The organism is Deinococcus maricopensis DSM 21211 (assembly GCF_000186385.1).
In the GTDB taxonomy this organism is placed as follows: domain Bacteria; phylum Deinococcota; class Deinococci; order Deinococcales; family Deinococcaceae; genus Deinococcus_B; species Deinococcus_B maricopensis.
On record NC_014958.1, the window covers coordinates 1,394,410 to 1,448,821 of the forward strand.

The 54,412-nt window shown below is 71.2% G+C and carries 56 protein-coding genes, 1 tRNA gene and 1 pseudogene (2 of these 58 running past the window's edge); 34 read left to right on the forward strand and 24 right to left on the reverse strand.

Annotation, left to right across the window (positions count from 1 at the left end):
- Nucleotides 1-541, reverse strand: the beginning of a protein-coding gene (locus tag DEIMA_RS06515) for a CCA tRNA nucleotidyltransferase (protein ID WP_013556437.1). 884 nt of this gene lie to the left of the window's left edge; 541 of the gene's 1,425 nt are visible here — the first part of the coding sequence; the start codon lies at nucleotides 539-541; its stop codon lies beyond the left edge, outside the window.
- Between the two features lie 36 nt (nucleotides 542-577).
- Nucleotides 578-1,867, reverse strand: a complete 1,290-nt coding sequence (locus DEIMA_RS06520; protein ID WP_013556438.1) for a S1C family serine protease — start codon at nucleotides 1,865-1,867, stop codon at nucleotides 578-580.
- 128 nt (nucleotides 1,868-1,995) lie between these two features.
- Here DEIMA_RS06520 and DEIMA_RS06525 point away from each other — a divergent pair, with 128 nt between their 5' ends.
- Nucleotides 1,996-3,057, forward strand: a complete 1,062-nt coding sequence (locus DEIMA_RS06525) for a butyrate kinase (RefSeq protein ID WP_013556439.1) — start codon at nucleotides 1,996-1,998, stop codon at nucleotides 3,055-3,057.
- 49 nt (nucleotides 3,058-3,106) lie between these two features.
- On the opposite strand, the gene DEIMA_RS06530 is transcribed toward DEIMA_RS06525, so the two are convergent.
- A complete protein-coding gene (locus DEIMA_RS06530) occupies nucleotides 3,107-3,829 on the reverse strand; it encodes an aminotransferase class IV (protein ID WP_013556440.1) in 723 nt (240 codons plus the stop codon).
- The gene (locus tag DEIMA_RS06535; RefSeq protein WP_013556441.1) at nucleotides 3,826-5,697 is read right to left on the reverse strand and encodes an aminodeoxychorismate components I/II; all 1,872 of its coding nucleotides are present in this window, start codon (nucleotides 5,695-5,697) and stop codon (nucleotides 3,826-3,828) included. Before DEIMA_RS06535 ends, DEIMA_RS06530 begins: the two co-directional genes overlap by 4 nt.
- Nucleotides 5,698-5,755: 58 nt before the next feature.
- On the opposite strand from DEIMA_RS06535, the gene DEIMA_RS06540 reads away from it, so the two are divergent.
- From DEIMA_RS06540 to DEIMA_RS06575, 8 genes are all read left to right on the forward strand, one after another.
- Nucleotides 5,756-6,442, forward strand: a complete 687-nt coding sequence (locus DEIMA_RS06540) for a response regulator (protein WP_013556442.1) — start codon at nucleotides 5,756-5,758, stop codon at nucleotides 6,440-6,442.
- A 66-nt stretch (nucleotides 6,443-6,508) separates the two neighbouring features.
- Nucleotides 6,509-7,147, forward strand: a complete 639-nt coding sequence (locus DEIMA_RS06545) for an HAD family hydrolase (RefSeq protein ID WP_013556443.1) — start codon at nucleotides 6,509-6,511, stop codon at nucleotides 7,145-7,147.
- Between the two features lie 55 nt (nucleotides 7,148-7,202).
- Nucleotides 7,203-7,589 (forward strand): DUF3208 domain-containing protein, encoded by a 387-nt coding sequence (locus DEIMA_RS06550; RefSeq protein WP_013556444.1) that lies wholly within the window; start codon nucleotides 7,203-7,205, stop codon nucleotides 7,587-7,589.
- 111 nt (nucleotides 7,590-7,700) lie between these two features.
- Nucleotides 7,701-7,919: a hypothetical protein gene (locus tag DEIMA_RS06555; RefSeq protein ID WP_043816522.1), complete on the forward strand. Its 219-nt coding sequence runs from the start codon at nucleotides 7,701-7,703 to the stop codon at nucleotides 7,917-7,919.
- A complete protein-coding gene (locus DEIMA_RS06560; protein WP_013556446.1) occupies nucleotides 7,916-8,509 on the forward strand; it encodes a DJ-1/PfpI family protein in 594 nt (197 codons plus the stop codon). The genes DEIMA_RS06555 and DEIMA_RS06560 overlap by 4 nt, the downstream gene beginning before the upstream one ends.
- Complete coding sequence (locus tag DEIMA_RS06565) at nucleotides 8,506-8,730, forward strand: hypothetical protein (protein ID WP_013556447.1); 225 nt, start codon at nucleotides 8,506-8,508, stop codon at nucleotides 8,728-8,730. The genes DEIMA_RS06560 and DEIMA_RS06565 overlap by 4 nt, the downstream gene beginning before the upstream one ends.
- A gap of 56 nt (nucleotides 8,731-8,786) precedes the next feature.
- Entirely contained in the window at nucleotides 8,787-9,182 is a 396-nt protein-coding gene (locus DEIMA_RS06570) for a MerR family transcriptional regulator (RefSeq protein ID WP_013556448.1), read from the forward strand.
- A gap of 64 nt (nucleotides 9,183-9,246) precedes the next feature.
- On the forward strand, nucleotides 9,247-10,008 hold the full coding sequence (locus DEIMA_RS06575) for an MBL fold metallo-hydrolase (protein WP_013556449.1): 762 nt from the start codon (nucleotides 9,247-9,249) through the stop codon (nucleotides 10,006-10,008).
- Here the strand turns inward: DEIMA_RS06575 and holA are convergent.
- Nucleotides 9,998-10,900: a DNA polymerase III subunit delta gene (gene holA / locus DEIMA_RS06580; protein WP_013556450.1), complete on the reverse strand. Its 903-nt coding sequence runs from the start codon at nucleotides 10,898-10,900 to the stop codon at nucleotides 9,998-10,000. The genes DEIMA_RS06575 and holA overlap by 11 nt on opposite strands.
- A gap of 62 nt (nucleotides 10,901-10,962) precedes the next feature.
- A complete protein-coding gene (locus DEIMA_RS06585; RefSeq protein ID WP_043816524.1) occupies nucleotides 10,963-11,733 on the reverse strand; it encodes a serine/threonine-protein kinase in 771 nt (256 codons plus the stop codon).
- Between the two features lie 118 nt (nucleotides 11,734-11,851).
- On the opposite strand from DEIMA_RS06585, the gene hemB reads away from it, so the two are divergent.
- Together hemB and DEIMA_RS06595 are read left to right on the forward strand one after the other, a co-directional pair.
- Nucleotides 11,852-12,841, forward strand: coding sequence for a porphobilinogen synthase (gene hemB / locus DEIMA_RS06590; RefSeq protein ID WP_013556452.1), 990 nt, complete (start codon nucleotides 11,852-11,854; stop codon nucleotides 12,839-12,841).
- Between the two features lie 67 nt (nucleotides 12,842-12,908).
- A complete protein-coding gene (locus tag DEIMA_RS06595; protein ID WP_013556453.1) occupies nucleotides 12,909-13,385 on the forward strand; it encodes a hypothetical protein in 477 nt (158 codons plus the stop codon).
- Between the two features lie 58 nt (nucleotides 13,386-13,443).
- Here the strand turns inward: DEIMA_RS06595 and DEIMA_RS06600 are convergent, their stop codons facing one another.
- The 5 genes from DEIMA_RS06600 to sdhC all read right to left on the reverse strand — a co-directional run bounded on the left by DEIMA_RS06600 (nucleotide 13,444) and on the right by sdhC (nucleotide 18,210).
- Nucleotides 13,444-14,796, reverse strand: a complete 1,353-nt coding sequence (locus tag DEIMA_RS06600) for a cytochrome P450 (RefSeq protein ID WP_013556454.1) — start codon at nucleotides 14,794-14,796, stop codon at nucleotides 13,444-13,446.
- Between the two features lie 94 nt (nucleotides 14,797-14,890).
- A complete protein-coding gene (locus DEIMA_RS06605) occupies nucleotides 14,891-15,598 on the reverse strand; it encodes a succinate dehydrogenase iron-sulfur subunit (protein WP_013556455.1) in 708 nt (235 codons plus the stop codon).
- 99 nt (nucleotides 15,599-15,697) lie between these two features.
- Nucleotides 15,698-17,437, reverse strand: a complete 1,740-nt coding sequence (gene sdhA, locus DEIMA_RS06610) for a succinate dehydrogenase flavoprotein subunit (RefSeq protein WP_013556456.1) — start codon at nucleotides 17,435-17,437, stop codon at nucleotides 15,698-15,700.
- Between the two features lie 9 nt (nucleotides 17,438-17,446).
- Complete coding sequence (locus tag DEIMA_RS06615; RefSeq protein ID WP_013556457.1) at nucleotides 17,447-17,830, reverse strand: succinate dehydrogenase hydrophobic membrane anchor subunit; 384 nt, start codon at nucleotides 17,828-17,830, stop codon at nucleotides 17,447-17,449.
- Nucleotides 17,830-18,210: a succinate dehydrogenase, cytochrome b556 subunit gene (gene sdhC / locus DEIMA_RS06620; RefSeq protein ID WP_076736853.1), complete on the reverse strand. Its 381-nt coding sequence runs from the start codon at nucleotides 18,208-18,210 to the stop codon at nucleotides 17,830-17,832. Before sdhC ends, DEIMA_RS06615 begins: the two co-directional genes overlap by 1 nt.
- A 286-nt stretch (nucleotides 18,211-18,496) precedes the next feature.
- Between sdhC and speD the strand changes: the two genes are divergently transcribed.
- Nucleotides 18,497-18,928: an S-adenosylmethionine decarboxylase gene (gene speD, locus DEIMA_RS06625; RefSeq protein WP_013556459.1), complete on the forward strand. Its 432-nt coding sequence runs from the start codon at nucleotides 18,497-18,499 to the stop codon at nucleotides 18,926-18,928.
- Nucleotides 18,929-18,999: 71 nt separating this feature from the next.
- Here the strand turns inward: speD and DEIMA_RS06630 are convergent, their stop codons facing one another.
- Nucleotides 19,000-20,991 carry a protein kinase domain-containing protein gene (locus tag DEIMA_RS06630; RefSeq protein WP_013556460.1) on the reverse strand — a complete coding sequence of 664 codons (1,992 nt, stop codon included), beginning with the start codon at nucleotides 20,989-20,991 and terminating at the stop codon, nucleotides 19,000-19,002.
- Between the two features lie 161 nt (nucleotides 20,992-21,152).
- On the opposite strand from DEIMA_RS06630, the gene DEIMA_RS06635 reads away from it, so the two are divergent.
- Nucleotides 21,153-22,877, forward strand: coding sequence for a hypothetical protein (locus DEIMA_RS06635; RefSeq protein ID WP_043816525.1), 1,725 nt, complete (start codon nucleotides 21,153-21,155; stop codon nucleotides 22,875-22,877).
- A gap of 100 nt (nucleotides 22,878-22,977) precedes the next feature.
- On the forward strand, nucleotides 22,978-23,247 hold the full coding sequence (locus DEIMA_RS06640; protein WP_013556462.1) for a hypothetical protein: 270 nt from the start codon (nucleotides 22,978-22,980) through the stop codon (nucleotides 23,245-23,247).
- A 54-nt stretch (nucleotides 23,248-23,301) separates the two neighbouring features.
- Here the strand turns inward: DEIMA_RS06640 and DEIMA_RS06645 are convergent, their stop codons facing one another.
- The gene (locus tag DEIMA_RS06645; RefSeq protein WP_013556463.1) at nucleotides 23,302-24,804 is read right to left on the reverse strand and encodes a YifB family Mg chelatase-like AAA ATPase; all 1,503 of its coding nucleotides are present in this window, start codon (nucleotides 24,802-24,804) and stop codon (nucleotides 23,302-23,304) included.
- A gap of 213 nt (nucleotides 24,805-25,017) precedes the next feature.
- Between DEIMA_RS06645 and DEIMA_RS06650 the strand changes: the two genes are divergently transcribed.
- Nucleotides 25,018-25,545, forward strand: a complete 528-nt coding sequence (locus tag DEIMA_RS06650) for an ankyrin repeat domain-containing protein (protein ID WP_013556464.1) — start codon at nucleotides 25,018-25,020, stop codon at nucleotides 25,543-25,545.
- Between the two features lie 50 nt (nucleotides 25,546-25,595).
- Here the strand turns inward: DEIMA_RS06650 and DEIMA_RS06655 are convergent, their stop codons facing one another.
- The 4 genes from DEIMA_RS06655 to DEIMA_RS06670 form a co-directional block, all read right to left on the reverse strand.
- Entirely contained in the window at nucleotides 25,596-26,207 is a 612-nt protein-coding gene (locus tag DEIMA_RS06655; RefSeq protein WP_013556465.1) for a DedA family protein, read from the reverse strand.
- Between the two features lie 36 nt (nucleotides 26,208-26,243).
- Complete coding sequence (locus DEIMA_RS06660) at nucleotides 26,244-26,510, reverse strand: Sec-independent protein translocase subunit TatA/TatB (protein ID WP_013556466.1); 267 nt, start codon at nucleotides 26,508-26,510, stop codon at nucleotides 26,244-26,246.
- Nucleotides 26,511-26,638: 128 nt separating this feature from the next.
- On the reverse strand, nucleotides 26,639-28,579 hold the full coding sequence (locus DEIMA_RS06665) for a serine/threonine-protein kinase (RefSeq protein WP_013556467.1): 1,941 nt from the start codon (nucleotides 28,577-28,579) through the stop codon (nucleotides 26,639-26,641).
- Between the two features lie 138 nt (nucleotides 28,580-28,717).
- Complete coding sequence (locus DEIMA_RS06670; protein ID WP_013556468.1) at nucleotides 28,718-28,939, reverse strand: hypothetical protein; 222 nt, start codon at nucleotides 28,937-28,939, stop codon at nucleotides 28,718-28,720.
- Nucleotides 28,940-29,128: 189 nt separating this feature from the next.
- Between DEIMA_RS06670 and murA the strand changes: the two genes are divergently transcribed.
- The gene (gene murA, locus DEIMA_RS06675) at nucleotides 29,129-30,415 is read left to right on the forward strand and encodes a UDP-N-acetylglucosamine 1-carboxyvinyltransferase (protein WP_013556469.1); all 1,287 of its coding nucleotides are present in this window, start codon (nucleotides 29,129-29,131) and stop codon (nucleotides 30,413-30,415) included.
- A gap of 103 nt (nucleotides 30,416-30,518) precedes the next feature.
- Entirely contained in the window at nucleotides 30,519-31,037 is a 519-nt protein-coding gene (locus DEIMA_RS06680; protein ID WP_013556470.1) for a DUF4388 domain-containing protein, read from the forward strand.
- 66 nt (nucleotides 31,038-31,103) lie between these two features.
- On the opposite strand, the gene DEIMA_RS06685 is transcribed toward DEIMA_RS06680, so the two are convergent.
- Entirely contained in the window at nucleotides 31,104-33,002 is a 1,899-nt protein-coding gene (locus tag DEIMA_RS06685; RefSeq protein WP_245528354.1) for a peptidylprolyl isomerase, read from the reverse strand.
- A gap of 40 nt (nucleotides 33,003-33,042) precedes the next feature.
- On the opposite strand from DEIMA_RS06685, the gene DEIMA_RS06690 reads away from it, so the two are divergent.
- The 3 genes and pseudogenes from DEIMA_RS06690 to DEIMA_RS18635 all read left to right on the forward strand — a co-directional run.
- Nucleotides 33,043-33,119: transfer RNA gene (locus tag DEIMA_RS06690), tRNA-Arg, on the forward strand.
- Between the two features lie 157 nt (nucleotides 33,120-33,276).
- Nucleotides 33,277-34,170 carry an SIS domain-containing protein gene (locus DEIMA_RS06695; protein WP_013556472.1) on the forward strand — a complete coding sequence of 298 codons (894 nt, stop codon included), beginning with the start codon at nucleotides 33,277-33,279 and terminating at the stop codon, nucleotides 34,168-34,170.
- Nucleotides 34,171-34,375: 205 nt separating this feature from the next.
- Nucleotides 34,376-34,573 (forward strand): annotated as a pseudogene (locus tag DEIMA_RS18635) (DUF3160 domain-containing protein); the annotation flags it as partial.
- Nucleotides 34,574-34,687: 114 nt separating this feature from the next.
- Here the strand turns inward: DEIMA_RS18635 and DEIMA_RS06700 are convergent.
- Nucleotides 34,688-35,428, reverse strand: coding sequence for an RluA family pseudouridine synthase (locus DEIMA_RS06700; protein ID WP_043816528.1), 741 nt, complete (start codon nucleotides 35,426-35,428; stop codon nucleotides 34,688-34,690).
- Between the two features lie 291 nt (nucleotides 35,429-35,719).
- Here DEIMA_RS06700 and DEIMA_RS06705 point away from each other — a divergent pair, with 291 nt between their 5' ends.
- Nucleotides 35,720-36,151 (forward strand): response regulator, encoded by a 432-nt coding sequence (locus DEIMA_RS06705; RefSeq protein ID WP_013556475.1) that lies wholly within the window; start codon nucleotides 35,720-35,722, stop codon nucleotides 36,149-36,151.
- A 58-nt stretch (nucleotides 36,152-36,209) separates the two neighbouring features.
- On the opposite strand, the gene DEIMA_RS06710 is transcribed toward DEIMA_RS06705, so the two are convergent.
- Nucleotides 36,210-36,470 (reverse strand): cold-shock protein, encoded by a 261-nt coding sequence (locus DEIMA_RS06710; protein ID WP_013556476.1) that lies wholly within the window; start codon nucleotides 36,468-36,470, stop codon nucleotides 36,210-36,212.
- 267 nt (nucleotides 36,471-36,737) lie between these two features.
- Here DEIMA_RS06710 and DEIMA_RS06715 point away from each other — a divergent pair, with 267 nt between their 5' ends.
- The 3 genes from DEIMA_RS06715 to DEIMA_RS06725 all read left to right on the forward strand — a co-directional run bounded on the left by DEIMA_RS06715 (nucleotide 36,738) and on the right by DEIMA_RS06725 (nucleotide 38,484).
- Nucleotides 36,738-37,571: a DUF72 domain-containing protein gene (locus DEIMA_RS06715; RefSeq protein WP_013556477.1), complete on the forward strand. Its 834-nt coding sequence runs from the start codon at nucleotides 36,738-36,740 to the stop codon at nucleotides 37,569-37,571.
- Between the two features lie 65 nt (nucleotides 37,572-37,636).
- Entirely contained in the window at nucleotides 37,637-37,825 is a 189-nt protein-coding gene (locus DEIMA_RS06720; protein WP_013556478.1) for a hypothetical protein, read from the forward strand.
- 29 nt (nucleotides 37,826-37,854) lie between these two features.
- Nucleotides 37,855-38,484 (forward strand): hypothetical protein, encoded by a 630-nt coding sequence (locus DEIMA_RS06725; protein ID WP_043816530.1) that lies wholly within the window; start codon nucleotides 37,855-37,857, stop codon nucleotides 38,482-38,484.
- Nucleotides 38,485-38,516: 32 nt separating this feature from the next.
- On the opposite strand, the gene fdhD is transcribed toward DEIMA_RS06725, so the two are convergent.
- From fdhD to fdhF, 3 genes are read right to left on the reverse strand one after another with little or no spacing between them, the layout of a single operon-like run.
- Nucleotides 38,517-39,272, reverse strand: a complete 756-nt coding sequence (gene fdhD, locus DEIMA_RS06730; protein WP_013556479.1) for a formate dehydrogenase accessory sulfurtransferase FdhD — start codon at nucleotides 39,270-39,272, stop codon at nucleotides 38,517-38,519.
- A 20-nt stretch (nucleotides 39,273-39,292) separates the two neighbouring features.
- Nucleotides 39,293-39,805 (reverse strand): DUF1641 domain-containing protein, encoded by a 513-nt coding sequence (locus tag DEIMA_RS06735; RefSeq protein WP_013556480.1) that lies wholly within the window; start codon nucleotides 39,803-39,805, stop codon nucleotides 39,293-39,295.
- A 2-nt stretch (nucleotides 39,806-39,807) separates the two neighbouring features.
- Nucleotides 39,808-42,834, reverse strand: coding sequence for a formate dehydrogenase subunit alpha (fdhF, locus tag DEIMA_RS06740; RefSeq protein ID WP_013556481.1), 3,027 nt, complete (start codon nucleotides 42,832-42,834; stop codon nucleotides 39,808-39,810).
- A gap of 186 nt (nucleotides 42,835-43,020) precedes the next feature.
- On the opposite strand from fdhF, the gene cydD reads away from it, so the two are divergent.
- The 5 genes from cydD (at nucleotide 43,021) to DEIMA_RS06765 (ending at nucleotide 49,339) form a co-directional block, all read left to right on the forward strand.
- Nucleotides 43,021-44,661, forward strand: coding sequence for a thiol reductant ABC exporter subunit CydD (gene cydD, locus DEIMA_RS06745; protein WP_013556482.1), 1,641 nt, complete (start codon nucleotides 43,021-43,023; stop codon nucleotides 44,659-44,661).
- Nucleotides 44,658-46,343 (forward strand): thiol reductant ABC exporter subunit CydC, encoded by a 1,686-nt coding sequence (gene cydC / locus DEIMA_RS06750; RefSeq protein ID WP_013556483.1) that lies wholly within the window; start codon nucleotides 44,658-44,660, stop codon nucleotides 46,341-46,343. Before cydD ends, cydC begins: the two co-directional genes overlap by 4 nt.
- Nucleotides 46,330-47,763: a cytochrome ubiquinol oxidase subunit I gene (locus tag DEIMA_RS06755; RefSeq protein ID WP_013556484.1), complete on the forward strand. Its 1,434-nt coding sequence runs from the start codon at nucleotides 46,330-46,332 to the stop codon at nucleotides 47,761-47,763. The genes cydC and DEIMA_RS06755 overlap by 14 nt, the downstream gene beginning before the upstream one ends.
- Nucleotides 47,763-48,815: a cytochrome d ubiquinol oxidase subunit II gene (gene cydB / locus DEIMA_RS06760; protein ID WP_013556485.1), complete on the forward strand. Its 1,053-nt coding sequence runs from the start codon at nucleotides 47,763-47,765 to the stop codon at nucleotides 48,813-48,815. The genes DEIMA_RS06755 and cydB overlap by 1 nt, the downstream gene beginning before the upstream one ends.
- Nucleotides 48,816-48,916: 101 nt before the next feature.
- The gene (locus DEIMA_RS06765; RefSeq protein WP_013556486.1) at nucleotides 48,917-49,339 is read left to right on the forward strand and encodes a CBS domain-containing protein; all 423 of its coding nucleotides are present in this window, start codon (nucleotides 48,917-48,919) and stop codon (nucleotides 49,337-49,339) included.
- A 21-nt stretch (nucleotides 49,340-49,360) separates the two neighbouring features.
- Here DEIMA_RS06765 and DEIMA_RS06770 read toward each other — a convergent pair whose 3' ends face one another.
- Complete coding sequence (locus DEIMA_RS06770) at nucleotides 49,361-50,350, reverse strand: polyprenyl synthetase family protein (protein ID WP_013556487.1); 990 nt, start codon at nucleotides 50,348-50,350, stop codon at nucleotides 49,361-49,363.
- Between the two features lie 239 nt (nucleotides 50,351-50,589).
- Between DEIMA_RS06770 and DEIMA_RS06775 the strand changes: the two genes are divergently transcribed.
- From DEIMA_RS06775 to DEIMA_RS06795, 5 genes are all read left to right on the forward strand, one after another.
- The gene (locus tag DEIMA_RS06775; protein ID WP_013556488.1) at nucleotides 50,590-50,934 is read left to right on the forward strand and encodes an ABC transporter substrate-binding protein; all 345 of its coding nucleotides are present in this window, start codon (nucleotides 50,590-50,592) and stop codon (nucleotides 50,932-50,934) included.
- Between the two features lie 94 nt (nucleotides 50,935-51,028).
- Complete coding sequence (gene purM, locus DEIMA_RS06780; RefSeq protein ID WP_043816532.1) at nucleotides 51,029-52,069, forward strand: phosphoribosylformylglycinamidine cyclo-ligase; 1,041 nt, start codon at nucleotides 51,029-51,031, stop codon at nucleotides 52,067-52,069.
- A gap of 5 nt (nucleotides 52,070-52,074) precedes the next feature.
- A complete protein-coding gene (locus DEIMA_RS06785; RefSeq protein WP_013556490.1) occupies nucleotides 52,075-52,794 on the forward strand; it encodes a histidine phosphatase family protein in 720 nt (239 codons plus the stop codon).
- Entirely contained in the window at nucleotides 52,791-53,711 is a 921-nt protein-coding gene (gene meaB / locus DEIMA_RS06790) for a methylmalonyl Co-A mutase-associated GTPase MeaB (protein ID WP_013556491.1), read from the forward strand. The genes DEIMA_RS06785 and meaB overlap by 4 nt, the downstream gene beginning before the upstream one ends.
- A 128-nt stretch (nucleotides 53,712-53,839) precedes the next feature.
- Nucleotides 53,840-54,412 carry the 5' portion of a hypothetical protein gene (locus DEIMA_RS06795; protein ID WP_013556492.1) on the forward strand. It continues 18 nt past the right edge of the window, so the window shows 573 of its 591 coding nt (coding positions 1-573); it begins with the start codon at nucleotides 53,840-53,842; its stop codon lies beyond the right edge, outside the window.

The following is a 54,412-nucleotide window of genomic DNA, read 5'->3' on the forward strand; positions in this document are numbered from 1 at the left end:
CCTCGTGCGTGAGGGCCCGGCCCCCATGTTCGGCGCTCCAGTGCGCCGCGAGCGCCGGCACGTCCGCGCCGGTCACGACCACGTCCAGGTCCGACGGTGTCCCGCCCAGCAGCGCGTCACGGACCGCGCCGCCTACCAGAACCACGCGCGCCCCGCGCCCCGCGAGGGCCTGCAGGTCCAGCAGCACGCGCGCGTCCTCGGGGCGCAGCGCCGACCACACGCGCCCGGCGAGGTCCGCGTGCGCGGGTTCCGCGAGGTCCGCGGCCGTGAGCACCCCCAGGGGCCGCTCGCCGTCCTGCACGATCACCGCTGGGGCCGAACGCAGCGCCGCGCGCGCGGCGCGGGCGGGTGCGTCCGCCGCCAGGGTCGGAGCAGCTTCCACGCCTGCGGGCGTCAGCACCCCGACAGCGCGCCCCTCGTCGTCCGTCACGAGCAGGGCCGGAGCGCGCCACGCGCGGAGCGCCTCCTGCCCCTCGGGCGCGGTCGCGGGTGCGGGCACCGTCACGGGCGGCGCCGCCGGCAGCAGGTCACGTAACGTCACGGCCCACAGTATGACCCGCGCGCCCCGCCCGGGGCGTTACCGCGCCGGTTCCTGCACGAACGACGCGGCCGTGAGCGTCACCGTCACCTCACGCGCCTGCCCGTCCCGCACCACCTTCAGGCGAATCTGGTCGCCTTCGCGCCCGTTCACGAGCGCCGCCTGCAGGTCCTCCACGCTGTCCACCGGCTGGCCGTTCGCGGCGGTGATCACGTCGCCGCCCAGCAGCACCCGCCCACCGCCGATGGTCTGCGTGCGCGTTCCACCGCGCAGGCCCGCCGCGGCTGCGGGTAGGCCCGGCGTGACCTCGCCGACCAGCAGGCCCTTGCCGGGCAGCTTGAGCTGCTGCCGGGCACTCTCTGTCAGGGCACTCAGGCCGAACGACACCGGCACGTACTGCCCGCTGCGGTCCTGCACGGCCAGCGCCGGCGCGATCCCGATGCGCGGCGCGTACACCACGCCGCCCTTCGCGGCCTGCAGGCGCGGCAGCAGGTTCTTGGCGACGTTGATCGGAATGGCGAATCCCACGCCGGCACTCTGCCCGGTGCCGCTCGCCGCGCCCGCCGGGCTGATGATCTGCGTGTTGATGCCGATCACGCGCCCGCGCGAGTCCAGCAGCGGCCCGCCACTGTTGCCCGGGTTCACGGCCGCGTCCGTCTGAATGGCGTTCTGCGTGATGCCGCCCGTGATGCCGATGGGAATGCGGCGGTTGGTGCTGCTCACGATCCCCTCGGTCACACTGAAGTCAAACCCGAAGGGCGCGCCCATTGCCACGGCCTTCTGCCCGACCGCCAGCTCGTCGCTGTTCGCGAGCGGAATCGGCTTGATGGCGCCCTTCGGGAGTTTCGGCGCGCGCAGCAGCGCCAGGTCGTACTGCGGCGCGACGCCCAGCACCTGCGCGTCGTACTTGGCGTCGCTGTTCATGAGCTGCACGGTGATGCGGTCGGCCGGGCCGCCCGTGCTCTCGTTCGTGACGACGTGCGCGTTCGTGAGGATGTCCCCGTTGTCGTTCACGAAAAAGCCGCTGCCGAGCCCGGTCTGCACCTGCTCCTGCGCGCCGCCCCCGCCGAAGAACATCCCGTACGGGTCCTGCGTGGTCGTCCGCTGCTCGGTGTTGACCAGCACCAGGCCCGGTTCGTACGTGCGGACGATGTCGATGGTGTTCTGTTCGTTCTGCAGGCGCGCGCCGTCCTCGCGGAGCGGCGCGACCGCCGCCGGCGTGGTCGTGCCGGTGCTCTGCGCGGCGGTGATCGGCACAGCGTCCCGCAGCACCGTGGCGCCCAGCATCAACCCGGCCATCACGGCCACAACAGTGAAAGACTTCCTCATACCCCGATTGTACGGACGCGCGCATGAACCCCGTCCGTCACGCACCTGAGCGAAGGTTTAGGAGAATTGGGCACCACCGCAGCCCGCGCCTGCCGGACGACCGCGGGCGGTCTGCTACGCTGTGCGGGATGATCGCGTTCGTGATCAACCCCGGCTCCACCAGCACCAAACTCGCGCTCGCGCACATCGAGTCCGGCGGTGACCCCACCCTGCCCGGCAAACTCCTCGTGACGCTCACGCGCGCGGAAGTGAGCCACCCCGACGACCGCCCACCCCACGACCTCGCCCGCCTCGTGCAGGACGTGCAGGACGCCACCCGCGAGTGGCCCACCCCGGACGCCGTCGTCGCCCGCGGCGGCCTGATCGGGCCGTTGAGCGCCGGCACGTACCGCGTCACGCCGGACCTCGCCACGTACGCCCTCAGCAGCCCGTACGGCGAGGACGCCGCGAACGTCGGCCCGGCCCTGGCGCTCGCGCTCGCGGACGCGCGCGGCGTGCCCGCCTTCATCGTGGACCCGCCCATTTCCGACGAACTGCTGCCCGAAGCGCGCCTCACCGGTCTGCCCGGCATCGAGCGCGCCGCGCGGTTCGACGCCCTGAACGCCCGCGCCGTCGCCCGCCGCGCGGCGTACGAGGCGGGCCGGCGGCTCCACGACGCCCGCGTCGTTGTCGCGCACCTCGGCGCGCGCGCCAGCATCACCGCCTTCGACCGGGGCCGCGCACTCGACACCAGCGGCAGCGAGGGGCCGTTCACGCCGCACCGCGCCGGTCACATTCCCGCCGGCGGCCTGCTCGACCTCGCGTACAGCGGCCTGGACCGCGCGGCCCTGGATCGCCGCCTGTACCACGAGGGCGGTTTCTTCGCCCTGACCGGCACCGCGGACCTGCGGGAACTGGAGCGCCGTGAACGCCAGGAGCACACCGTGAAGCTCGTCGCGGACGCCTTCGCGCATCAGGTCGCCAAGGCCATCGGGGCGCTCAGCGCTGCGCTGCCCGGACGTCCGGACGCCATTGCGCTCACGGGCGGCATTGCCCGCTGGGAAAGCCTGATGGACCGCATCGAGCGGCGCGTCAGCTGGATCGCGCCCGTCAGCATCGTCCCGGGCGAACTGGAGCTCGAAGCACTTGCGGAGGGTGCCGGGCGCGTCCTGTTGGGCGTGGAGGCTCCGCGCGACTGGACGCATCCGTAAGCGCTCGGCCCCGGCGGACGCCACGCGTGGGCTTGAAGGCCGACCGCGCCTAACGCGGCGGGTGAAAGGCCGGATGGCGCGCGGTCGGCCACGACGACGCCAGCGTGTACGTGCTGGCGTCGTCGTAGATGGCCGCCACGGGCAGCACGCCCACGCCGCTGCCTGCAATCCAGGCGCGCGCCACTCCAGGCAGGTCCTGTGAGGTGACGGGCGCGGTCCGCCACGCGCGCCCCGTGGCGGCCAGGAACGCGGCGCGTGTGACGCCCGGCAGCCCGCCCGCCGCGGCGATCAGCTCGCCGCGCACCTCTACGATGAGGCTGGTGCGGCTGCCGTCCACGAGCGCGCCGCGCTCGCCGCGCAGCAGCGCCTCAAAGTGCCCGCGTGTCGCCGCTGCGCGCGCGGCCAGCAGGTACGGCACGTAATTCCCGGTCTTGTGCGCGCCGAGTTGCGGGTGGACCTGCACGTCCGAGCACCACAGCGTGACGCCCGCCCTCGGCACGCGGACGGGCGCGAGGGGCGCGTGCGACCAGAACAGCCCATCCGGCGTGACCGTGAGCCGCAGCCGACCTTCCGGGAGGGCGTCCAGCCGGTCAGGGACGCCCTCCGCCTCGGCTGCAGGGTCGGGCAGACCCAGAACTGCGGCGTCCGCGCGCAGGCGCGCGAGGTGCGCGTCCCACAGCAGCGGCGCGCCCGCCTGGGTGCGCACGGTGGTGAACGCCGTCAGGCCGTGCAGCCACGCGCTGCCCGCGTACGCGTCCGGAAGGCGCGTCATGCGCGGCGCGCGAGGCGCAGCCAGTTCGCGAGCAGCGCTCGTCCGTGCGCACTCAGGACGCTCTCCGGGTGGAACTGCACGCCCCAGGCGGGCGCGTGCGCAGCACTCAGGCCCATAATCTCCCCGTCGGCACTGGTGGCCGTCACGCGCGCCGCGTCCGCCGGAAGGTCCCGCACCACCAGGGAGTGATACCGCGTGAACGCCGCCGGGCGGGGCAGCCCGGCAAAGACGCCCTGACCATCGTGCGCGACCGCTTCCGGCTTGCCGTGCACCGCCACGCCCGCGCGCGTCACCGTGCCGCCCAGCACCTCCCCGAGCGCCTGATGACCCAGGCACACGCCCAGCAGCGGCACGCCCGCATTCAGGCACGCCTGCACGAGCGGCAGCGTCACGCCGCTCGTGCGCGGCGTGCCCGGCCCGGGCCCGATCAGCACCGCGTCTGCTCCCAGCGCCAGCAGCTCCTCCAGGGCCGCCGTGTGAGCGCGGACATCCACGTCCGCGCCGAGGGCCAGCAGGTCATGCCGGAGGTTGTGCGTGAACGAATCGAAGTTGTCGAGCAGCAGCACCCGCGCGGGCACGCGGTCCGGCGCGGCGGGCGGCGCCCACGCCCGCCCATGCACGGGCGGCTGCGGCGCGCGCGGCGGGCGGCCCGGCAGACCGCCCAGGACGCTCAGGAGCGCCTGCGCCTTGTGCATCGTCTCGCGCGCCTCCGCCGCCGGGTCGCTGTCGATCACCACGCCCGCCCCGGACCGCACCGTGACCGTCCACCCTTCGCCCGCGCGCGTGAACCCGGCCGTGCGGATCAGGATGTTCACGTCCACCCGAGCGCCCGAAAGAACGCCCAGTCCGCCCGTGTACCACCCGCGCGGCCCCGGCTCGAGGTCCCGGATGGCCTGCATCACGCGGCGTTTTGGCGCGCCCGTGATCGTCCCGCCGGGGAAGGTCGCCGCGAGCACGTCGCGCACCGTGAGGTCCGGCGCGGCGTCCGCGACCACCTCAGACACGAGGTGCATCACGTGGCTGTAGCGTTCGACCAGCATCAGGTCCGGGACGCGCACCGACCCGCTCGCCGCGACCGCGCCCAGGTCGTGCCGCACCAGGTCTACCAGCATGACGTGCTCCGCGACCTCCTTGGGGTCGTGGCGCAGCTCCGCTTCGAGCGCGGCGTCCTCCTCGGGCGTATCCCCGCGCCGCCGCGTTCCGGCAATGGGGCGGGCGCTCACCTGACCGTCCGCCCAGAGCACCAGGCGTTCCGGGCTGCCGGACACCACCACCTCGTCCTCGCCCAGTTCCGCGTACGCCATGAACGGGCTGGGGTTCACGTCCCGCAGGTGCAGGTACGCGGCGAGCGGGTCGCCGTGCGCGCTCGCCTGCACGCCGCGCGACAAGTTCACCTGATACACCTCGCCCGCGCGGATCAGGTCCTGCACGGCCCGCACGCCCGCCGGGAAGTCCACGTCGTCCGCGGAGAAGGCGCCCACGCGCAGCGTCGGTTCGGGCGCGGCTGGCGCGCGCCGCAGCGCTGCCCAGTCCACGTGCGCCTCCCCGACCACCTCAAGCGTTCCCGCCGCGCGGTCCCACACCAGCCCACTCGGGTACAGGCCCCACAGCTGCGCCGGACCGCTCGCCGCGTGCGCCGGGAGGTGCAGGTCCCGCGCGCCCTCGTACTTCAACCCGCCCAGCCACGCCGGGAACAGCCCGGACCCCGCGGGGCGCTCCGGCAGGGTCGACACGACCTGCCGCGGCGCCGCGCTCATCAGCGTGTAGCGCGCGTCCGCCGTGACCGGGCCGAGCGACTCCAGCAGCACCACCCCGCGCCACCCCAGCGCCCGCGCGCGCAGCAGGGCCTCACGCGGCGTCATGGTCATGCCCGCTTCACTCACGAGCGGCAGTATAGGTCCCCCTTCAGCCCGTACACTGGGCGGCATGAACGAAGGCCCCACCAGCCCCGAGCAGGACGCCCCCATCACGCTGCTGCTCGTCGATGATCACCCCGTCGTCCGCAAAGGCACCCGCGACCTCCTGGAGGGCGAGCCGGACCTCAAGGTGCTCGGCGAGGCCGAAAACGGCGAGGACGCCATCCAGAAAACCCGCGACCTCCAGCCGAACGTCATCCTGATGGACGTCAGCATGCCCGGCATGAACGGCATCGAAGCGACCAAACGCATCAAGGCTGAAATGCCGCACGTGGGCGTACTCGTGCTCACCAGCTACGACGACGACGCCTACGTGTTCGCGCTGCTCGAGGCGGGCGCCGCCGGGTACCTCCTCAAGAACGCCCGCGAGGACGAACTGCTCGGCGCGGTGCGCGCCGTCGCCGCCGGCGAGAGCGCCCTGCACCCCAGCGTGGCCCGCAAGGTGCTGGAGCGCTTCAGCACCAACCAGACGCCCAGCCCGCCCGAGGAGACGCTCAGCCCCCGCGAGCTGGAGGTGCTGCGCATCGCCGCGACCGGCCGCACCAACAAGGAAATCGCCCGGGACCTCGACATCAGCCCGCGCACGGTGCAGGTGCACCTCGCGAACATCTTCAGCAAGCTGGGCGTGGGCAGCCGCACCGAGGCGGTGCTGTACGGCATCAAGCGCGGGTGGATCAACCCGAACGAACTCGACTGAGCGCGCCGCGCGCGGGGGCCGTCGTCTGGACGGCCCCCGCCTCATGGGCCCGCGGGGCACGTCAGAATGGGCCGCATGACCATCACGCAGCGGCATGTGGCCTTCGACTGGGGCGGCGTCTTCACGGTCGGAACTTTCGACGGGCGCAGCACAGGACGCCTCGCAGAGCACCTGAACCTGCCCGTGGACGCCGTCCGCGACAGTTACTTCCGGCACGTGCACCAGCTGGAAGTGGGCACCTGGAGCCTCCCGCAGTTCTGGACGGTCATGGCCGGGGAGCTCGGAACGACCCTCCCGTACGCCGACTTCGAGGCGCTGTACGTGGGCAGCATCCACCGCAACGCTCCCATGTACGACCTGATCACGCGCCTCCCGGACGGCGTACGCGTGGGCCTGCTCAGCAACAACTACCCCATCATCAGCGACCACCTCCGCGCCGACCCGGCCTGGGCGCGCATGGACGCCCTGGTGTTCAGCAACGAGATCGGCATGAAGAAACCCGACCCGCGCGCCTTCGACGCGCTCGCGGACGCCATGCAGGTCCCACGCGAGACGGTGGCCTTCGTGGACGACGTGCCCGAGAACATCGCTGCGGCGAACGCGAGCGGCTTTCACGGCCTGCTCTACCACCACGAGCACCATGCGGCGTTCGCGCGTGAACTCGCTGCGTGGCTGGCCGTGCCGGCAGGCACCCTGGGCGCCTGAGCCCCCGGGGACCGTGCGCACCATTCGCGCGGACCCCGTGGGGTAAGCTGCGAAGGTGACCACTGATCAAGACCCCCCGGAGCCGAGTTCCACGCCCCGGACCCACAGCGCGGGCCGCGCCGCGGTGCGCCTGCTGCAAGGTTACGTGTGGCACCCACGTGACCTCGACATGGACCTGGAAAGCTACCTGCCGCACGAACTGGACGACGCGTACGTCCTGTGGGACCCCGTGAACCCGCCGTTCGCGTTCTTCGAGAACGGCGAGCCGACCGCGTCGCAGGTGTTCTACCAGTTCACGACGCTGCAGATGTACGACGAGAAGCCCGACGCGGACACCATGCACGCGCACGCGCAGGCGGTCAGCGAGGCCCTGAACCCCCTGCTGGAGGGCACGCCGCCCGGCGTGGGCTGGCAGCTGTGGGAAGACCTGCGCGACCTCTGAACGATCCCAGGGGGCCGGGGGTCCTGCCCGCCGCACTCAAGACAACCTTCACGCCCGCAGAACCGGCCTTCCTGGGTGGCGCGCTGCGGGCCACGCGAGTACACTGACGCCGTGACGTTCCCGTGGCTGGACCTGCTGGCGGAGGGTGATATCCACCCGCGCCGCTTCGACAGCACCAAAACCCTCGACTCGTACCTGCGCCGCATCGAACGCCTGGACGACGAGGCGCGCGCCGCGCTGCTCCGTGACTTCCACGTCGGGCCGCCACTTGCGCGCCGCGCGTACCGCATCCTGCCGGTCCGCCCGCCCGAGCCGGGGGAGACCCCTTGACGACCGCGCCGGACGCGCCCGCCCACGTGGCCGTGCTGGTGTACATGGGCGTCGCGGAACTGGACCTGGGCGGCATGCTCGGCGGGGTGTACCACCTCGCCGGCGAAGGGCGCGCGTTCACGGTCGCGCGCTCGCGCATGAGCCTCGTCGGCGCGGGCGGCCTCGTGACCACGCCGCAGCGCATCTTCGCGGCCCTGGAGCCGCCCGCCGCCGTCCTGATTCCCGGCGGCGCCCTCGCGGGCGCGCAGAAGGCCGCCCGCGACCCCCTCGTGCGCGCCTTCCTGACTGCGCAGGTCGAGCGCGGCATTCCGGTGGCGGCCGTCGGCGCGGGCGTGCTGCTGCTCGCGGACGCCGCGCTGCTCACGGACCGCGAGGTCGGGTGCAGCGCGGACCTCGCAGACACCGTGTGGGGCGCGAACCCGTCGGGCGTGCGCGTGAACGCCGTCGTCACGGACGGGCATATCACGACCGCGCCGGGCGGTCTGGGGGCGCTGCGCGCGACGTTCGCGGCCCTGCGCGGCACCTACCCCGATGCGGACGTGGACGCCGCTGCCGCACGCCTGGGTCTGGAGACCCCCGCACCCGCATGACGACCGAGTACATCACCGTCACGCCCGCCCCGAACACCGAAACCCTGCACGCACTGATCGGCGCGCGCCCCGGCGTGCACGTCACGCGCGGCACGGACGCCGCCGGACGTGAACGCGTGGTGCTCACGGTCCGCGCGGCGGACGCGGACGCCGTGAGCACCACCCGCGACGCGCTGATCCGCACGGCGCGCACCCTCGGCCTGCGCGCCTTCGTCGTCTGACCCGCACGGCGGGCCCCCTTGACCCTCACGCAGGTGTGAGGGTTTACCCTGAACGCGTGGAAGGATTACGCATCGGCCAGGTGGCCCGCGCGACGGGCGTCAGTGTCCGCGCCATCCGGCATTACGACCAGCTGGGCCTGCTCATGCCGGGCCGCGCCGACAACCACTACCGGACCTTCCACGCCGCCGACATCGACCGCGTGAAGCTCATTCAGCTGTTCCTGAGCGTCGGCTTCACCCTCGACGAGATTCGCCGCTGGGCGCCCTGTTTCCAGGAGGGAAGCTCGTCCACCACGCTCGAACACCCGCTCGACGAGGTCCGCGCGTTCTACGCCCGCAAAATCGCGGACGTCGAGGCGCGCATGCGGGCGCTGGAACTGCTGCACGCGAAACTGCAGCGGCACGTCCGCACGCTGGGCGATCACGCGCACGACGTCCCCGTCCACCCGTAAGCCGCTCCGTTCCCTCGCGCCACGCGGCCCGCGCCGCTGTGGTGTCCGCCCCCCTGGAGGGCCCATGCACCTGCAGCTGATCCGCAACGCCACCCTTCGCCTGTCGTACGCCGGCCAGACCCTCCTGATCGACCCGTGGCTCGCGCCGCGCCACGCGGTCCGCAGCTTCGGCGGGCGCAGCCGCAACCCCACCGTGGACCTGCTCATGCCCGTGGACGCCGTGCTCGGCGGCGTGGACCTGACGCTCGTGTCGCACCTGCATCCCGACCACTTCGACACGGACCCTGTCCGCCTTCCCCTGGACGGGCCGCTGCTCGCCCCGCCCGCCGAGGCGGCCGCGTTGCGCACCCTCGGGTTCACGGACGTCCTCACCCTGGAGGACGCCGTCACGTGGCGTGGCCTCCACATCACCCGCACGCCCGGCGCGCACGGCACCGGCACCGCCCGCGCCGCCATGGGCGAGGTGAGCGGCTTCGTGTTCCGCGCCGACGGCGAACCGACCGTGTACTGGGCGGGCGACACCATCTGGAATGATGACGTCGCCCGCACCATCGAGCAGCACGCGCCCGACGTGATCGTCGTGCACGCCGCCGGCGCGCAGTACGAGGGGACACTCATCATCATGGACGCCGAGCAGGCGCTCGCCGTGTGCGCCGCCGCGCCGCGCGCCGTGGTGGTCGCCACGCACCTGGAGGCCGTGGACCACGCCACCGTCACCCGCGCGGATCTGCGCGCCGCCGCGGCCCGCGCCGGCCTCGCAGACCGCCTCCTCGTCCCGGAGGACGGGGAGACGCTGTCCCTGCCTGCTCAGGCCGTTACAGGCTGAGCGATACCAGCAGGCGCTCCAGCGTGCTCGCCGGGTCCTGCCCGCTCTTCATCGCCTGGTCGGCGTCCTGAATGCGGCGCAGGTGCGCGCGGATCTTCCCCTCGTTCAGGCGGCGCGCGACCTCCAGGGCCTTTTTGGCAGGGTACGGCTTCACGCCCAGCCGGGACGCCGCCGTGTGCTCGTTCACGGCGCCGCCCTCCTGCAGCAGCGCCACGCAGCGCGCCACCAGGCTGTACTGCCACACGACCGCCCCCATCAGCTTGAAGGGGTCCTCGCCGCTCGCCAGCAGGCGCCGCAACTGCCCGGCCGCCTCGCCCGGGCGGCCGGCCGTGGCGGCGCCCAGCATCGCGAAACTGTCCCCAGGCGCTTCACGGCCCACAACGCGCGTGACCACGTCACGCGTCAGGGTGGGTACGTCCAGGAACGCGAGCTTGTTCAGCTCCGCGACGATGCCCGCCAGGTCCGCGCTGAACACCTCCGCGAGGTACATGGCGGCGTCCCGGTCGAGTTTCAGGCGCAGGGCGCGCGCGCGGCCCGCCACCCACCCCGCCACCTCGCCCGGTTTCGTGGGGGCGGGGGAGGCGTGGTGCTCACCGTGCTTCTCGTACAGCTTCACGCGCGTGGCCGGGCCGTTCGGGTCGAGGACCGCGACGGTCGCGTCGGCACGCGCGAGCAGGTCCGTGAGGTCCTTCGTGACCTTCACGCCCTCCAGGTCCACGAGGACCGTGGCCTCCCCGAACAGGGACGGCACCAGCAGCGGCGCGAGCGCGTCGGTCCGGACGTCGTCGCCGCTGACGCGCGGCACGTCCCGCCACGCCACGCCGCGCGCTGACAGCACCTCGCGGGCGCGCTCCTCCGCGAGAAAATGATTGCCCGTGAACCCCAGCAGCATGCCCGGAGGATAGCGTGCGGGCCACACCCCGCGCGGCGTGACCCGTCACGCTCAGGTCGCCTTCAGCTCTGCAGGTGCTCCTCGGCGCGTTCCAGTTCGATCAGCATGCTCATGGCGCTCGGCGGGCGCCCCTCCGGGTCGCGCGCGAGTCCGCACTCCATCAGGGGGTGCAGGGCGGGCGGGCCGGGCAGCGGGAGCCGCTCCAGGTTCGTGCCGCTCAGCCACCCGAGCGGATCCGGGTGCGGTGGGACGCCCGCGAGCGCCTCGAACAGCATGACCGTCACGGCGTACAGGTCGCTGCGAGGGTCGTCGCGCACGCCCTTGTACTGTTCGGGCGCCATGTAGTGCGGCGTGCCCATGCGTTCGCCCATGGACGTGATGCGCGTGAGCGCCGTGTCGTGCGACATGCCGAAGTCCGTGACGACCGCGCGCCCGTCCTCCAGCATGACGTTTTCCGGTTTCAGGTCGAGGTGCATGATGCCGCGCGCGTGCGCGTACGCGATGGCGCTCATGACGCCGCGGAACAGCCGGAACGCCTCGCGGGGCGGGGCGCGCCGTCCGCGCAGGTGATCGCGCAGGGTCGGGCCGTCCACAAACTGGTACACGAGCTGCGTGCGCGTGTGCGCGAGCAGCGGCACGATGTTCGGGTGCGCGAGGCGCGCGGCAATCTCCCCCTCGCGGTGGAAGCGGCGGATCACGTCCGGGTGGTCGTGGGAGATGGTCTTCACGATCACCCAGCGGCCCTCCCAGCGGGCACGCTCGACGCGCATGCCGAACTTCTCCGTGATGACGTGCGGAGTGCGAACACGAAGGGGAGCCGCCGAGACCGTCATGCCCCATTGTAAACACGTTGTGAGAAATCCGACAGTGCCTGAAGGGCGGGTGAACGCCCCGCCCCCAACCGGGACGCGTTGCCTGGTGGCCACGTGCAGGGCGCGCTACGCTGCGCGCATGACCCTCACCCACCGCCCCCGCCGCCTGCGCCGCACGCCCTCCCTGCGCGCCCTCACGCGCGAAACGACGCTCACCCCCGAACAGCTCATCCACCCGCTCTTCGTGCACGAGGGCGAAGGACTCACCGAAATCAAGACCATGCCCGGCGTGTACCGCCACGACGTGCCCGGCGCCGTCGCGAGCGCGCAGGAGGCCTGGGCCCTCGGCATCCGCAGCGTCATCCTGTTCGGCATTCCCGACCACAAGGACGCGCACGGCAGCGGCGCGTACGCCGGTGAGGGCGTCATTCAGCGCGCCACGCGCGCCATCAAGGCCGCCCTGCCCGACCTGACCGTCATCGCGGATACCTGCCTGTGCGAGTACACCGACCACGGCCACTGCGGCCCGCTCGTCGCCGACGGGCGCGGCGGGTGGCTCATCGACAACGACGGCGCCCTCGACCTGCTCGCGCAGACCGCCGTCTCGCAGGCGCAGGCCGGCGCGGACATCATCGCGCCGAGCGCCATGATGGACGGCCAGATCGCCGCGCTCCGCATCGCCCTTGACGCCGCCGGCTTCAAGGACACCCCCATCATGAGCTACGCCGTGAAGTACGCCAGCGCGTACTACGGCCCGTTCCGCGACGCCGCCGGCAGCGCCCCCAGCTTCGGGGACCGCAGCAGCTACCAGATGGACCCGCGCGGCGGGTACCGCGAAGCGCTCCGCGAAGCGCGCCTCGACGTGGAGCAGGGCGCGGACTTCCTGATGGTGAAACCCGCCCTCGCGTACCTCGACGTGATGCGCACCGTCCGCGACGCGTTCGACCTGCCGATGATCGCGTACAACGTCAGCGGCGAGTACAGCATGGTGAAGGCCGCCGCGCAGCTCAGCTTTATGGACGAGCGCCGCACTGTCCTGGAAACCCTGATCGGCATGCGCCGCGCCGGCGCCGACGCGATCCTGACGTACCACGCGCTCGACGCCGCCCGCTGGCTCCGCGAAGCCTGAAGCCCACACGCGCCGCGCCCCCCGGACTCACCCGCGCGTCAGGAACGCTGCTTACGCTGAGGACACCATGAACGCCACCCCGCTGCTGTTCGCGTCCGCCCTGCTGCTCGGCGCGTGCGCGCCCACCGTCACCTCCCCGCAGGGTCGCCTGGTAAACACCACCACCGGCCAGGAAGGCGCCATCGCCTTCGACGGCACCCTCGCGCCCGACTGGACGCTGCCCACCAGCAAGCCGAACGTGACGATCCGCCTCGGCGCGGACGTGTACACCGGCCGCTACACCGTCTTGGACGACAGCGCCACGCCCGGTCCGTTGCGGCTGGGCGTCACGGTGGGCGCGAGCTTCGGGAACACGAACAGTACCGCGTACGGCGGCAGCATCGAGGCGGGCACCCGCCGCACCGCCGCGCCCCGCAACGGCAACCTGATCGCCAAGACCCCAGCGGGCCAGGTCCTCACCTGCACCTTCCAGGTGGACGTGAACCGCCACGGCATCGGCGAATGCCAGGACGGCCGCGGCGGCCGTTACGCCCTGCAGTTCTGACGAACCCCGAAACGAGTGTGCAGGAGGGCCGCCCGGTCGGGCAGCCCTGCGCATGGGGTCAGGCGAGCAGCGTGACCGGGTGGTGCCGCACCGCCCGGACACTCAGCGTCAGCCGCGCGTCCGGACTGGGGGTGGGCCGCGCCACCTCGCGCAGGCGGTACGCCGGGTCGAGGTGCAGGTCCAGCGTCCGCACGACCGCCGCCGCGTTTAGCATGATCAGGCCCTCCGCGAGGCCACTGCCAAGGCACGTGTGCGTGCCCACCCCGAACGGCGCGTACGCGCCCGGCTGACGGTGCTCCGCCCGGCCCGGCTCGAACCGGGCCGGGTCGAACGTCGCCGCGTGCGGGTACAACTGATCCAGGCCGTGCGCGACGCTCGTGGCGATCAGCACCTGACTGCCCGCCGGCACCGTGTGCCCCGCGAACGTGAACGCCTCGTTCGCCGTGCGCGTGATGGCTGGCGCGATCGGGTGCAGCCGCAGCGTCTCCATGACCGCGTGGTGCAGGTGCGGCATGCGCCCCAGCGCCTCCGCGCGCGGCGGGCCGTCCGCGAACGCTGCGTCCACTTCCGCGCGGACGGCCTCCAGCACGTCCGGGTGCCGGTGCAGGCGGTACAGCACGAACGCGAGGCTGTTCGCGGCCGTGTCGAGCCCGGCGATGAACGCGCCCATCGCCGCGAGGCGTACGTCCGCGTCGCTCCAGAAGTCCGGCGCGGCGGCCTGCGCGGCCAGCACGTCATCCACGAGGTCCGGGGCGCGGTCCACCGGTGGGTGCGCGCGGTGCCACGCCACGAGGTCGTCCACCATGCGGTACACGCGCGCCTTCGCCTGCAGGTAACGGGGGGTGCGCAGCGCGGCGCGCGGCCAGCGGCGCGTGACCGTCACCATCAGGCCGGTTTGCACGAACGCCAGGATGTCCGCGAGGTACGGCCGGGCCGTGCCCGTCACGGCGACGCGCGCGAGCTGCTCCGTGACGGTCGCCTTGCACCACGGCGCGACGCGCAGCGTATCGCCCGGCCGGTAGGGGAGGAGGTCCTCGGCGGCCACGGCGAGGACCGGGCGGACGTTCGCCTCGAAGTGCGAGCGGCTGTACGCGCGCCGCTCCACCCGCCGGAACGCGCGATGCTCCTCGCCGTCCACGCTGATCAGCGAGCGCGTGACGCCGCCCATCTCGCGGTCGTTGTCCTGCCAGAACTCCTTCGAGCGGAACAGCTGCGCGCCCTGCCGGGCCGCGAACACGTTCGCTTCCGCGCCCGCGAGGACCATAAGGCGCTCCGGGCCGGCGTGCACGCGGAACACTGGGCCGAGGTCCTGGTACGTGCGTGTCAGGAACCCGCGCGTGTCCGCTGCGAGGTCCAGGGCGCTGCCGAGTACGGGCCAGCCGCGCGCGAGTGGTGGTGCGGATGCAGTCATGAAAGCCTCCCCACCCCAGCATAGGGGAGGAGGCCCCGCAGCACGAACGCAGGCGCCCCCGACCGGCCGGTCGGGGGCGCCTGGGAGCGGAAGGTCAGGCCTGCTGGTACATCACGGCGCGCTTGACTTCCTCGATCAGCTGCGTGATCGGGATGTCACGCGGGCACGCCTCGGTGCAGTTGTACGCGGTGCGGCAGCGCCACACGCCCGTGTTCTGGTTGAGGATGTTCAGGCGCGCGTTCGCGGCCTTGTCGCGGCTGTCGAAGATGAAGCGGTGCGCCTGTACGATCGCGGCCGGGCCGAGGTAACGGCCGTTCACCCAGAAGATCGGGCAGGACGTGGTGCAGCACGCGCACAGGATGCAGTTGCTGCTGTGGTCCATGCGCTCCGAGTCCTCGATGCTCTGGATGCGCTCGCCCGGGGGGGGCGGCTCGTCGTTCACGAAGTACGGCATGACGGCGCGGTACGCGTCGAAGAACGGCTCCATGTCGGTCAGGAGGTCCTTTTCGACCTTCAGGCCGCGGATCGGCTCGACGGTGATGGTGCCGCCGTCCTTCGCGACGTCCTGCAGCAGGGTCTTGCAGGCGAGGCGGTTGCGGCCGTTGATCAGCATCGCGTCGCTGCCGCAGATGCCGTGCGCGCAGGAGCGGCGGAACGTCAGGGTGCTGTCTTCGTACCACTTGACGTAGTTCAGGACGTCCAGAACGCGGTCGCCCGGCTGGGCTTCCACGCTGAAGGTCTGCCAGTGCTGCTTCTTGTCCCGTTCCGGGTCGAAGCGCAGGATCTTCACGTTGATCTTCATTCGGTCACCTCAGAGCAGGATACGCCCGTGCGGGACGGCCCGCACCCCTCTGGATTACGTTCAGGGCGAAGCGGCGGGCGTTCGGCCCGCCGCCGTTCATCAGTACACGCGCGGTTTCGGCTCGAACTTGCCGAGCACCACCGGCTTGTACCCGATGTTCACGTTGCCGTTGCCGCGCATGTCGCGGTACGCCATCGTGTGCTTCAGCCAGTTCGCGTCGTCACGCTCGGTGTAGTCCTCGCGGTCGTGCGCGCCGCGCGACTCCGTGCGGTTCAGGGCGCTCGCGGTCATCGCCTCGGCACAGTCCAGCAGGAACCCCACCTCGACCGTTTCCATCAATTCGCTGTTGTAGCGCGTGCCGGTGTCGCTGACGCTGACGTTCCGGTAGCGGTCCTTGAGTTCCTTGATGATCTCGACCTGCTTGGCCATGTCCGGACCGTTGCGGAAGATGCCGACGTTCGCCATCATCGTTTCCTGCAGTTCCTTACGGATCCGCGCGGCGTTCTCGCGGCCCTGGCCGGTCTTCAGGCTGGCGATCATGTCGCTCGCCATGGCCGCGGGGTTCACGGGCATGTCCGCCAGGACGGCGTCACGCGCGAACTTCGCAGCGGCCACGCCGGCGCGGCGCCCGAACACGATCAGGTCGCCGAGGCTGTTCGTGCCGAGGCGGTTCGCGCCGTGCAGCGACACGCACGCGACCTCACCGGCGGCGTACAGGCCCGTGATGAGCTGGCCGTCGTCAGTGGCGATGCACTCGCCGTCGAGCGTCGTGGGAATGCCGCCCATCGCGTAGTGCGCGGTCGGCTGGATCGGCACGAGCTGCTTGACCGGGTCGATGCCGAGGTACGTGCGCGACAGGTCGGTGATTTCCGCGAGTTTCTGCTCCACCGCTTCGCGCGGCAGGTGCGTCACGTCGAGGAAGATGGCGTCCTTGTCGGGGCCGACGCCGCGACCCTCGCGGATCTCGCTGATGATCGCGCGGCTCACCATGTCGCGCGGCGCGAGGTCCTTGATGGTCGGCGCGTAGCGCTCCATGAAGCGCTCGCCGCTTTCGTTGCGCAGAATGCCGCCCTCACCGCGCACGCCCTCGGTGATGAGGATGCCGAGCTTGGCAATGCCGGTCGGGTGGAACTGGTAGAACTCCATGTCCTCCAGCGGCAGGCCCTTGCGGTAGTAGATGCTCATCAGGTCGCCGGTGAGCGTCAGCGCGTTCGAGGTGATCTTGAACGCGCGCCCGTACCCGCCGCTCGCGAGAATGACGGCCTTCGCGTGGAAGGTGTGCAGCTCGCCCGTGGCGATGTCGTACGCGACGATGCCGCGGCACACGCCGTCCTCGATGATCAGGTCAAGGACCTGGTACTCGTTGAAGAACGTCGTGCCGGCCTTGACGTTCTGTTGGTACAGCGTCTGAAGGATCATGTGGCCAGTGCGGTCCTTCGCGTAGCAGGAGCGTTCCACGGCGGCCTTGCCGAACTCGCGGGTATGCCCACCGAACTTGCGCTGCGCGATCTTGCCTTCGGGCGTGCGCGAGAAGGGGAGCCCCATGTGCTCCAGCTCGTACACGGCCTCAATGATGTCCTTCGCGAAGATCTCGGCGGCGTCCTGGTCGGTCAGGTAGTCGCCCCCTTTGATCGTGTCGAACATGTGCCATTCCCAGTGGTCCTCGGCGACGTTGCCGAGGGCCGCGCCGATCCCGCCCTGCGCGGCGCCCGTGTGGGAACGGGTGGGGTAGAGCTTGCTGACGACCGCGACGGAAACGTTCCCTTTCGCGGCGTACAGCGCAGCCATCAGGCCAGCGCCGCCAGCGCCGACCACCAGTACGTCATAACGATGATGCATTCAGTGTCCTTACGCGTGGTACGTGAACAGGCCGATGGTGCCGAGCGTGAAGATCGACGCGACGACCGTGTAGAACACGCCTTTCACCCAGAACCGGTTCGGGCGGGAGCGGATGTAATCCTCGATGCTGTAGCGCGCGCCGTTCACGCCGTGCAGCGTGGCGAGCAGCAGGATCAGGAAGTCGTAGAACTTCCAGGCGGGCTGCGCGAGCTTGTTCACGACCGCGTCGAAGGTCGCGTCGCTCTCGCTGACCTGAATGAAGGTCATGTACACGTGCCCCAGCACCAGGAACACCAGCAGCACGCCGCTGATGCGCATGAAGATCCACCAGTTCAGCTCGGCGTTCGTGTGCGACGCCATTTTCGCGTCCTGATACGTTTTCGCGCGGAGCATCAGTAGCCTCCCAGGATGCGCGGCACGACCTTGTACGCCGTGTACGCGGTGCCGATCAGCGACAGGACCAGCACGGCGTACCACATCTGCCGCTGGTACGCGACGCCCGCGCCCGCGAAGTCCATGACCACGATGCGCAGCCCGTTCAGGCTGTGGTACAGGATTCCGCCGGTCAGGGCGATCAGGCCCACGCGGAACAGCCAGAAGTCATACATCTCGTGAACGGCCATGTACGCGCCCTCGCCGAAGACGTGCAGGCTGATGCTCACGATGTGAAGTAACAGGTACAGCAGGATCGCCAGACCCGACAGGCGGTGGAGGTAAAACGCCCACTGCCCTTCTCTGCCTCGGTACATTCTGAAATCCTCCTTGAGATTCATCCTCCGCCACAACGCCTCCGTGTGGCGACAATCGGGTGACAGCCGGAACGCTCACCCGACCGTAAGGCGGGCCGGTCCGGGGCGCTGAACCCCGCTTGAGCGTCGTCTCATGCGGCGTAACCAAAGAGCAGAATACCACCCCATGTGGCACCCGCTGTAGCGCGGCTTCCAAGGTTGTCACGGCGACGGTAACATGCGTCGCACTGCGCACGCCACGCTCGCGCCCACACGCAGGCCCCGTCCGTATAATCAGCGGGTGCGCGCCCCACGGCGCCGGAGGTCCCCCTTGCATCTATTCGGTTTCGGCCCGCACCTCACCATCGACGGGCAGCACGCCAGCAGTGACCGCCTCGCGGACCCCGCCCACCTGGGCAACGCCCTCACGGCCGCGCTGCGCGTCGTCACCCCCCACGCCGACGCCACCGCCACCGTCTACGCCGTGCCCGGCGGCCTCAGCGGCGTCATCACAGCCGGCGACGCGCACATCGCCGTGCACGCCTTTCCTAGCCACGCCACCTTCAGCGCGGACGTGTTCGCCTGCCACGACTACGACGCGCAGGCCGTCCTGACCGCCCTCACCGACGCCTTCGACGCCGGCCGCTTCGAAGCGCACGCCAACCACCGCGGCAAGGAATACCCCCGCGACGCCCAGCAGTTGCGCGCCCTGCTCGACGGCGAACGCCTGTACATCCAGGCGCGCCTGGGCCTCGCGCCCTGAGCCCGCCCCAAGGGCCCTCATGAAAGGAGAGGCGCGTCCGGTGACCCCGGACGCGCCTCTCCTTTCGCCGTTCAGCGCGGCTGACGTTCAATCAGCGCCATCGCCTGCACCGGCGCGTACATGTCCCGTGACGACACCAGGTCGCCGCCCGTGCTGAAGATGCGCAACATCTGACCGCCCTGACGCGCCGCGTACAACTGCCCGCGCGCGTCCACCTGCATTAGCCACGGCGCGTCGTTCGGTTCGCCCACCATGCTCTCCAGGGTGAACGACTGGCCGGGCGCGCCGTCCGCGTCGATCTTCCGCACCTTGCGGGCCAGGGCGTCCACGATGTACACCCCACCAGCGGCGTCCACGCCCAGGCCGTCCAGCGGACGCAGCTCATCACTGTTGCGGTCCTTGCGGAACGCGTAGCGCGTCACGTACTCCCCGGTCACGCGCAGACGCTGCACCTCGTTAAGTGCCGTGTCCAGGACCAGCAGGTCCCCGTTCGACGCCGCCGCGAGCGCGCGCGGACGCTCGAACGTCCCCTGCCCGCTTCCGCGCCCGCCTACACGGCGCACGAACCGGCCCTGCGCGTCATACGTGACGACTTGTACCGTCTCCGCGTCCAGCACGTGCACGAGGTCCCCGTGCACCGCGATGCTGATCGGGTGCAGCAGTCCCTCCGGGCCCAGCCCGTACGTCCCGAACGCCGCGAGTTCCCGGCCGTCTTGGTCCATCTTGCGCACCAGCGGCGCGTCCTGCTTCCCGGAGCGGTACTCCAGCACCGTGGCGTACAGGAACTCCCCGATGCTCGCCAGGGCGTTCGGCGCGGTCGGCAGCGCGCCGCCCGTGTCGCGCAGGCTCGCGCGCAGCTTGCCTTGCAGGTCCAGCAGGCGCAGCGTGCCGCGCTTCTCCTGCACGCTCATCGCGAGCGCCACCGGGTCGGTGAACGCGTCCTCGCCCAGCAGGCCCGCGTCGATGCGCGCGATCACGTTGTCGAGCGTCGGACGCGCCGCCGGGTCCTTCTCGATCATGTTCAGGATCAGGTCGTTCAGCTTGCCGGGCACCTCCAGACGCACCTGCTTCGGCGGTTTCGGCGACTCGAACACCTGCTGGTGCACGACTGCCTCGTAACTGCCCTTGAACGCCGTCTGCCCCGTGACCATCTCGTACATCAGCAGCCCGAGCGAGTACACGTCGCTGCGGGCGTCCACGCGGTTTCCCTTCGCCTGCTCCGGCGCCATGTAGATCGGCGTGCCGACGCGCGCGCCCGTCATGGTGAGGCGCGTCAGGACCTTCCCGACCGCAATGCCGAAGTCCATAAGCTTCACGCCGCCCTCGCGCAGCTTCCCGCTGTCGAGCGCGCCGCGCAGCACCATCACGTTCGCGGGCTTGATGTCGCGGTGCACGATGTTCGCCGCGTGAATGTGCCGCAGCGCGTCACTGAGCGCCCGCAGGATCTGCACGCTTTCCGAGAAGCCGAACTGCCGCTCCTCCAGCAGCGCCTCCAGGCTGTCGCCGTCGAGGTACTCCATGGCGATGTAATGCTCGTCCTCGGTGGCCTTGTAGTCGTACACGCGCACGATGTTCGTGTGATCGAAACGCTTGAGGACCTCCGCCTCACGGTAAAAACGCTTCACGAACTTCGCGTCCGCGAGGTACTTCTCCTGCGGGACCTTCAGCGCGACCGTCCGCCCGTCCGTTTTGCGCCGCGCGCGGTACACGCTGCCCATCCCGCCGATGCCGATGCGGTCCAGCACGTCGTACTCCCGGAACGACACGTCCGTGACGGTGGTCGGCGTTTTCGGCGTGCGCGGCATCGGGCGGCGCGGCGCCGCCTTGTTCCCGCGCCGCCGGAACGCCAGCGGCCCCAGCGGCACCAGCGCCCCGCCAGCCAGCGCCGCCGCGGCCACCAGCGTCCCCTGCGCGCGGTTCGCGCCGCCCAGGAACACCAGGGCCGCCGCGACCGCCACGGCCAGCACGGCCCACGCCACCGCGAGCACCCGTTCCGGCACGCGCAGCAGCAGCAGCAGCGCCGCCACGAACAAGGACAGCAGCAGCAGCAACCCGAGCGCCATCAGCGCGCCCGCCCGATTATGCCCGCGCCAGGCGCGCGCTCTGCGGTGAACATCAAGACCATATAAACGTAGCTTAGCGTTTCGCCCTGCCCGCCCGCTCGCGAAAAACCACCGAAATGCCCACTACGTCCTCGCTGCGGCGCACCCGTTACACTGTGGGCGTGGATCACTGGGCGGAACTCGTGGAACTGTTTGAGTATAAGGTCGCCGACCTGCTCGCGGACCGCCTGCCGCGCGGCGGGCGCCGCTCCGTCGGCGAACTGCGGGACCTCCTGATCGGCGCGCCGCTCGACAGCGCCCTGCTGCGCCGCTTCCTGCAGACGGACCGGCAATGGCGGCAGTACACCCGCGTGAGCCGCACCGCCCCCGTCGTGAGCAGCTCACCCAGCACGCCGCTCGGCCACTGGGAGGCCACCAGCCGCCCGGAAGACGCCGAGCAGCGCGTCATGCAGGCGCTCGCGCAGGCCGCGTGGCGTGAGCGCCTGCGTGGCCGCGTCGCCCGGCAGGCCGACACCTGGACGCGCGAACCCGGACGCGTCACGCTGCGCGCCCTGCACGCGCTGAACGTCAACCTCGAACGCGGCGGCCTGAAGTACGCCGTGCCCGCCGAGGACGACCCGCTCGTGTCCCTCGGCAACCCCGAAACGGCCACGCGGGAACTGCACGACCTGCTCACGCGCCTGCTCGAACCCGGCGGCCTGGAACGCGCGCGCTCCATGACGACCGAGATCGCGCACAACCCCTACCCCCGCGACCCGAACGACGCCGACCGCGAGGCGCGCATCCGTGCCCTCGACCGCGAGCCGCTCTCCCACGAGGAACGCACCGCCATGATTCGCCGCATCCTCGGCGAGCGCGGCGAGCGTCCGCCCACCGAGCGCGCGCAGATCCGCGCGGCGCTCGGACGCGGCCTGCAGTTCTTCGAGGACCTCATTCCACCCTCGCAGGGGGGACGAGGGGACGGCCTGCCCACCGTGGCGGGCATCCTGCACGCGCAGAACGCCGATCGGCGCATCACCGAGGTCGACACGCGCAGCAGCACGCTCGCCACGCGCCTGTACGGCCCCGGGGAGGTCCGCTGGCACGGCCTGCACGTCACGTGGCAGGCCACGACGGGCGGGGCGTGGCAGCTGATGATCGATCAACACGCACTGGACCTCACACCGCAGCCCGGCAAGCCCGCCACGATTGCGAGCGGCAGCCGCGCCGGTCCTGTATACGCTGCCACTGACGGCACGTACCTGCTGCTGGTGCTGGACGTGCCGCCCGCCACCGGCCTGCAGGCCCTGCTCGCCCGCGCACGTACCGTGTCGGCCCTGCTCGAAAGCGAAGACGATTACCTGAACCTGCGCCTCGCCCGCGCGGTCGCGCAGCGCTTCCGCGAAGGCCGCGTGGACGCCGCGAGCGTCAGCGCCGCCACCGCCGTGAAGTACCACGCCGCCCCGCCGGACACGCTCCTCGCGTTTGCCCGCAAAGGCGCCGACAGCCTGATCGCCCGTGCTGAACAGCTCGACGCATCCACCTTCCAGGACGCCTTCCAGATGGCCGCCATGGCCCTCGGATGCCCCCCGGCACGCGCCGCGTACCTGCTCGAGCTGCTGCGCCAGGCGGTCGACCCCCCCGCACTCGTCACGGCCGAAACGGCGGTGCGCACCGGGCAGGAAGTCCTGGCGGTCACGTACCGCGACGAGCCGATCACCGTGGAGGTCGCGGGGCGCCCCGTCACGCTGCTCAGCAACTACAACGGCGACCTCGTCGTCGCGCTGCCCGGCATGCCTGCCGCGCCCGTCCGCGACCTGCTGGTCGTCCCGTTGCCCACCGGCGGCCTGCTGGTCGCCCGCCAGAGCGCCCGCCTGATGATCGGCTTCCAACCCCGGTACGCCTGAGCCACCCGCGCGGACGGCGTGAAGGGCCACTGAAGGGCGCATGAACCTGCCTGCACCGCCCCTTCAGGCCCGTCACGCGCGCCGCGCCTACCGTAAACGCATGAGCGACAACAGATACGGCGACGCCCCCCTTGGCCGCAGCGTGGAGGACGTCGAACAGGACAACGAGAACCTCGTGAACTCCAGTCTGCAGGGCGAGGACGTCCGCAGCCGCGACGACGGCCTGCCCGCCGCCGTCATTCCGATTCCGAGCGGCCCCAGCGGCAGCGCCGTGCCCGCCGTGATCGCCAACCCCGACCGCCTTGATGGCCGCGGCGACGCCGGCCCGAACGATGGCCGAGGCGGCAAGCAGACCGACACCAGCGAGTAACGCACCGCCGCGCCCCGAGGCCACTCGGGGCGCGGTCATGAGGCGCCGCCTCAATCAGGTGGCCAGATCACGTGGTCGGTAACTTACGGCCGCGGCCAGGTGCGCCTCGGTGATGTCCGGGTGCCCGGCCAGGTCCGCAACCGTCCGCGCCACGCGCAGCACCCGGTCGAAACTGCGTCCCGTGAGCCCCAACGTGCGCGCGGCTGCCCGCACGAACGCCTCCGGCCCCGGCCCCAGCCGCGCGTGCGCCTGCAACGCCTGTCCCTGCAGCAGCGCGTTGCGTTCGCCCTGCCGTGCCAGCATCCGCTCCCGCGCCCGCAGCACCCGGCCACGCACCTTCGCGCTCGGCTCGCCCGGCGCGGCGCGCGTCAACTCATCCACAGTCAGGCGTGGCACGCGCACCACCAGATCAATGCGGTCCAGCAGCGGCCCGCTTAAGCGACCTGCGTACCGAGCGCGTTCGCCCGGCGTGCAGGTGCACGGCCGCTCGGCATCCCCGAAGTACCCGCACGGGCAGGGGTTCATGGCGCTCAGCAGCTGGAAACGCGCCGGGTACTGCACGGTCGCGCGCGCCCGGCTGATCGTGACCGTCCCCTCCTCCAGCGGCTGACGCAGGGTTTCCAGCGCTTTGCGGCTGAACTCCGGGAACTCGTCGAGGAACAGCACGCCGCGGTGCGCGAGGCTCACCTCGCCGGGCTTGGGGACGCTGCCTCCGCCGATCAGGCCGGCGTCACTGACGGTGTGGTGCGGCGCGCGGTACGGGGGGGTGGTGAGCAGGCCCTCGCGGCCGGACAGCAGCCCGGCGGCGCTGTGGATGCGTGTGACGTCCAGCGCCTCGGCGCGCGTGAGGGGCGGCAGCAGCCCGGGGGCGCGGCGGGCCAACATGGTCTTCCCGCTGCCTGGCGAGCCGACCATCAGGAGGTTATGTCCGCCGGCCACGGCGATTTCCAGCGCGCGTTTGCCGGCCGTCTGCCCCTTGATGTCGAGCAGGTCCAGCAGCGTGTCCTCGGGCGGGGTGGGCGTGGGCGGCGTCGTGAGCGGCAGGGGCGCCTCGCCGCTGAGGTGCGCCACGGCGTCCCGCAGGGTGGACGCGCCGTACACACGCGCGCCGTCGATCAGGGCGGCTTCCTCGGCGTTCGCGAGGGGCAGCAGCACGTCCGCACCGACCTCGGCGGCGCGCAGGGCGAGGTTTACGGCGCCCGCCACGGGCCGCAGGGACCCGTCGAGCGCGAGTTCCCCGGCGATCAGCACGCCGCCGAGCGCGCTGGTGGGCAGCAGGTCCTGCGCGGCCAGGACGCCCAGGGCGATTGGAAGGTCGAACAGTGGGCCTTCCTTGCGCAGGTCCGCAGGCGCGAGGTTCACGGTGATGCGGGCCGTGGGGAACGGCAGGCCGCTGTTGCGCACGGCGGCGCGGACGCGTTCGCGTGCCTCACTGAGCGCCTGATCCGGCAGGCCGACAATGGCGAAGGCGGGCAGGCCCGGGGAGACGTCCACCTCGACGGTCACGGGCACGGCGTTCACGCCGATCAGGGCGACGCTGGTGGTCCGCGCGAGCATTCAGTGTCCTGCGGTCCGTGCAGGCGCGGAAGGGACGACCGGGAGGGTGGGCGCGGAATTCACGTGGGAAGCCTAGCACCCACGTCCGCGCCGCCCACGCGAATGTGCGGGCAGGGGTGCGTCAAAGCCGCTCGTCCTTACAGACGGGGCCGGGCGCTGGTTGTCAGGCTGATCGGCGACGCGGCGACACCTGCCGCCCACGAAGGAGACACCATGCATGATCAAGCGGACACCCCTACGGCCCCTGTGGACGACGAGACCCTGAACTTCCTGCATGCCGTGCTGGACGCCGTGCGCGCCGGTAACGCGGCGCAGCTCACGCCGCTGCTGGAGCGCGGACTGCCCGCCAACCTGCGCAGTTCGAAGGGCGACAGCCTGTTGATGCTCGCCAGCTACCACGGGCACCACGAGGTTGCGGGTCAGCTGCTCGCGCACGGCGCGGACCCCGAGCTTCAGAACGACCAGGGGCAGACGCCACTGCTGGCCGCGGCGTTCCGCGGGGACCTGGGCATGACAGCGTTGCTGCTCGACGGTGGCGCCGACGTGAACGGCGCGGGCGGGGACGGCCGCACCGCGCTGATGATGGCCGCCATGTTCGGGCGGACCGACGTGATGGAGGCGCTGCTGAACCGCGGCGCGGACCTGCACGCCCGGGACGCGGGCGGGCACACCGCGCTCGACGCGGCGCGCCGCATGGGCGCGCACGAGGCCGTCACCTTCCTGGAAGGCCGGCTCGCCTGAACGCCGCGGGCGGGCGGGGGACGCCCCCGCCCGCCCGCGGCCCCGTGCCCTCAGGACGAGCGCGAGCGGCGATGACGGCGCAGCAGCTCCAGCACCACCGGCACGAACGACAGGACCAGCACCGCGCCGATGATCAGCAGGATGTACTTGTCGAGGACGTCGTGGGGAATGACGCGGCCCAGCAGGTACCCGGCGAGCGGCACCCCGACGCCCCACAGCAGCGCGCCCACCAGCGAGTGCAGCGCGAACACGCGGAAGTCCATGTTCAGCGTGCCCGCCAGGGTCGGCACGATGGTCCGCACGATCGGGATGAAGCGGGCGAGCACGATGGTCTGCGTGCCGTGCGTCTCGAAGTACGCGCGCGCCTGCTCGACGTACTCCGGTCGGAAGAACCGGCTCTGCCGCGCGAAGATGGCTGGCCCGAACGCCCGGCCGATCCCGTAGCCGCACAGGTTCCCGAGCAGTGCGAGCACGCCGGTGAGCGCCATGATCACCCCGATGTTCAGGTCGCCGCGCGCCGCGAAGATGCCGGCGGTGATGAGCAGGCTGTCGCCCGGCAGGAAGAAGCCGAGCAGCAGCCCGGTTTCCGCGAAGATGACGCCGCCGAGGCCGACGTACGAGAACGTGCGGAGCAGGTACTCCGGATCGAGGAAGCTCGCCATGACCGCATGATTCTACCGGGCGCGCCGCCCGGCCGGTCAGGCGCGGCGGTCGTCGGTGCTGGCTGGCTCGACCTGAACGGGTTCAGGTTTGACGGTCACGACTGTTTGGGTCGTGGCGGCTTTGGCGGGGGGGGCGTCCTTGAAGCTGGCGTCGAGTTCGTCCTTGAGGCCCTGCGTGCCTTCACGGAATGAGCGGATGCCCTGCCCGAGGCTCTTGCCGAGCTCCGGGAGTTTCTTCGGGCCGAATACCAGCAGGGCGATCACCAGGATCAGCAGAATTTCCGGAAAACCGAGGTTGGGCATGCGTAGTTCCTCCTGCGCGCGGTGCGTGGCGATGGCTCAGGCGGCCCGCCCGGGGCGGCGCGCGCACTCACGGTTCAGTCTACGGCGCGTGCGCCGCGCTGAACCGGGACAAAATGCTGACGCTCCCTTCACGTTGTGAGGGGCTGCCCGGTCGCCTCTCGGTACGCGCGCAGCGTGCCGTCCATGAACGCCACGTACAGCGCGCCGTCGGACACGAGCGGCGTCGCCTGCACGCCGGTGGGGTGCAGGGCCCGCCAGCGGACCTGCCCGCGCGTGAGCGTCAGCGCGCTGAGTTCGCCGTCCTCGGTGGCGAGGAACACGTGCCCGTCGGAGATGACGGGGCTGGCCGTCACGCGCCCGCTCGCGCGGTGCGTCCACACCTCCTCGCCGTCCAGGACGCGCAGAGCGCGCACCTGTCCGTCCCAGGCGGCGATCACCACGAGGCCCTCGGCGGTGGCGGGCGACGCCCACACCTCGCCTTCCACGTCGTACGTCCACAGCAGCGGCTCGTCCGCGGCGAGGTGCGCGCGGCCCTGCCGGACCTGCAGGTGCAGGGCGTGCACTTCGCCGTTCCAGGTGGGCACGATCAGGACCGCTTCGCCGCGCCCGCGGGGAGCGAGGGCGGGCGTGGCGTGGACCGTGCCGAGCTGCGTCTTGAAGACGGGCGTGCCGGTGGTGGCGTCGAGGGCGTGCAGCCAGCCGTCCTCGTCGGCAATGAAGACGTTCGAGCCCCACACGACCGGCGACGCCGCGATGGGTCCACCCGTGCGGTACGCCCAGGCGAGTTCGCCGGAGTCGCCGTCGACGCTGTGCAGGTGGCCGTCGCGGCTGGTGACGAGGTACCGTCCGCCCCAGGGGGTGGGCGTGCCGGTGATTTCCGCGCGCGTCTGGTGCCGCCAGAGCTCATGGCTGTCCTGCACGCGAACGCGCCGCAGCGTGCCGTCCCACGCGCCGTACACGAGCGTGCCCTCGTGGAACGTGGCGGGGGCGGTCACCTCGTCGCGGGCCGTGTAGGTGGCGTGCAGGTCGCCGCTGACGTTCACGACGGCCAGCTGCCCCTGGCGGGTTCCGACGGTCACGAGCGGGCCGCTGCCGGTGACGGCAGCCGGCCACGTGACCTCCCCGCCGAGCGGCACGGCCCACGCTTCTTGCAGCGCGCCCGGGCTGAGTGGCCCGCCGAGGTGCTCGCCGCCGCGCGCGCGCCCGCCACGGTACTGGCCGCTGCTGTGTGCGCGGCGCAGCAGGTCCCGGGCGCGCTGCAGCTGCCGTGCGAGCCGCAGGCCGCTTTCGGGTCGCGCTTCCGGTTTCTTGGCGAGCAGAGTGAGGATCAGGCGCGCGATCTCGTCGGGCACGGCGGGGTTGTGCAGGCGCGGGTCGTCCGGGAGTTCGTACACGTGCTGGTACAGGACGCTCTGGTCGTTGTCGCCGACGAATGGCGGGCTGCCGCACGCCACGCGGTACAGCACGGCGCCGAGCGCGTACAGGTCGCTGTGCGGGCCGACGTTCACGCCGCGCGCCTGCTCGGGTGCCATGTACTGGGGTGTGCCGAGCGTCACGCCGCTGCGCGTGAGGTGCAGGGTGTGCTCGCTCATGCCGGACGACACCAGCCCGAAGTCCATGACGCGGGGCGTGCGGTGCGCGTCGAGCAGGATGTTGTTCGGCGTGAGGTCCCGGTGCACGAGGCCGCGGTCGTGCAGGTGGTGCAGCGCCTGCGCGATCAGCGTGGCGGCGTCGAGGAACACCTCGGCGCTTTCCGGTGTGTCCTCGAGCGGGCCGAGGGTGCTGAGCGGGCCGCCGCTGAGCAGCGGCATGCTGAAGAATGTGCGTCCCTCGAAGGTGCCGAGGTCGAGGATGCTGACGACGCCTGGGTGCGCGAGGCGCGCGAGGGTGCGAATTTCCCGTTCGAAGCGGGTTCGGTCGGCGGGGTGCACGTGGTCATGCAGGATTTTCACGGCGACGTCCCGTCCGAGGCGTTCGTCGTGCGCGCGGTACACCTTGGCGCTGCCGCCTTCGCCCAGCAGGTCCTGCAGCACGTAACGCTGGTCGAGGCGGGCGTCCAGAAGGTCCACGTCCGAAGTGTACCGCGCACGTGAATGCCGGGCCTGCTGAGTGGGGGAGAGCCCCGCTGAATAAGGGGCTCAGGTGGAGGAACCTGTCCTGAACGGAAGCGCGGCCCCGGATGCTCCGGGGCCGCGCTTCCGCGACGTTCAGTCGTCGCGGACTTCGTCTTTTTCGAGCAGGGCCCGGTAGTCGTCCAGGAGGGCGTCCTCACCCATTTCGCGCGCGATCTTCTCGATGGCGAGGCGCACGACTTCGCTCTTGGAGATCAGCCGTTCCGGGCTCGACAGCTCATACGCGGTCTTGGTAAGCAGGGCGTCCTGCTCGTCCGAGATGACCACCTGCAAGCGTTTTCGTTCCTTTTTCGGCATGGCGTGACTCCTGTAACGAAGCTCAGCCTAACACGCATCGTGAGTAGGCTCAACATCATCCTTTAGATCCACAGGGGCGCGCTAGACGCTCGTGAGTACCATGTGTAAGATGCGTAAGACGAAATCGCCCTGCGCGGTTCGCATCACCCAACCATTATCGGCGCGCCGCGCCGCCCTGAAAGGAATGTCATGCTTCACCTCACCCCCCTGCACATCATCGGCGGTCAACCCCTCCGCGGCGACTACCACGTTCAACCCAGCAAGAACGCCGCTCTGCCGATCATTGTGGGGAGCCTCCTCAGCGCCGAGCCCATCACGCTGCATGGCATTCCGCGCCTCAGCGACATCTACACCATCCTGGAGATCGTCGCGCACCTCGGCACCCGCCACGCCTGGACCGGCCCGAACAGCCTGATGCTGCACACGCCGGAGCTCACCAGCACCGAAACGCCGTACGCGCTCGTCAGCAAAATGCGCGCCAGCTTCATCATCCTCGGCGCGCTCGTGGCCCGCGCCGGCGAAGCGACCGTCAGCATGCCCGGCGGCTGCGCGTTCGGTCACCGCCCCGTCGACCAGCACGTCAAGGCCCTGCGCGCCCTCGGCGCCACGGTCAAGGAAGAAGGCGGGAACTTCCAGGCCGAACGCCCCGAGCCGCTCCAGGGCAACTTCATCTTCGAGATGCTCACGGTCGGCGCCACCCAGAACGCTATCCTCGCCGCCGCGCTCGGTGAAGGCACCGTCACCCTCGAAAACGCCAGCATCGACACGGACGTCGTCGACCTCGCGAATTTCCTGAACAGCCTCGGCGCGGACATCCAGGGGGCCGGCACCAACACCATCACCGTGAACGGCGTCAAGAGCCTGCGCGGCGGTGAATACACCGTCATTCCCGACCGCATCGAAGCCGGCACCATCATGATCGCCGCGGCCGCCACCCGCAGCCAGCTGCGCCTCACGAACGTCCGCCCGGAGCACGTGCGCGCCGTCAGCGCCAAGCTGAGCGAAATGGGCGTGCGCATCCTCGAAACGCACGACACGCTGCTCGTGGACGCCGCCGGGATCGACTTGAAACCCGTGAACGTCACCGCGCAGGCGTACCCCGGCTTCCCCACCGACGTGCAGCCTCAGATGAGCGCCCTGCTCACCACTGTCCCCGGCGCGAGCGTCGTCGTGGACCCCGTGTACCCGGACCGCCTCACGCACGTCGTGGAACTGCAGCGCATGGGCGCCAAAATCACCGTCAGCGAGCACACCCAGGTGATCCAGGGGGCCACGCTGCACGGCGCGCCCGTGAAGGCCGCCGACATCCGCGCCGGCGCGGCACTGTTCGTGGCCGCGCTCGCCGCCGAGGGGGAAACCACCATCGACGGCATGCAGTACGTGAACCGCGGGTACGAGCGCCTCGCCGAGCGCCTGCGCAGCGTCGGCGCGCAGGCCCACCAGCCCGAACCCGCCCTCGCCAGCGCAATGGACTGAGCGCCCCCGGCGCCCCGAGGTGGCCACGCCCCGTGCGTGGCCACCTCGTTCATGAAATGCCCCCCAGACCTCAGGGCCCGCCGCTGGAGTACACTGGGCGCACATGCTTACCGGAAGCCTCACGGAGTTCCCGTTCCTTGGCGTATTGCAAATGTTGCTCAACAGCGGCCGCAGCGGCCTTCTGCGCATCAACAATGCGCGCGCCGGCGACCTGTACCTCGAGAACGGCGAGGTCGTGCACGCCACCGCGTTCGGCCGAGCCGGCAACGACGCGCTGGACATCGTCGCCAGCGGTGCCGGCGGGCAGTTCACGTTCGAGCGGGGCGTCAACCCGCCCGAACGGACCATCCAGCAGCGCCGTGACGCCCTGCTGCAACGCCTGTGGCAGGACGGCGAAGCCTGGACGCCCCTCAACGCCGCCTTCCCCGACTGGGATCGCGGCGTGCGCTTCACGTCCGCCTGGAACGAGCAGATGCCCGTCACGCGCGCGCAGTACCGCGCACTCAGCCTGGTCGGGCGCGGCACGCTCGGCGGCATGATCGCCAGCAGCAACGTCACCCCACGTGAACTGCTCAACACCCTCCGGCCCTTCGTGCAGGCCCGCCTCATCGAAGTGGTCTGAACCCCGCACGCACCCAGCAGCATACAGAGGAGGCCGGGCGTACGCCCGGCCTCCTCTGCTGAGGCTTTACTTGTTGGTGGTGCCCGAGGTGCCGCCCGTGGCGGGCGTGGTGCCCTGCGCGGCGCCGCTCGTGCCGGTGCCACCCGCGGGCGTCGTCTTCGGCGCCTGCGCAGCCACGCGCTTCTCCTGCGCGGCCAGCACCTTGTCGAGGGACTTAGTGATCTTCAGGCCCTTGAGTTGCGCCTGCAGGTACGCCTGACCCGCCTGGGTGCGCGCTTCCTGCAGCAGCGTCTCGCGCACCTGATCGCTCACTTCGCTGAGCGGCTTCGTGCTGCCGCGCACCAAGTCGCGGACGTACGCGAGGCTGAAGCGGCCGTTGACTTCCACGACGTCGCTGAGGCTGCCCTCACCGGCGGGCTCCAGGCGGCCGGCGTCGTACACGGCCTTGTCGAGCAGCGGGTTCAGCTTCGGCTGGCCGCTCTGGTCAGCCTGACCCTGCTGCACGGTGCCGAGTTCGTTCACGGTGCCGCCGGCGCGCGCGGCGCTGCTGGAGAGGTTCTTGGGGCTGGCGGCGAACGCCGTACGGAACGCCAGGGCCTTCTCGCGCGACGCGAAGCTGATCTCGCTGATGTTCGCGCTGGCCGGCGTGCGGTACGCACTGATGTTCTTCTGGTACGCGTCGCGCACCTGCGCGTCCGTGATCTTCACGTCACGCGCGCCGTACGCTTCCAGGCTCGCGAGGAGCGCCGTGCGCGACCCGACGAGCGGCAGCTTCTGCGCCTTCACAATCTCGCTGGCAGCGTACTCGTTCACGAGCGTATCGAGCACGCCCGGCTTCACGAAGCCGTTCACGGTTTTTGCCGCGTCGGCCGGGGGGAGCTGCTGCAGCAGCGCCGGCAGCTGCTGGTCGCTGAGCATGCGCGTCAGCAGTTCCGGGTAGCGGACGCGCTGATCGTTCACGGTCGCGACCGTCGAGTCATCCCACTTCCAGGCGCTGTCCACGAACTCCACGTTCGCTTTGTTGCGCAGGTCCGTGTACCACGCCTCCACGGCGGCGTCCTGCTTCTGTTTCGTGACGGCGTCGATGGCCTTGCTGCGCACCGCCTCGAAGGGCTGGGTGCTGGCAGGCACGAAGCGCTCCACCTTCACGATGTAGAACTTGTCGCCGCTCTTGACCACGTCGGTCAAGCCGCCCTGCGTGAGCGCGAACGCCGCTTCGCCCACTTCGGCGGGCAGGGTGATCTTCGCGACGGGTTTCGGTTCGCCATTCTCGATCGGGCCGAGCGCGCCGCCGCGGTCCTTGTTGACGGTGCTGTTTTCGCTGGCGAGCTTCGCGAAGTCCGCGCCGCCCTTGGCCTGCGCGAGCAGCTGCTTCGCCTTGGCTTCGCTGCTCACGGCGATCTGGCGGCCCACGATGCGCGCCTCGCTCTTGAACTCGTCCGGGTGCAGCGTGTAGTACAGCTGCGCTTCGGCGGGCGTGCCTTTGGGCGTGGCGTCCTGCAGCGCCTTGAGTTTCTTCTGCCACGCGAGCTGCGTGCGCTGCGCTTCACGGAACGACGCGTCCGTGAACCCGTACTGCTGCAGGCGGTCCACCCACTCCTTGTTGCTCTTGAGGCCGAGCTGCTCGCGGAGTTTGCTGACGGCGTCGTTCACTTCCGCGCGCGACACCTGCTGGTCGCTGGCGCCCTGCTTTAGCAGCGTCTCCTGCACCTTGCTTTCGACGATCGCCGTTTTGAAATCGTCGCCGAGAACGCCGTCTTGCGTGAGGCCCAGCACCGGGTTGCCGCGGCGCACCGACTCCAGGTCCTGGTCGGTAATCACGGTCCCGTTGACCTTCACTGCGGGGTTCCCCTTGTTCTGCCCGCCCAGGTTGCCGAGCAGCGGCGTGAACGACGCCACCATCCCCAGCACCAGCATCACCGCCAGAACGATGAGCAGGACGCGCACCAATGCTTTCTGATTCACTTGTATTCCTCCCTGGAGCATGCTAATTTGGCAAAGCTTTGCGCCCGTAGCTCAGTTGGATAGAGCGTTGGCCTCCGGAGCCAAAGGTCGAAGGTTCGAATCCTTTCGGGCGCGCCACGAAAACACCACCCTCGGGTGGTGTTTTTTGCGCTCATAGACGTGCACGCGCCAGATTCTAGCATGCGTGAAACGAGCCGCATGAAACGCCTGCATCTGCACCACGCCGCACTTTTTGTCACCATCCCCCTCCGGTGACCATGCAAGGATGAACCCCATGAATCTCACCGACACCCTGCTCGCCCTGCCCGGCAGCTACGCCGGACCGACCGCGCCGCTGGACGGCCCGCACGCCGTCCTCGGCCTCGGCGAGGGCGCCCTGCCCGCCGACCTCCTCACCACCTTCACGGACCGCCGACTGAGCGCGGGCGGCACGCAATTCATCCTCAGCAGCGCCGAAACGAGCGTCGCCGCTGCCGACTACGCGAACCTCGGTGAGGCGAGCGGCGCCCGCATCGTCCGCGCCGGCGAAGGCCCCCTCGACGCCCTCAGCTTCCTCGTGCCGCGCGGCGTGACGAGCACCTACCACTACGCGCAGTTCACGGCGCACGCCACCGGCCACGCGGACGCCGCCACCCGCGCGGACGCCCTGATGCGCGACCTCGCGGAGCGCTGCGCGCCGCACATCGAGGACGGCAACCCCGCGCGGGAACTCGCGTGGAGCCTGTGGGGCCGCACGCCCATGCTGCTCGCCGCGAGCGGCGACGCGTGGCTCACGTACGCCTGGCAGACGCTGCTCGCCCGCATCGGCAAGACCCTGTCCATCCCGGTGGAACGCGACCCGCTGTACATCCTGACCGGCGCGTTCGAGGCGCGGCACGAGACGGGTGACGGGCGCGTCGCGCTGCTGCTCGGGCACGTCGACCCGGAACTGGCCCTCGCGCGCGAGGTGCTCGAAACCCGCATCGACGAGGTCATTCACGTCCCGTACACCGGCAGCACCGACGACGAGGACGGGCAGTACGCCGCGCAGCTCGCGCACTGGTACTTCGCGGCGTGGGTCGCGCACTACCTCGCGGAGCGTCACGGCGTGAGCAGCGAGGACGCTTCGCCGCTGCGCGAGGTCCTGCGCACCCTGGGGGGTGAAACGCCCGCCGCGGACCTGAACTGACCGGGAAGGGTGGAGGCGGGGCGCACTGCGCCCCGCCTCCACCTGTAGATTTCACACGTTCTGGCGCGCACGCCCTCCGTTCCTATACTCGGGAATGACGCGCCACCGACCCTACGCCGCGCTGTGCGCCGCCCTGCTGAGCGCCACCGCGACCGCCAGCGGGTACACGCTGCCGTTCACGCTGGACCGCCTCAGCAGCCCCGGCATGCTGCGCGGCCTGCCTGTGCAGGGCCTCGCGCCCCTTAGCGCCGCGCAGCAGCAGGCCCTGGCCCGCCAGGGCTTCGTGATCTCGCCCGCGACGCGCGCCGGCTGGCGCGAATTCGACCAGGTGTACGAAGCGACCCGCTACGCGAACCAGTCGGTGTTCGCCACCACCGACTCCGCGCTGCACGTCTACCACCTCGTCTTCGACAGTGGACCGGATTCGGCTTTCAACTCAGCGCCGCCCACGCCCTGCGCGCCCGCGAGGTGGCCATCGACGTCCGCACCGGCGAGCCGGCCGCGCGCTGAAGGCCGCTCAGCCGGCCGCGTCCCAGAATGCCTGCAGGTCGGCGGGAAACGGCGCAGTGTGGCGCACGGTCGTCCCGCCGAACGGGAACGCAACCTCGTGCGCGTGGAGCGCCTGCCGGGGCAGCTGAAGCGTGCGCAGCAGGGCGGGCGTCAGCCCTGTCTGCACGAACTGTACGAATGCCTCCGGGTGCGGGCCGTAGATCTTGTCTCCGACCATGGGGTGCCCGAGGTGCGCCAGGTGCGCGCGCAGCTGATGCATGCGGCCCGTGCGCGGCGAGCAGCGCAGCAGCGCGTACGCGCCGCGCCGCCCCAGCACCTCGAAGTGCGTCACGGCGGGCTTGCCGTCCGGCACGACGCCCTGACGCACCCGGATGGAGTTCGTGTCGCTCAGGCCCAGGAAGCCCAGCGGCGCGTCCAGCGTCACCTCCTCCCACGCTGGCTGCCCGTGCACGATCGCCAGGTACGTCTTTTCGACGCGCCGGTCCAGGAACAGTCGGTGGAAGCCGCGCGCGGCACTGCTGGAGCGCGTGAGGATCAGCACCCCGCTCGTCTCGCGGTCGAGGCGGTGAGCGGGCGCCAGTTCCGGTTCGCCGAGCGTGGCGCGCGCCCAGCCGAGCGCGTCCGGCACCTCGAACCGGGCGTGCACCTGATGCGTGAGCCACAGCGGCGGCTTGTTCAGCACGTGGTACGACTCGGCGCTGAACAGCACCTCGGGCGGCAGGATGGGCGTGGCGGTCGGCGCACTCACCGCCCGAGTATGCCGCACGCCGGAGGCAGGGGCCGTGCGCCGGGGAGTGGTCGCTTCCGCTCCGCCCCAGGGGGTTCGTTGGGGGAGGGGCGCTTGGGGCAGGGTCCATGTGGAGCGGCAGAAGGCCGTGACGCTGCGGGCCATTCCAAGGCGGCCACTACGGGCGGTGGGCGTTTCGCCGGCGAACTCTTCAAACTTGAAGAACTGCCGGCCTGAAATCCGCTAAGCTAAAGAGAAGTTTAAGGCGGTGCTCATGCCGCTCGCCCCGCTCGTCCTGGCCTGGAGGTGGCAATGGCCCCGAAGCCCAAACGCATCCTGTTGGTGGATGACAACCCCAACGACCTCGAACTCGCCCTCGCGGCCTTTCAGGAAAGCGACACGCCGCACGACGTGCGCACCGCGACTGGCGGACTCGCGGCACTGGAACTGCTGCGCGCCGCGCCGGCGGAGGAGCGCCCGCACGTGGTCCTGCTGGACCTGAACATGACGCATATGGACGGCCTGTCGGTGCTGGACGCCATCCGCAGCGATCCGGGCCTGCACGACATCCCCGTGGTAATGCTCAGCACCAGCCGCGCGCAAGGGGACATTCAGGCGTGCTACGCGCGCGGCGCGAGCGCGTACGTGGTGAAGCCCATGGACTTCTCGCGCTTCACGGACGCCGTGAAGGCCATCGGCGGGTTCTGGGTGGACCTGAATGAGGCGCCGCCGCGCCTGCACTGAGGGGCGGCACAATCAACGCGGGCGCCCCTGAGGGCGCCCGCGGTTCCGCAGAGCGGTGTTACCAGCGGTCGTTGCGCTGGGGACGGCTGTTGTAGCCGCTTTCCGGCGCCGCTTTGGTCACGACGATGTTCGCAGCCTGGGGGCCCTTGCCGCGCTGACCTTCTTCGATGTCGAATTCGACTTCGTCGCCTTCGTTCAGCTTCTTGAAGCCCGCCGCCTTGATCGCGCTGAAGTGCGCGAACACGTCGGGGCTACCGTCCACTTCGATGAAGCCAAAGCCTTTTTCCGCGTTAAACCATTTCACTCGACCAACAGCCATGTTCAACTCCTCTGCCTTCCGGACCACCGACCGGCACGTGCCCGCAGGAGCGGTGCGCACCGTCTTCTGGCGTCTCGGAAGCCCCCTGAGTATCCCGGCTGCCCCCACCCCGAAAAGCAACGTGAGTCACACTAAGCCCGGAGAAATCCCATGCGCCACCTGGCGCACTTCCGGAAACAGACGTTAAGGCCCGGCACACCCACCCACCCGCGCGCACGCGACAATAACGGGCATGCTCCGCTCCCACCCCACCCCGCAGGGCCGCCCATGACCCGCATCTACATCGGCACCGGCGGGTACAGCAATGACGAGTGGCTCGGCAAACTCTACCCGGCCGGCACCAAAAGCGGCGAGTACCTGAGCATCTACGCGCAGCACTTCGACTGCGTGGAACTCAACAGCAGCTTCTACGCCATTCCCGGCCTCAAAGCCTTCGAGGGGATGGTGCGCAAAACGAACGGCCGCGTGCGCTTCACCGTCAAACTCAACCAGGCGTTCACGCACGCCCGCACCCCCGCCGACGCGGACTTCGACCGCATGCTGCAAAGCCCCCAGCCCCTGCGCGAAGCCGGCGTGATGGGCCCGTACCTCGCGCAGTTCCCGTACTCCTTTCCGCGCACGCCCGAACACCGCAAGTACCTCCTCGGCCTCGCCGAACGCTTCGCCGGGCACGAACTCGCGGTGGAGTTCCGCCACATCTCCTGGGATAAACCCGAGGTGCGCGAGGGGCTCAGCGAGTACGGCCTGATCTGGGTGAGCCCCGACTACCCCCCCGTGGGCGGACTGCCGGAACCGCAGGTGCACGTCACCGGCGACACCGCGTACCTGCGCCTGCACGGCCGCAACGCCGGGAACTGGTGGGAGGGGACCAGCGCGTCGGAACGTCACGACCACCTGTACACCCAGGCGGAAATGGACGAATGGGCCGACAAGATCGCCCTGCGCGAAGGCGAACTGGACACGCTGTACGTGCTGTTCCAGAACACCACCAAGGGGCACGCGCTGCGCAACATTCCTATGCTGCGCGCCGCGCTGAACGCGCGCGGCCTGAACGTCGCCACGCCCGAACCGGAGCAGTCCGGTCTGTTCGGGGACGCATGAACGGCGTCCGGAAGTCAAGCGAACATGCCCGCCCGGCACGCGCAGGGCTGTGGCACGCTGCTCCCATGCCTTCAGACGCCGACGCGTCAACGGACGACGTGAACCATGACGCGGACGCCGCGTCCCGCCACGCGCGCGCCAATGCCCGTCAGGTGGAGTACCTGTGGGCGGCCCTGGCGCAGCGTCAGCAGCGGGCGGGCGTATCGCCCACCCCGGACCTGCAGGCGCCCGAGCCGGACGCGCCCGTCACCTGAACGCCGCGCCGCGGGGCGCACCCCTCCCCATGACCGACCTGAACCAACTGCACGCGGACGCCCGGCACCGACTGGACCGGCAGGGCGCGCTGCCGGGCGTCCTGCGGGAACGTGGTCTTTCGTTCGAGGACGCGCAGGCCCTGGACCTCGGCCTGGATGCGCAGGGGAACGTCCTGCTGCCCCTGCGGGACGAACACGGCACCCTGATCGGCCTCAAAGGCCGGGTGGCCAGCCCCGCCCCGCACAAATACTTCGAGTTGCCCGCCGGCAACGGCAACCCGCCCTGGTACGCCCCGACGCTGTGGCAGGCGCCCCACCGGGCGGTGCTGTGGGTGGAGGGCGAACTGAACGCCATGGTGACCCACCTGGCCCTGCGCGCGCAGCAGGTCGCCGTGATCGGCCTCGGCAGCGCGTTCGGCCCGCTCGACACGGCCCTGCTGCGCCGCCTGGACCGGCCCGGGTACCTGTACCTCGACGACGACACCGTAGGTCGCAAGAGTGCGCGGGCGTTCCTGCGGCAGGCGGAAGCGGACGGCGTCGCCCTGCAGCGGGTCGGCCCGCTCCTGGGCGCCTGGGATGCCTGCACGTACGCGCACACGTGCGGTCAGGACGCCCTGCGTGACCGCTGGCTCGCGTTCCTGAAACTACCCTCACTGTGAGCGGCCGCGCGCGGCCGACCCACTGCCAAGAGTCAGCCTGAAGCGACGCGCTGCGCGTGCGTGTACACGTTCAGCCGCCCCGCCCGTGCGAAGCCGCACAGGGTGACGCCCGCCACCTGCGCCGTGTCGACCGCGAGGCTCGTGGGCGCGCCGACCGTCACGACCACGGGCACCCCGGCGCGCACCGCCTTCTGCACGATCTCGAAGCCCGCACGGCTGCTCGTGACCAGCACCGTGTCGTGCAGGGGGAGGCGGCCGCGCGCGTACGCCCAGCCGAGCACCTTGTCGGTGGCATTGTGCCGCCCCACGTCCTCGAACGCCGCGAGGAGCGCGCCGCCCGGCGTGAACAGCCCTGCGGCGTGCGCCCCGCCGGTCGCCGCGAACAGCGGCTGCTGGGCTCGCAGGCGCGCCGGCAGCGCGCTCAGCAGGACGGGGGAGACGGGCGGGCGTGCCCACAGGGGCGGCGTGAGGTGCTGCGTGAGGCGCTCCACGCTGCCGCTGCCGCACACGCCGCACGCACTCGTGCTGCCATGCAGGCGCGCTGCGTGGGGCGGGAGCGGTGTCCGCACGACCCACACGTTCGGGTTGTCCGGGTGCGGCGCGAGGTCCGGCGCGGCGCTCAGCAGCCCTTCGGCGTGAAGCCAGCCGGTCAGGAGCTCGCGGTCCGCGCCGGGCGTCCGCATGGTCAGCAGCACGGGTGCGCCGTGCACGTCCCGCAGTTCGAGCGGCTCCTCGACAATCACCGGATCGTCCTCGTCGCGCACGTGACCGTCGCGGTACGCGCGCACGGGCGTGGAGGTCAGGCCGCTCAGCGGCGGGCCTCGCCGGGTGGGTGCTGCGCGTCCGCGCGTTCCGTCTCGCCGCGCGCGTCGCGCAGTGCCCGCCCGAAGCCCTGCAGCAGGCCGAACAGCGCGCCCAGCGCGAGCTGCACGTCCCGGTCACGCAGCAGCCCCAGCAGTTCGCCCAGGCCGACGCCGTCGCCGCGTGCCGCGCGGCGCGCGCCCTCGCGCACGCCGCCCGCCAGCGCCTGCCCCAGCTGCGACACCTCGCGCGGGTCGAGGGTGCCGAGGCCGCGCACCAGTTCCGCGGCGTTCCGGAGCGCGCGGGTGCTCGCCTCGCTCTCCAGCGCCCGTAGGGTTTCCGTGACGAGGCCGCTGCCGCCGCGCACCACGTCCGTGGTGGTGCGCAGCACGCCGTGCTCATGCAGGGCCTGCAGCAGCTTCAGGGCGTCCAGCAGCGCGTCTGCGTTGCCCTCCACGCCCGACTGGACGCGCTCGGCGTCGGTCGGGGTGGGCGGCGTGTACTCCAGGGGTCGGGCCATGCTCAGTCTCCTCCGAGGCGGTCCGTGCGGGCGTTCAGGCTCGCGCCGGTCATGACCGTCCCGTCGTCTGCGAGGTTCAAGGTGCTGCCGGGGAACGCGTAGTCGGGCCGCGCCCATTTACGTTCCACCTCCACGCCCCGCTGCGGCGTCGGGTGCGCGTAGCGGTGGTTCGTGCGCGGCAGCGGCGACGCGCCCGCCGTGCCCAGCACCTCCAGGCGCACGGCGGTGTCCTTGTACGCGGGCGTGCAGGTGGCCGCGTCTGCCTGCGCGCCGGTCAGGCGGTTCACGGCGTCCTCGGCGCGCCGGGCGTTCATGGGGACGTACAGCTCGCCGGGTGCCACGCGGTCCGTGACGAGCGCACGCAGGCGCACCGCACCGTGGCGCGACACGAGACGCACGTACGCGCCGTCTTCCACGCCGCGCTCGCGCGCGAGGTCCGGGTGGACTTCCACGAACGCGTCCGGCACCTGCGCGGCAATGCCGGGCACGCGGAACGTCATGTTTCCCTCGTGGAAGTGCTCCAGCATGCGCCCGCTGTTCAGGTGCAGGTCGTACTGCGCGTCCGGCGCCTCAACGCGCGGCAGGTACTGCGCCGGGTACAGGCGCGCGCGCCCGTCCGGGAAGTTGAAGCGTTCGGTGTACAGCAGCGGCGTGTCCGTGCCGTCCGCGTTCACGGGCCACACGAGGCTCCGGTACCCGTCCAGGCGGTCGTACGTGACGCCCGCGAACAGCGGCGTGAGGCTCGCAGCCTCGTGCATGATGTCCGCCGGGTGCGTGTACGTCCACCCGGCGCCGAGGGCGTTCGCGACGCGCTGCAGGATCATCCAGTCCGGGAGGCTGTCCCCGAGGGGTGGGAGGGCCGCGTGCAGGCGCTGAATGCGCCGCTCCGTGTTCGTGAAGGTGCCGTCCTTTTCGAGGGACGGGCTGGCGGGCAGCACCACGTCCGCGTACCGGGCGGTGTGCGTGAAGAACACGTCTTGCACCACGAAGAACTCCAGGGCCTCGTGCGCGCGCGCGACGTGGTCCGCGTTCGCGTCGGTGAGCCCCATCTCCTCGCCACTGAGGTACAGAGCCTTCAGGGTGCCGTCCAGCGCGGCGGCGACCATGGTGGTGTTGTTCAGGCCCGCCTCCGGGCGGATCTCGCAGTCCCACGCGACGCTGAACTTCGCGCGGACGTCCGGGTCGCTCACCTGCTGGTAACCGGGCAGGCGGTCCGGCATCGCGCCGAAGTCGCTGGCGCCCTGCACGTTGTTGTGGCCGCGCAGCGGGTACGCGCCCATGCCGGGCCGCCCGTAGTTGCCGGTCACGAGCAGCAGGTTGCTGATGGCCGCGCTCGTTTCGGAGCCGCCCACCTGCTGCGTGACGCCCATCGCCCACAGGATGCACACGCCGCCGGGTGCGCGGCCGTCACTGGCGTCCACGATGCGGTGCGCGAGCGCGCGCAGGTCCGGGGCGCGCAGGCCCGTCACGGCTTCCGCGTACTCCAGCGTGAAGGCCGTCAGGCTCGCGCGGTACTCGTCCAGGCCGTTTACGCGGTCCTGCAGGAAGTCGTGCGCCGCGAGGCCCGCGTCCAGGATGTACTTCGTGACGGCGCTCAGCCACACGAAGTCCGTGCCGGCGCGCGGGCGCAGGAACACGTCCGCGCGGCGCGCCAGTTCGTGCTCGCGCAGGTCCACGACCACCAGGCCCTGCCCGCGCCGCTTGTGCGCGCGTTTCACGCGCGTGGCGAGTACCGGGTGACTCTCGGCGGCGTTGCTGCCGACCGTGATGACCAGCCGCGCCAACTCGATGTCGTGGATGGTGCCGCTGTCCCCGCCGTAGCCGACGGTGCGCCACAGGCCCATGGTGGCTGGGGACTGGCAGTACCGGGAGCAGTTGTCGACGTTGTTCGTGCCGATCACCTGCCGCGCGAGCTTCTGCACGAGGTACGCTTCCTCGTTCGTGCATTTGCTGCTGGCAATGAAGCCCAGGGCGTCCGGGCCGTGCGCCGCACGGAGGTCCGTGAAGCGCCGCGCGATCAGGGCGGTGGCTTCGTCCCAGGTGGCCTCGCGGAAGCGCTCACCGTCGCGGATGAGCGGGGTGGTGAGGCGCTCGCCGCTGTTCACGTAATCCCACGCGAACTTGCCTTTCACGCAGGTGCTCACGCCGTTCGCGGGGCCTGGGCCGGGCTCGACCTTCAGGATGTGCCGGTCGCGCGTCCACACGTCGAAGCTGCAGCCCACGCCGCAGTACGTGCACACGGTCTTCGTCTTGCGGATGAAGCCCTCACGCGCCGCCGCCTCGACTTCGGATACCTGCAGGATCGGGCCGTACCCGACGCTCGGCTCCACGCTTTTGACGACGTTCACGGCCCCCTGGAACATCGGCAGGGGGATGCCGGTGAACAGCCCCGCCTCGCCCAGCATGCTTTTTTCCTGCAGGGCGTTGCAGGGGCACACGGTCACGCAGTGGCCGCAGCTGACGCAGCTGCTCTCGCCGATGTCGCGCCCGCCGTCCCACAGCACGCGCGGGTGCGCGCTCTCCCAGTTGATGCTGAGCGTTTCGTTCACCTGGAGGTTCTGGCAGGCTTCCACGCAGCGGCCGCACAGGATGCACTGGTCCGGGTCGTAGCGGTAGAAGGGGTTGGTGTCGTCCACGGCGTACGGTTTGGGCTGGAACGGGCGGGTCTGATGCTGCACGCGCATGAGGGCGGTGGTGTTGTGCACGGTGCAGTTGCCGTTGTTGTTGTCGCAGACGGTGCAGTACAGCTCGTGGTGCGCGAGGAGGCGGTCGAAGGCGTCCTCGCGGGCGCGGCGCGCGGCGTTCACTTCGGTGCGGACCTGCATGCCGGCGCGCACGGGGGTGCCGCAGGCGCGGGTGAGCTGGCCGTCCACCTCGACGATGCAGGTGTCGCAGGTCTGGATGGGGCCGAGTTGCGGGTGGTAGCAGACCTGCGGTAGCTCCAGCTGGGCGCGGTTCAGGGCGTCCACGAGGGGTTCGCCGGTGCGGGCAGGCGTGGGTGTGCCGTTCAGCGTGATGTGCGTGTCCATGCGGTGTCCCCCTGGGTGTGCGGCGAGTATAAGAGTTGCCGGTGCGGCCCGGGTGGGGTGGATCTTGGTGGGCGGCGCGACGGTGTGAAGATCGCGTGATGGGCGCGCGCGCGTGGGTGGTGTTCGATGGAGCGAATGGGGACACCCGCCCTTGAGAGCCTTTTCACAAGATCGGCAGGATGAAGCATGACGCACGCACCCCACCTGAATTCCCCCTCCGGCCTCCCACCAGACCGCCGCCTCGCCCGCGAACCCGGCGTCCGTCCCCTGCTGCTCGGCACCTTCACCCTCAGCCTGCTTGCCGCCCTCACTGGCGCGCTCGCCTGGTGGACCACCGCGCGCCTCATCAACGCCGTCTTCCTGAACGGCGCCCCCCTCCCCACGCAAACCGCCGCGCTGACCCTGCTCGCCGCCGCGCTCCTCCTCCGCGCCGCCCTGAACGCCACCCGCGAAGCCCTCACCGGCCGCCGCGCCGCGCGCCTCACCGCGCACCTGCGTGAACGCGCGCTCACGCAGGCCACCCGCCTCGGCCCCGTCGCCCTCGCCGACATCGACGGTGCGCACGTCACCCTCACCGCCACCGAAGCCCCCGAGAAGCTCCGCGCGTACTACGCCCGCTACCTCCCCACCGCCGCGCACGCCGCCGCCACCCTCCCCGTCTTCCTCGGTGCCGCCCTGCTGCTCGACCCGCTCGGCGCGCTCGTACTGACGGTTACCGCGCCCGTCTGCATCGCCTTCCTGATCCTCGTCGGACTCGCCACCCGCACCGTCAGCGACCGCGCCTGGACGGGCCTGCTGCGCCTCCAGGCCCGCACCCTCGACGCCGCGCGCGGCCTGCCCACCCTCGTCGCGTACGGCCGCGCGCACGCCCGCGCGGACAGCCTCGCGCGCGAAGCCGACGAGTACCGCGTGAGCACCCTGCGCGTCCTGCGCGTCGCGTTCCTCAGCGGCTTCGTCCTCGACCTCGCCGCGACCCTCAGCACGGCCCTCGTGGCCGTCATCGTCGGCGTCCGCCTGTTCGAAGGCCACCTGACCTTCACGCCTGCCCTCGCCGTGCTGCTGTACACGCCGGAATTCTTCGCGCCGCTGCGCACGCTCGGCACCGAACGCCACGCCGCCCTCGACGCGCACCCCGCCGCCCGCGACCTGTACGCCCTGCTCGACACCCCCACCCTGCAGGGCGGCGCCACCCCCCCACCAGACGGCGCGCCCGCCCTCACGCTCCGCGACGTGCAGGTGCGCCTGCCAGGCCGCACCCTGCCGCCCGTGACCTTCGCCCTCGCGGCCGGGGAGCACGCCGCCCTTGTCGGCCCGAGCGGCGCCGGTAAAACCGCCCTCCTGCACGCCCTCATGGGCTTCGCGCCCGTGCACGGCGACCTGCTTGTGCACGGCGCGCCCCTCAGCACCCTCGACCTGCCCGCCTGGCGCGCCCGCGTGGCGCTCGTCACGCAGCATGCCCGCGTCCGCGCCGGCGCCCTGCGCGCCCACCTCCTCACCGCCCGCCCCGACGCCACCGACGACGAGCTGCACGCCGCCCTGCGCGCCGCGCACGTCCCGGACCTCCCGGACGGCTTGAACACCCGCGTCGGCGACGGCGGCCTGCCGCTCAGCGGCGGAGAACGCGCTCGCCTCGCCGTCGCCCGCGCGCTCCTCGCGGACGCCCCCCTTGTCCTCCTGGACGAACCGTTCGCGCACCTCGACACCCCCGCCGAACACGCGCTGCACGCCGCGCTCGCCCGCGCCCTCGCAGGCCGCACGGTCCTGCTCGTCACGCACCGCCCGCCCCCACCGGGCTTCCGCACCGTCCACCTCGGGGCGACCCCATGACGCGCCTCGGCTTCACCCGCGCCGTCCTGCGCGGCGAGGAAGGACGCCTGCTCGCTGCGGCCCTGCTGGGCGCCCTCGCCCTCGCGTCCGCCGCCGCCCTCACCGCCACGGGCGGCGCCCTGATCAGCCGCGCCGCGCAGCGTCCCGACACCCTGTTCACCCTGACGTTCCTGATCACCGGCGTGCGCGCCCTCGGCCTGGGCCGCGCGGCCCTGCGCTACGTGGAGCGCCTGCTCGCGCACGACTTCACGTTCCGCACGCTCGCCCGCGCCCGCACGCGCGTGTACGCCGCCCTCGTCCCGCGCGGCCGCCGCCTCGGCGTTCAGGTCGGCGCCGTCACGCACACCGCGCACGCCGACGTGGACGCCCTGCAGAACGCCACCCTCCGCGCCGCCCTTCCTCTGCTGGCGTACCTGCTGCTCACCGCCGCCCTGGCCCTCGCCGTCGCGCGCCTGAGCGTCCCCCTGGCCCTGGGGGTGCTGGGCCTGCTGCTCCTCGCGGGCGTCCTCGCGCCCCTCGCCGCGTGCGCGCCCCTCGCGCGCCTCGCGCGGGAACGCGCGCACGCCCGCGCGGCCCTCACCGCGGCCCTCACGGACACCCTGCACGCCAGCGCCGAAACCGCCACGCCGCAGGACTTCAGCGCCCTGGAGCGCACCCTGGAGCGCGCCGACGCGCGTGATAACGCTCTGCTGGCCGTCCTGACCTTCGCCCGCGAGAGCGCCGCTGCCGCGGCCCTACTGCTCACCCTCGTAACCGTCGGCGGCGCGGTCCTGAGCGGCGCGCTGCCCGGCGCGTGGCTGGCCGCCGCCGCGCTCGGGGTCGTCACCGCCTTCGACGCGGCTGCGCCCCTCGCGGGCGTGCCCGGCGCCCTCGCGGACGCGGCCGGGGCGGACGGCCGCCTGCACGCCCTCACCACGGCGCCCATCGGCACCGCCGCGCCCCCCCGCCCCACGCGCGTCCCGGACCGGCCCGACCTGCACCTCGACGGCGTCCGCGTCCGGCACGGCGACCAGCTCGTCGTACAGGACTTCTCCCTGCACGTCCCGCACGGGCGCGCCGTCGCGCTCGTCGGCCCGAGCGGCGCGGGCAAAACCACCCTCGCGCGGCTGCTCGTCCGCGACCTCGACCCGGACGCCGGCGCCGTCCGCTGGGGCGGCGTGGACGCCCGCCACCTCGACCCCCACGAACTGCACGCCCGCGCCGCCCTGATGGAACAGGACGCCCCGCTGCTCAGCGGCACCCTGCGCGCGAACCTGCGCCTCGCCGACCGCGCCCTCCCGGATGAACGCCTGCGCGCCCTTCTGAACGACCTGGGTCTGGCGCACTTCGACCTGGACGGCTGGGTGGGGGAGGGGGGCGCGCGCCTCAGCGGGGGCGAGCGCGCCCGCGTCGCCCTCGCCCGCGCCCTGCTCAAACCCAGTGACGTCCTGATTCTCGACGAGCCCACCGCGCACCTCGACCCGCCCGCCGAAGCGCTCGCCCTGCGCGTCATCGAGCGCGAACGGCAGGGCCGCACGCTGATCATCATCACGCACCGCCCCGGCCCGCTCGCCCTCGTGGACGACGTGCTGCCCGTGGGCGTCCTCCCCGCCGGCGGCACCAGCCCCCCCGCGCCCGCCCCGACCGCCCCTTCGCCCGCTGCCCTCGCCCTCACCCCGGAGGCCCCGCATGGACGCCCTTGACCTTTCCCGCTTCCAGTTCGCGACCACCAGCATCTTCCACTTCTTCTTCGTGCCGTTCACCGTGGGCCTCGCCATGACCATCGCGGTCCTGCAGACCCTGGCGTACGTCACCGCGCGGCGCGGCAAACGCCGCAGTGACGACGCCGCGCACGACACGCCCGCCAGCAGCCACTACGAACAGCTCACGCGCTTCTTCGGGCACCTGTTCCTTATCAACTTTGCCGTCGGCGTCGTGACCGGCATCGTGCAGGAATTCCAGTTCGGCATGAACTGGGCGGGCTTCTCGAACTTCGTCGGGAACATCTTCGGCGTGCCTCTCGCGCTTGAAGTGCTGATGGCGTTCTTCCTGGAAAGCACCTTCCTGGGCCTGTGGTGGTTCGGGCGCGAGAAGCTGCCCACCTGGGCGAACCTCGGCGCCATCTGGCTCGTCGCGATCGGCAGCACCATCAGCGCGTACTGGATCATCATCGCGAACGCGTGGATGCAGCACCCCGTCGGGTACGAGATCGAGCGCGGCCAGGCGGTCCTCACGAGCTTCTGGGCGGTCATGACGAACCCCAAGGGGCTCAGCTGGTTCGCGCACATCTGGTTCGGCGGGCTCACCATCGCGGCGTTCTTCGTGCTCGCCGTGAGCGGCTACCACCTGCTGCGCAAGCACCACACCGAAACCTTCCGCCTCGCGCAGAAGGTCGGCCTGATCATCGCTGCGGTCGGCAGCGTCGGCGTGGCCGGCGTCGGTCACCTGCAGGGCCAGAGTGCCCGCCGTGACCAGCCCATGAAGTTCGCGGCGTTCGAGGCGATCTGGGAAACCACGCACGGCAGCACCGGCGAGAGCCTGATCGCGCTGCCCAGCAACCGCGAGCGCCGCAACCTCTTCAACCTGGAAGTGCCGTACGTCGGCTCGATCCTCGCGTACAACCGCCCCACCGGCGGCGTGCAGGGCATCAATGACCTGCAAAAGGCGTACGAGGCGAAGTACGGCCCCGGCAACTACATCCCGCCGGTCTGGCCGGTGTATTGGGCGTTCCGGATCATGGTCGGCTGCGGCCTGCTGATGCTGTTCATGACCGCGTGGGGGTTGTGGCGCTGGCGGAAAGGCACCCTGGACCGCCCGGGCCCGTACCTGAAATTCATGTTCGTGATGCCGCTCGTGCCGCACGTCGCGAACTTCACCGGCTTCATCACCACCGAGATGGGCCGCCAGCCGTGGATCGTGCAGGGCCTCCTGCGCACCCGGGACGCCGTCAGCGCCCTGCCAGCCAGCACCGTGGTCCTGAGCCTCGTGGCGTTCTGGGTGGCGTACCTGCTGCTCATCGGGCTGGACGTCTACCTGCTGACCCGCACCGCCCGCGCGGGCCTGCACGCGCCTGACGTGCAGGCCCGCGACATCCCCGCCCCCGCGTACCCCGGAGACCTGTAATGGACCTCGCAACCCTCTGGTTCTGGATCACCGCCGCGTGCTTCATCATCTACTTCCTGCTGGAAGGCTTCGATTTCGGCGTGGACCTGCTGCGCCCCATGCTCGCCCGCAACGAGAAGGAACGCAAAGCCCTGATCAGCACCATCAGCCCCTTCTGGGACGGCAACGAGGTGTGGGTGATCCTCGCGGCGGGCGTGATCTTCGCGACGTTCCCGCTGTGGTACGGGGCGCTCCTCACCGGCATGTACCCGGTGTTCACGCTGATCCTGCTCTCGCTGCTGGGGCGCGGCGTCGCGTTCGAGTTCCGCGCGCAGGTGGACTCGCCGCGCTGGCGCGTCTTCTGGGACGTCACCAGTTTCCTCGGCAGCCTCGTGCCGGCGTTCCTGTGGGGCGTCGTCATGGCGAACCTCGTGCGTGGCCTGCCCATCGGCGAGGGCGGGCGGTACACCGGGGGGCTGTTCACGTACTTCGACGGGTTCGCCGTGATCGGCGGCGCCGCCACGCTGCTGCTGTTCATGCTGCACGGCGCGATCTTCCTGCTGCTGCGTCTGCACCACGAGGACGCCCTGTACGCCCGCGCGCGCCGTCACGCGCTCCTCTGGGGTGCGCTCGCCACCGCTGTCGTGCTGCTGTTCGTGTACCTCGGGTACGTACGCACGGACCTGTTCCACAATTTCGGCGTGGCCGAGTGGCTCTTCCCGGCGCTCGCCGCGCTGAACCTCGCGGGCATCTGGCTGGCCCTTACCCTGCGGCGCGACGTGCCTGCCTTCGTGACCAGCAGCCTGACGGTGGTGTTCTCGACGCTCACGGTGTTCCTCGGGCTGTTCCCGAACGTACTGCCCAGCACGCTCGGGCGGCAATTCAACCTCACGGTGCAGAACAGCGCCAGCCAGCCGTACACGCTGCACCTGATGGTGATCGTTGCGCTGATCTTCCTGCCGCTCATCATCGGGTACCAGGCGTGGAACTACTACGTGTTCCGCCAGCGGGTGCGCGTGGACGGCGAGGTCGGCCGCTACACCGTGGCAGGCGGCCACGATTCGTCCGCCTGAACGAACCCGGCCCGAAGCGCGCCCCCAGTCTGGGGGCGCGCTTTAAGGTGTCCTTACGGTCCGCCCACGCGCCTGCATGTGCGGCGCGGTACGGTCCATGCATGACCACCCTGAAAGACATCATGACCATGGACATCGCCACCCTCGACCCGGACGCCACCCTCAAGGAAGCCGCGACGCTCATGCTGGAGCGCGACATCGGCAACGTCCTGGTGATGGACGGCGATCAGCTGCTCGGCATCCTCACCGACCGTGACATCGTGATCCGCGCGGTCGCGTACGGCCGCGACCCGGGCGCCGTCGCGCGGGACTTCGTGTCGCCCGACGTCCTGACGCTCGACGTGGACATGAACATTGAGGACGCCGCGCGCGAGATGGCGCACCGTCAGGTGCGGCGCCTGCCCGTCACGCGCGACGGCAAGATCGTCGGCATCGTGAGCCTCGGGGACCTCGCCACGCGTGACGAGACGAACGCGGACCAGCAGGCCCTCGAAGGTATCAGCCAGCCCACGAACGCCCGCTGACCTCTGGGCAGGGCCTGCCCCTCAGGCGTGCCGGGTGGCGAGCTGCTGCATCTGCGCCAGGATGCCGAGCGCGGCTGCGCGGTCCGGTGCGTCCGCCAGGGCCGCGTCCAGCAGCGCGAGGCCGGTGCGGGCGTGCTCGTCCGCTACGGCCTGCGCGCGGTCCACGGCGCCGCTCGTCCGCAGCCAGTCCAGGATGCGGCGCGTATCCTCCGGGGACTTCTGGGCGCGCGGCTGCTGCATGTACGTCAGGAACGCTGCGCGCTCGGACGCGGGCGCGCGCTCCAGCCAGTCGAGGACCATCAGGGTGCGTTTCCCTTCCTGCAGGTCCCCGCCGATCTCCTTGCCGTACACGCCCGCGTCCGCCGTGAGGTTCAGGACGTCGTCGCGAATCTGGAAGGCCGCGCCGAGCGCTACGCCCGCCGCCTCGAACGCCGCGCTCGGGGTGGCGCCTGCCGCGAGCGCGCCGAGGCGCAGCGGCACGACGACCGTGTAGTACGCCGTTTTCAGGCGCACCATGTCGAGGTAGTCGGCGGGCGTGAGGTCCCAGCGACCGTGCTCCACCCACGCGAGGTCCACGTGCTGTCCCTCGGCGGTGCGGTGGATCATCTGCAGCACCTCCTCGAAGGCGCCGGGCACGTTCGCGCGCGCCACGGCCGCCCACATGTATGCGTGCAGGGCGTCACCGGCGTTCAGCGCCAGCGGCACGCCGTGCGTGCGGTGCAGGGCGGGCTGCCCCCGGCGTTCCTCGCTGTCGTCCTCGATGTCGTCGTGAATGAGCACCCAGTTCTGGAACAGTTCGACGGTGGCGGCGAGCCACAGGGCCTGTTCCCAGGCGGGCGTGCCCTCGCGGACGCCGTGCGCGCGGGCGCTGGCGAGCAGCAGCTCCGCGCGGATGCCCTTCCCGCCGCGCGCGGGGTAGTCGCGCATCATGTCGTACAGCAGCTGAATTTCCGGGCGGGCGTGGTGGGCGGGCAGCAGGGTGTGCACGCGGTCCAGCAGGTCGGGGCGCATCCGGGACAGTGTACCAGTGGCCTCCGCGCGGATCTGGCGCGGCGCGTCCCGGGCACGCGATGGGGGAGGGCGTGTTGGGTTGTCTGACCAGTACGATGAATATGAATGCAGAGTGTGTGAATACCGTGTATACTTTTCAGGAAGTTTCATATAGAAGCTCGCCAGTCCGCAGCCACGCGGGCCGGCCACAATCCCACCCCACCCTGACGTCCGGTGCCCCCGCCCGGACCGGAGGCCGTATGCCCGCACGCTCCCCCCACCTGCTCGCTGCCGCCCTCATCCTCTCTGCCAGCGTCGCGCAGGCCCAACCCATGACCTTCAACGCCGCGTTCGTCCGCATGAACGTCGAAGGCAACGTCGTCCTGAAAGTCGGCAACGCGGAAGTTCCCGTCGTCCTGCAGGGCATCGCCCTCGGCATCGGCGCGGACGGCGCCCTCAACCGCATGCTCCCCGCCAGCCTCATCATGAAAGTCGTCGTGAAGGAAAAGTCCGGCCCCGGCAAGCTCCCGAAGGTCGTGCTGTTCAAAGGCCCCACCAACATCAACGAAGCGCTCGTCTCACAGGGCTACGCCACCCGCCAGTAACGCCCACGCGCGGCACCCCTCGACACTGCCCGCGCGCCGCGCGGTAGACTGCCCCTCAATGCCCGCCTACACGGCGGGCCACTTTGGGAGGCACATGACGAACCAGGATTCGGCGTACAAACGCGCGGGAGTCGACATCGACGCCGGACACCGCGCGCTGAACCTCATGCGCGGCGCCGTCGCACGCACACACGGCCCCAACGTCCTTGCGGGCCTTGGCGGTTTCGGCGGACTCTTCCGCCCGGACTTCCGTGACCTCACGGACCCCGTCCTCGTCGCCAGCACCGACGGGGTCGGCACCAAAACCAAGGTCGCCACGCGCGCCGGACAGTACGGCGGCCTCGGCGAGGACATCGTGAACCACTGCGTGAACGACATCCTCGTGCAGGGTGCCCGCCCCCTGTTCTTCCTGGACTACATCGCCATGAACAAACTGGTCCCGGAGGACGTCGCCGCGTTCGTCACCGGCGCCGCGCACGCCTGCGAACGCCTCGGCGTGGCCCTGCTCGGCGGCGAAACCGCCGAGATGCCCGGCGTGTACGCCGAAGGGGAACTCGACGTCGTCGGCACCCTCGTGGGCGTCGTGGACCGCCCGCGCCTCATCGACGGCAGCTGCATTCAGGCCGGCGACGCCGTCATCGCGCTGCCTAGCACCGGCCTGCACACCAACGGTTACAGCCTCGCCCGCACCGCCCTCGCGAACCTCGACTGGCACGAGGAACGCGCCGACCTGGGCCGCAGCATCCAGGACGCGCTGCTCGTCCCGCACCGCGCGTACCTGCACGCCTTCGACGCCCTCATCGAACACGGCGTGGACATCCACGGCATGAGCCACATCACCGGCGGCGGCCTCGTCGACAACCCCCCGCGCGTCTTCCCGGACGGCGTCGGCATGCAGGTCCAAGAGGACTCCTGGGCCGTGCCGCCCCTGTTCGAACTGATCCTCGAGCACGGCGGCGTCACCCGCGAGGAAGCCTACCGCGCGCTGAACATGGGCGTCGGCTTCCTGTTCATCGTGCCCGAAGCGCACGCCGACACGGCCCTGCGCGCACTCGCGCAGGCCGGTGAGACCCCCTGGCGCCTCGGGCAGATGGTCACCGGCCAGGGCGTCACGTTCACCCGCGCCGGAGCCTGACCTCTGTGACGACCACGCACCGCCTCCCCACCGGGTTCGCGCCGCTCCCGCGCGACGCCGCCACCGAATTCTGGGTGGTGCGGCACGGCGAAAGCACGTGGAACGTCGCCGGACGTTACCAGGGGCAGACGGACGTGCCACTCAGCCCACTCGGGCACCTGCAGGCCGCCAGCCTCGCCGGTCGCCTCACCGCGCAGACCTTCGACGCGGTGTACACCAGCGACCTCGCACGCGCCTACGACACCGCCCAGGCGGTCGCGCAGCGCCTCTCTGGCCCGCCGGAGGTCCGCATCGACGCGGGCCTGCGTGAAATCGACGTCGGTGAACTCGCCGGCCGGGACCGCGCCACCCTCGAACAGGACTACCCCGCGTACCTCGCGGCGCTGCGCACCGACCCGTGGCGTACCCGCCGCCCCGGCGGGGAAAGCATGGCCGACCTCGCGGAACGCGCCGGTGCGACCTTCCGGACCCTGCGTGAACGCCACCCCGGCGGGCGCGTGCTGGTGTTCACGCACGGCGGCGTCGTGCGCGTCGCCGTGGGCCTCGCGCTCGGCGGGAACCTCGAGCACGCCTGGGCCCGCCTGTCCGTCTTGAACACCAGCGTCACGCGGTTCCTGCTCGGCCCGGAAGGCGGGCAGCTGCTCACCTTCAACGACGCCGCGCACCTCGAAACGCTCGAAGCCGCCACCGAAATGGACGACATTGTCGGCGAGGGCGCCCCGTGACCGCCAGCACCCTGATTGACCGGTACCACGCGCGCGACCCGCGCGCCCTCGCCCGCGCGCTCACGCTGGTGGAGAACGACGCCGCGGGCAGCGCCGACGTCCTCCGGGCCGCGCGCGCCGCCCCGCACCGCCCGCCGGTCGTGGGCGTGACCGGCAGCCCCGGCAGCGGCAAAAGCACCCTGGTGAGCGCCCTGATCGCGCACCTGCGCGCGGCAGGCGACACCGTCGCCGTGCTCGCCGTGGACCCCAGCAGCCCCTTCTCCGGCGGGGCGATCCTCGGCGACCGCATCCGCATGCTGCGCCACCACGCCGACCCGGGCGTGTACGTCCGCTCCATCGCGTCGCGCGGCGCGCTCGGCGGCCTGAGCGCCCGCACCCTGCAGGCCCTGAGCGTCCTCGAAGGGTTCGCGTTCGACTGGATCTTCATCGAGACGGTCGGTGTGGGCCAGAGCGAGGTGGACATCGCCGCCGTCGCGGACCACACCGTGCTGGTCCTCACGCCCGGCGGGGGAGACGGCGTGCAGGCCTTCAAGGCCGGCATCATGGAAATCGCGGACGTGATGGTCGTGAACAAGAGCGACCTGCCCGGCGCGGACCGCGTCGTCCGGGAGTTGCGCGCCGCGCAGGGCCTCGTCACGTCGCATGGCCCGGACGACTGGTTCGCGCCCGTCGTGAAGGCCCGCGCGGACCAGCAGGAAGGCATCGAGGGCGTACTGAACGCCATTCGCGCGCACCGCGCGCACCTCGGGGAGGCCGGCCTGCATGCCCGCCGGCACGAGCGCGCCCGGTTCGAGCTGCGGGCCGCGCTGCAGGACCGTGCGGGCCGCCTGGTGGCGGGCGCCGGCGCGGACCTCATCGACCGCCTCGCGCGCGGCGACCTGAGCGCCGATCAGGCCGCCGCCGAACTGCTGCAGTAACCGCCGGGACCGTGCCCGCACCCTTGGTGCGGGCACGGCGCGTTCCGGGGACGCTCCTAAGGTCCGCTCAAGTGACGCGGGCACCTTGTCCCTCGTCGGCGCGCGCGCACGCGTGCTTTAATGCCAGTATGGAAAGTGTCGTTGGCCTCTTTAAGGAGCCGAATCAGGCCCGCGCCGCCCTGCACGCCCTGCAGGCAAATGGCTTCGAGCGTGACCACCTCGGCTTCTCGATTCTGGACCCCATCGCGGAACTCGACATCGGGTCCGACACGGGCGTCTCCTCTGAACTCGGCGCGCCCGGCGGCGGCGCCGTCGTCCTGCGCAGCGCCGGCCTCGGCGCGCTCGCCGGCGGCGTGCTCACGGCGCTGTTCTGGGTGCTGCTGTGGGCCATCCCCGCAACGCGCATCTACCACGAAGGCGGCCTGATCGGCGTGCTGTTCGGCCTGGTGGGCGGCGCGGCGCTCGGCGCGCTGTTCGGCGCCCTGGCCGGCTCCGACCACGGCGACTACGTGAAGCTGCTGCGCCAGATGGGCCTGCCCGCGTCCATCGCGGAACGCTATTACGCGAGCCTGCGCGCCGGGAACATCATGGTCATCGCCCGTGACGACGGCAGCAACGCCGACGCGGCCCTGCGCGTGATGCGCGAACATGGCGCGCTGCGCCTCGAAGACGTTGCCAGCAGCGGCGGCGAACTCGCGAGC

What these genes read in the sequence shown, in the direction of transcription:
- DEIMA_RS06545 (WP_013556443.1), top strand. Translation starts at nt 6,509, where the DNA reads ATGGGCCGCATGACCATCACGCAGCGGCATGTGGCCTTCGACTGGGGC.
- DEIMA_RS06725 (WP_043816530.1), top strand. Translation starts at nt 37,855, where the DNA reads ATGACCGACCTGAACCAACTGCACGCGGACGCCCGGCACCGACTGGAC.
- DEIMA_RS06695 (WP_013556472.1), top strand. Translation starts at nt 33,277, where the DNA reads ATGAATCTCACCGACACCCTGCTCGCCCTGCCCGGCAGCTACGCCGGA.
- DEIMA_RS06595 (WP_013556453.1), top strand. Translation starts at nt 12,909, where the DNA reads ATGAACGCCACCCCGCTGCTGTTCGCGTCCGCCCTGCTGCTCGGCGCG.
- DEIMA_RS06575 (WP_013556449.1), top strand. Translation starts at nt 9,247, where the DNA reads ATGCACCTGCAGCTGATCCGCAACGCCACCCTTCGCCTGTCGTACGCC.
- DEIMA_RS06670 (WP_013556468.1), bottom strand. Translation starts at nt 28,939, where the DNA reads ATGCCGAAAAAGGAACGAAAACGCTTGCAGGTGGTCATCTCGGACGAG.
- cydB (WP_013556485.1), top strand. Translation starts at nt 47,763, where the DNA reads ATGGACCTCGCAACCCTCTGGTTCTGGATCACCGCCGCGTGCTTCATC.
- DEIMA_RS06650 (WP_013556464.1), top strand. Translation starts at nt 25,018, where the DNA reads ATGCATGATCAAGCGGACACCCCTACGGCCCCTGTGGACGACGAGACC.
- DEIMA_RS06565 (WP_013556447.1), top strand. Translation starts at nt 8,506, where the DNA reads ATGACGACCGAGTACATCACCGTCACGCCCGCCCCGAACACCGAAACC.
- cydC (WP_013556483.1), top strand. Translation starts at nt 44,658, where the DNA reads ATGACGCGCCTCGGCTTCACCCGCGCCGTCCTGCGCGGCGAGGAAGGA.
- DEIMA_RS06520 (WP_013556438.1), bottom strand. Translation starts at nt 1,867, where the DNA reads ATGAGGAAGTCTTTCACTGTTGTGGCCGTGATGGCCGGGTTGATGCTG.
- DEIMA_RS06640 (WP_013556462.1), top strand. Translation starts at nt 22,978, where the DNA reads ATGAGCGACAACAGATACGGCGACGCCCCCCTTGGCCGCAGCGTGGAG.
- DEIMA_RS06770 (WP_013556487.1), bottom strand. Translation starts at nt 50,350, where the DNA reads ATGCGCCCCGACCTGCTGGACCGCGTGCACACCCTGCTGCCCGCCCAC.
- sdhC (WP_076736853.1), bottom strand. Translation starts at nt 18,210, where the DNA reads ATGAATCTCAAGGAGGATTTCAGAATGTACCGAGGCAGAGAAGGGCAG.
- DEIMA_RS06540 (WP_013556442.1), top strand. Translation starts at nt 5,756, where the DNA reads ATGAACGAAGGCCCCACCAGCCCCGAGCAGGACGCCCCCATCACGCTG.
- DEIMA_RS06600 (WP_013556454.1), bottom strand. Translation starts at nt 14,796, where the DNA reads ATGACTGCATCCGCACCACCACTCGCGCGCGGCTGGCCCGTACTCGGC.
- holA (WP_013556450.1), bottom strand. Translation starts at nt 10,900, where the DNA reads ATGCTGCTGGGGTTCACGGGCAATCATTTTCTCGCGGAGGAGCGCGCC.
- DEIMA_RS06720 (WP_013556478.1), top strand. Translation starts at nt 37,637, where the DNA reads ATGCCTTCAGACGCCGACGCGTCAACGGACGACGTGAACCATGACGCG.
- DEIMA_RS06615 (WP_013556457.1), bottom strand. Translation starts at nt 17,830, where the DNA reads ATGCTCCGCGCGAAAACGTATCAGGACGCGAAAATGGCGTCGCACACG.
- DEIMA_RS06710 (WP_013556476.1), bottom strand. Translation starts at nt 36,470, where the DNA reads ATGGCTGTTGGTCGAGTGAAATGGTTTAACGCGGAAAAAGGCTTTGGC.
- fdhF (WP_013556481.1), bottom strand. Translation starts at nt 42,834, where the DNA reads ATGGACACGCACATCACGCTGAACGGCACACCCACGCCTGCCCGCACC.
- DEIMA_RS06585 (WP_043816524.1), bottom strand. Translation starts at nt 11,733, where the DNA reads ATGACGGTCTCGGCGGCTCCCCTTCGTGTTCGCACTCCGCACGTCATC.
- DEIMA_RS06715 (WP_013556477.1), top strand. Translation starts at nt 36,738, where the DNA reads ATGACCCGCATCTACATCGGCACCGGCGGGTACAGCAATGACGAGTGG.
- DEIMA_RS06525 (WP_013556439.1), top strand. Translation starts at nt 1,996, where the DNA reads ATGATCGCGTTCGTGATCAACCCCGGCTCCACCAGCACCAAACTCGCG.
- DEIMA_RS06605 (WP_013556455.1), bottom strand. Translation starts at nt 15,598, where the DNA reads ATGAAGATCAACGTGAAGATCCTGCGCTTCGACCCGGAACGGGACAAG.
- DEIMA_RS06705 (WP_013556475.1), top strand. Translation starts at nt 35,720, where the DNA reads ATGGCCCCGAAGCCCAAACGCATCCTGTTGGTGGATGACAACCCCAAC.
- DEIMA_RS06775 (WP_013556488.1), top strand. Translation starts at nt 50,590, where the DNA reads ATGCCCGCACGCTCCCCCCACCTGCTCGCTGCCGCCCTCATCCTCTCT.
- murA (WP_013556469.1), top strand. Translation starts at nt 29,129, where the DNA reads ATGCTTCACCTCACCCCCCTGCACATCATCGGCGGTCAACCCCTCCGC.
- sdhA (WP_013556456.1), bottom strand. Translation starts at nt 17,437, where the DNA reads ATGCATCATCGTTATGACGTACTGGTGGTCGGCGCTGGCGGCGCTGGC.
- DEIMA_RS06530 (WP_013556440.1), bottom strand. Translation starts at nt 3,829, where the DNA reads ATGACGCGCCTTCCGGACGCGTACGCGGGCAGCGCGTGGCTGCACGGC.
- hemB (WP_013556452.1), top strand. Translation starts at nt 11,852, where the DNA reads ATGACCCTCACCCACCGCCCCCGCCGCCTGCGCCGCACGCCCTCCCTG.
- cydD (WP_013556482.1), top strand. Translation starts at nt 43,021, where the DNA reads ATGACGCACGCACCCCACCTGAATTCCCCCTCCGGCCTCCCACCAGAC.
- DEIMA_RS06535 (WP_013556441.1), bottom strand. Translation starts at nt 5,697, where the DNA reads ATGACCATGACGCCGCGTGAGGCCCTGCTGCGCGCGCGGGCGCTGGGG.
- DEIMA_RS06765 (WP_013556486.1), top strand. Translation starts at nt 48,917, where the DNA reads ATGACCACCCTGAAAGACATCATGACCATGGACATCGCCACCCTCGAC.
- DEIMA_RS06630 (WP_013556460.1), bottom strand. Translation starts at nt 20,991, where the DNA reads ATGGCGCTCGGGTTGCTGCTGCTGCTGTCCTTGTTCGTGGCGGCGCTG.
- DEIMA_RS06735 (WP_013556480.1), bottom strand. Translation starts at nt 39,805, where the DNA reads ATGGCCCGACCCCTGGAGTACACGCCGCCCACCCCGACCGACGCCGAG.
- DEIMA_RS06655 (WP_013556465.1), bottom strand. Translation starts at nt 26,207, where the DNA reads ATGGCGAGCTTCCTCGATCCGGAGTACCTGCTCCGCACGTTCTCGTAC.
- purM (WP_043816532.1), top strand. Translation starts at nt 51,029, where the DNA reads ATGACGAACCAGGATTCGGCGTACAAACGCGCGGGAGTCGACATCGAC.
- DEIMA_RS06660 (WP_013556466.1), bottom strand. Translation starts at nt 26,510, where the DNA reads ATGCCCAACCTCGGTTTTCCGGAAATTCTGCTGATCCTGGTGATCGCC.
- DEIMA_RS06645 (WP_013556463.1), bottom strand. Translation starts at nt 24,804, where the DNA reads ATGCTCGCGCGGACCACCAGCGTCGCCCTGATCGGCGTGAACGCCGTG.
- DEIMA_RS06680 (WP_013556470.1), top strand. Translation starts at nt 30,519, where the DNA reads ATGCTTACCGGAAGCCTCACGGAGTTCCCGTTCCTTGGCGTATTGCAA.
- DEIMA_RS06755 (WP_013556484.1), top strand. Translation starts at nt 46,330, where the DNA reads ATGGACGCCCTTGACCTTTCCCGCTTCCAGTTCGCGACCACCAGCATC.